The sequence below is a fragment of the Variovorax sp. Soil_C_26 genome, from assembly GCF_057657075.1.
This window is the reverse complement of the sequence record NZ_JBDGJC010000005.1, coordinates 52,542-107,287: the sequence shown is the minus strand read 5'-3', so window position 1 is coordinate 107,287 and position 54,746 is coordinate 52,542. Positions and strand designations below refer to the sequence as shown.

Genomic DNA, 54,746 nt, shown 5'->3' with positions numbered 1-54,746 from the left:
ACGACGCCAAGCTCTGCGGCTTTATCGGCGGGCCGTCGCAGGTCGAGCTCTTCGATGCGCGCGGGGTGCTGCGCTCGCGGCTGTCGTTTGCCATGGGCAAGCGGGTGCGTTCACAGAGCTTCTACGACAACGGCAAGCCCGCGGTGCAGGACGAGACCATGGGCAACCAGCGCATCGAGCGCCAGTTCTCGTCCGAAGGCGTGAAGCGGCGTGAAACCGCCTGGCTGTTGCTCGAACGCAGCGCGGTCAAGCAGCGCGAGCAGGCGTTCTCCGAGAAAGGCACGCTGATCCGCGACCAGCGCTGGAACAGCGCGGGCGTGCCGATCGGGGACGACAGCTACTACCTCAACGGCCAGCCGCGGGGCCGCTCGGCCTTCAGCGGCAGCGGCGAGGCACGCACCGTCGAGATCACCGAGTTCTACGACACCGGCCAGCGCGCTGCCCAGGGCCGCTTCAAGGCGGCGGTTCGCGGGCGACAGGTGCCGATCGGCACGCACCGCCGCTTCAGCGAAACCGGCGTCCTGCTCGCCGAATCGAGCTTCGATGCCAAGGGCCGCGTGACGCGCGAGCGCAGCTGGGACGAGAACGGCGAGCCGCTTTCCGACGACGAGGTCTTCGAGGACGGCTCGCGCAAGGCCTACGCGCGCTGAAACACGCGCGGCATCTAGTCATCTAGTCCAGCTTGATGCCGGCCTGCTTGATGATCGGCCCCCAGCGCCGCGATTCGGCGCGCGACAGCGCCGCGAACTGCTCGGGCGTGCCGGGCATCGCCTCCATGCCGAAATCGTCGAAGCGCTTCTGCACCTGGGGCTGGCTGAAGGCGCGGTTGAGCTCGCTGTTGAGTCTGGCCACCACCGCTGCAGGCATGCCGGCCGGCCCGAGCACGCCCTGGAAGGCGAACACCTCCGAATTGGAGACACCCACCTCGGCCAGCGTCGGCACCTCGGGCAGCTGCTTGCTGCGCGCGCCCGAACCGATCGCCAGCACGCGCACCTTGTTGCCCTTCATGATCGGCAGGCCCGAGGCCAGGTCGAGGAACATGCACGGCACCTGGCCGCCCATCACGTCGGCCATGGCCGGCGCAGCGCCGCGGTAGGGAATGTGGGTGATGAAGGTGCCGGTGCGCACCTTGAACATTTCCATCGCCAGGTGGTGCGGCGAGCCGTTGCCGGGCGACGCGTAGTTGACCTTGCCCGGATTGGCCTTCACGTAGGCAAGGAACTCCTTGAAGTTCTTGGCCGGAAAGTCCGGGTGCACCACCAACGCGAGCGGAAACTTGCCGATCGCGCCGATGTAGCTGAAGTCCTTCTCCGGGCTGAACGGCAGCTTGCCGAACAGGTGCTCGTTGAACGCCAGCACGGCGTTGTCGGCCGACAGCACGGTGTAGCCGTCGGGCTTGCTCTTGGCGACCAGGTCGGCGCCGATGTTGGTCGATGCGCCGGGCCGGTTGTCGACCACGATCTGCTGGCCCAGCGCCGGGCGCATGGCCTCGGCGAGCGAGCGCGCGATCACGTCGGTGCCGCCGCCCGCCGGGTAGGGAACGACCCAGCGGATCAGTTGCGAGGGATAGTCCTGCGCGCGGGCGAGCGGCGCGGCTGCCACGGCGGCGCCCGAGGCGAGCGTGGCAAGAAGGGTACGGCGGTCCATGAAGGTCATCTCCAGGTTTGTTATTTATTCGGTCGCGGACAGCGATGGTACGGGCAGTGCATGCAATGCGTCGGCCAGCGCGGTGCGGCAGCGCGCCTCGTCGCCGACCTGCTCGAACAGCAGCAGCGCCACCCGCGCCAGAAACAGCGATTCGCGCTCGGGGCCCGCCGCGCCGATCGCGCGCGCGCACTCGGCATAGAGCCGGTCGCGGGCCTCGGGCGGCAGCGATGCGGGGATGGGCGTCGTCGTCGTGGTCATGCGGTGGTTTCCTTCGAAAGAGCGGCAGCGGCGCGTGCGAGCGCCTGCGCCAGCGCGCCGGCCGGCAGGCGAGGCCAGCGCGCGGCCACATGGCCGTCGGGGCGCAGCAGGTAGACGGCGCCGCCGCCAGCGCCGAGCGCCTCGAACACGGCCGGGCCCGCCTGCGCATCGGCGCCCTCGACGGCCATTCCGCCGAGGGTGCGAACCACGAGCGGCCAGGCGCCTTGGCGGCTCGCCTGCGCGAGTTCGTTCGCCGGCGGCGCATCCGCTGGGCCGTCGGGCCGCAGCACGAGCAGCGTGAAAGCCGGGCCGATCCAGTCGGTCAGGTGGCCCTGGGCGAGCGGCTGTTCGGGCATCACCTCGCCGGCAAGCGGCCCTGCCGGCAGCGCATCGCCCTCGCTCGACAGCGGCGAATCGGCATAGCGCACCGCCTGCGTCTGGCGCGGATTGATCAGCTGCGCAATGCCGCGATGCCGCTGCGACAGCGACAGCGCCGCCTCGCGCAGCAGGTCGAAGCCGCGCGACGGCGGCGACATGAACTCGGTGCTGCGCATCGCGTTTTCGGCATTCACGTGGAAGGCGCCGATGCGCTCTTGCGAGTACGAATCCAGCAGCGCGGCATCCGACCATCCGCGCGCCACGAAGGCCAGCTTCCAGGCCAGGTTGTCCGCATCGTCGAAACCCGAGTTGAGGCCGCGCACGCCGAAGATCGGCATCGCATGCGCCGCATTGCCCGCGAACAGCACGCGGCCGTGGCGGTAGTTCGCCAGCGTCATCGCACCGGCGCGGTAGACCGAGGTCCAGACCGTCTTCCACGGCAGGTGGCCTTCGCCGATCGCGTCGAGGTGGCGCTGCACGAATGTGGCCACCGCCGCCGGCTCGAGCGCCTCCTCGGTGCTCTGCCCCGCGCGGAGCTGGTAGTCGATGCGCCAGATGTCGTCGGGCTGGCGGTGCATCAGCACGGTCGAGCCCGGATTCCACGGCGGGTCGAACCACGCGCGGCGCTCGGTCGGGTGCGTGCTGTGCAGTTCGATGTCGATGATGACGTAGCGCCCCTCGTAGGCCGTGCCCTCCAGCGCGAGCCCCAGCGCCTTGCGCACGAAGCTCTGGCCGCCGTCGCAGGCCGCGAGCCATTGCGCCTGCAGCCGGTAGCTGCCTTCGGGATGGCGCACGTCGAGCAGCACGCCTTCGGCGTCCTCGGCCAGTCCGGTCAGCTCGGTGGCCCAGCGCAGGTCGATGAGGCCCGGCGTCGCCGCGTTGCGGCGCTCGATCTCGTCCAGCAGGTACTGCTCGATGTAGTACTGCTCGAGATTGATCATCGGCGGCAGCTTCTGCCGCTCGTCATGCGGCATCTCGAAGCGGAACACTTCCTCGGTCTTGTAGAAGCTGCGCCCGCCAGTCCATGCCAGCCCCTTGGCCAGGAAGGCCGGCAGCACGCCGAGCCGTTCCATGATCTCCAGGCTGCGGCGCGAGATGCAGGCAGCGCGGCTGCCCACGCAGACCGTGTCGTCGGCCTCGAGGATCACGCTGCGCACGCCGTGGTTGGCGAGCCCCAACGCGAGCGCCATGCCGACCGGCCCGCCGCCCGCGATCACCACGGGATGGCGGCCCGGCTCGATGCCTTCGGGGCCGAGCGCCGGCCATCGCGCGGCATGGCGCGTGTAGTGAAAGGCGCCGACCGAGGCCGGCAGTTCGGAAGGGTTCGTCATGCAGCGGGATTGTCCCGATGGCGGCGGACGCCCGTTGTCATAACTTCGTACGAAGTGAATACCCTTGCATCGCACGCCACCGCATGAAGCGCTGGCGCATCCACCCCACCGCCGACGAGCCGCTGTCGGCCGCCATCGTCGGCGACGTGCTCGCGGGCATCGGCACGCCGCACCTCGCGGCAAGCTGCCTTGCGGCCATGCACCGCGTGATGCCGGTGACCTTCTGCACCGTGTTCGCGGTCGACGTGGCCGGCCGCATCGAGGCGGTCTCGGCCGCGAGCAGCTACGGCACCACGGCCGAACGCACCGCCGAGCGCTACGTGGCGCAGCGCTTCGACCAGCTCGATGCCAACATGGCCTGGCTCGCGACGCGCAAGCTGCCGAAGCAGCGGGCGCAGCTCTGGCTCGGCCACCAGCATGCCGACGAAGTGGCCGACCCGGCCTACCGCGCGGCCTGCTACGGCGACGTGGGCATCCGTGAACGCGCCTCGGTGCTGCTGCTCACGCCGGCGGGCCAGCGCGTGGCGGTGAGCTTCTACCGCAGCCTCGCGCAGGCCGAATTCGGGGATAAAGATTTTTCGGCCATCGCCCGCCACGCCACGCTGCTGGCCGACGCCACCGTGGCCCATGGCCGCAGCACGGTGGCGGCGCACGAAGCCGTGGTGCCCGGCTTCACCGCGCGGCTCCTGGCCTTGAGCCTGCGCGAGCGCGAGGTGATCGGCCAGCTGATGGCCGGCCACACGGCCAAGGAGGCCGCACGCGCGCTCGGCGTCGAGCTCACGACCGTCCGAACGCACCAGTACCGCGCGTTTCGGCGCCTCGGCATCCGCTCGCAAAAAGAGCTGCTGCTGCGCGCCGGGGAGGCGCGCCCGTAGCGCGCGAGCCTCTCTCTGTTACTTGGCCCCGTCGAGGCGCTTCTGCATGCGTGCCGAGCGCTCGGCCGACGGCGGATGCGAGCTCATCAGCGAACTGCCGGAGGCGCCACTGCTCAGCTTGGCGAGCTTGTCGAAAGCGGTGACCAGGCCCTTGCGCTCGAGCTTGCGCTCGGTGAGCAGGTCGAAGGAGTAGTTGTCGGCTGCGCTTTCGTTCGCCTGCGAAAACTGGGCGTTGACGAACTTCTCGCCCAGCTCGCCCGCCTGCGACTGCGACAGCTGCGCCGCCACGCCGCCCGCAGCACCGGCCAGCCCGCGCAGCGCGGAGGCGGCGTAGGCGGTCTGCATGCGCGACTTCGAATGGCCGAGCGCCACATGGCCGATCTCGTGGCCGATCACGCCGCGCAGTTCGTCGTCGTTCATCAGGTCCATGAGGCCGCTGTACACGCGGATGCAGCCGTTGGCCATGGCCCAGGCATTCACGTCCTTGGTCATGTAGACCTTGTAGTTCGCGGCCTTGCCGTTGACCGTGTTCGGCATCTGCTTGACGACCTGCGCCAGGCGCGTGGCGTAGCGGCTGCCGGCCGGCGCGATCTGGTTCTTCTGGTCCATGGCGGCGCACGACTGGTCGGACATGGTGGTGATCTCGCCGTCGGTCAGCGACATGGCCTTGAAGGCCGAGCCGCCGGCCTGGGCCAGCGCGCCGGTGTCGACTTTCTGGAGGGTTTCGCAGCCGACCAGGGCGGTGGCGGCAATGACAGCGGCAGCAAGTGGCAAATAACGCATCGGAAACAACTCCTCTTTTTTCTCAGTTGTGGATGGGGCGCGGATTCGCCCCGGTTGCACCGCCGGGGCCGGTGGCCCTGGCGGCGTCGGAATCAATCTTCGGCCAGGTCCGCGGCCGGGCGGTCCACGAGCGACACCGGCGCCTCCTTCGGCCGCCCGTTCGTCGACACGATCTCCTGGTCGATCGCGCCGAACAGAGAGCGGCCGTCGAGGCCCTTCATCTCGATGCGGATGGTGTCGCCGAACTTCATGAATTCGGTCGCTGGCGCGCCGTCCTGGATCGTCTCGATGCAGCGCTTCTCGGCAATGCACGAATAGCCCTTGGGCCACTCCATGCGGCCGTTCTTCTCGACGCCCTTGTTGCTCACGGTGCCGCTGCCGACGATGCTGCCGGCGCGCACGTTGCGCGTCTTGGCGATGTGGGCGATGAGCTGACCGAAATGGAAGGTCATCTCGGTACCGGCATCGCAGAGGCCGACCTTGCGACCGTTCCAGCTGCTCTGCAGCTGCAGGTGCACGCGGCCGTCCTGCCAGGCTTCGCCGAGCTCGTCGAGCGTCACGGCCACGGGGCTGAAGGCGGTGGCCGGCTTGCTCTGGAAGAAGCCGAAACCCTTGGCCAGCTCGGCCGGGACCAGGTTGCGCAGGCTGACGTCGTTGGCCAGCATCACGAGCCGGATGCCGTCGAGCGCCTGCTCGGGCGTGGCGCCCATCCGCACGTCGCCGGTGACCACCGCGATCTCGGCCTCGAAGTCGATGCCCATGGCCTCGCTCGGCACCACCACGTCGTCGGTGGGGCCAAGAAAGTCGTCGCTCGCGCCCTGGTACATCAGCGGGTCTTGGTAGAAGCTTTCGGGCACCTCGGCGTTGCGCGCCTTGCGCACCAGTTCGACGTGGTTCAGGTAGGCCGAGCCGTCGGCCCACTGGTAGGCGCGCGGCAGCGGCGCCATGCACATCGCGGGGTCGAACGGAAAGGAATGGCGTGCGCGGCCGGTGTTGACCGCGTCGTACAGGTCCTGCAGCTGCGGGCTCATGAAGCCCCAGTCGTCCAGCACCTGCTGCAGCCGGCTGGCGATGCCCGTGGCGTAGTGGGCGAGCGTGAGGTCGCGCGAGACGACGACGAGCTGGCCGTCGCGCGAGCCGTCCTTCAGGGTGGCGAGTTTCATGATGGCAATGCGTGGGCAGGGGCCCGGCAGCGGCGCCGCGCCCCCACTAAACTGGGTGATTGGCCGGCAGTGTACCGAGGTGTTCCGGGTGAACCTCCGCGCCGCACGGCCACTCCACACCCCATGCCGACGCTCGCCGCCGCCTCCCTGCCGCCGCCCGCCGCGCCGCCGCCGGCGCGGCCGTCCTGGCGCGCGCTCGCCGGGCTGACGCTGGCGGTGGCGCTGGCGCACCTGCTGCTGCTCGGGCTCGCGCCCACGGCCATGGGGCCCGATCCGTCGCCGCTCGCGAGCCGGTTCAGCACGCGGACCATCGTCATCGCGCCGCCAGCCCCGCCCCCGGCACCGCCTGCGGCCGCGGCGCCTGCCGAGGCCCGGCCGGCACCGCCAACCAAACCGAGGCGGCCGCGCGAGGCGAGTCCGCTGCGGCCACGGCCGGCCGTTGCACCTGCGCCCACGCCGGCACCCCGGGTTTCGGCGCCGCCGCCGCCCGAGGCGCCGGCGCCCGCGGTAGAGGCCGCGATCGACCCCGGCGCCACCCCCGCCGAACAAGCCGCCAGTGCGCCAGACGGCGCGGCCACCGCCGCAGCCGGCACAGGCAACGCCGCGCCCAACGGCGACGGTGCCGGTGCGGCCGGTGCGGCCGGCGCCAACCAGGGTCAGGTCGTCGGCTCCGAATCGCTGCGCATTCCGGGCTCGGTGAAGCTGGCCTTCGCCGTCACCGGGCAACAGGGCACTTCGCCGATGCAGGGCGTCTTCGGCGACCTGGTCTGGCTGCAGGACGGCAGCAGCTACGACGCACGCCTGTCGCTCAAATTCCTGTTCCGCACCATCCGCAGCCAGCACAGCACCGGCCACATCGGCCCGACCGGCATCGAGCCGGCGCAGTTCTCCGAAAGCCGCAAGGGCGAGGTGGCCTCGCACTTCCTGCGCGACCAGGGCCAGGTGATGTTCAGCAACAACGCGCCGCCGGTGCCGCTCCAGCCCGGCGCGCAAGACCGGCTCAGCGTGGTGATGCAGCTCGGCGGCATGTTGGCGGGCGATCCGGGGCGCTACCCGCCCGGCAGCCGCATCGCGGTCCAGACCGTCGGCCCGCGCGACGCCGGTGTCTGGGTCTTCGTCGTCGAAGGGGAGGAACAGATGAGCGTTCCGGCTGGCGACTATGCGGTGCGCAAGCTCACGCGCAGCCCGCGACGCGAAGGCGACGACAAGATCGAGATCTGGCTCGCGCCGGCGCTCGGCTACCTGCCGGTACGGATGAAACAGACACAACCCGACGGCGACTTTGCCGACATGCAGTTGCGCGAATCCCTTCCCGCCGGGCCTGCGAACTGACGCGAAAGTGAAGACATCGAATCACAGGAACCATAGGAATTAATGCGTTTTCGCTACTTCGCGGACAACCCGCCTTGAAACTGGCGCGTTGATTGCTATGTACACCCAATGAACGCCATCGACATCCTCACAGGCCCGGCAATGAACATGCTCTACGACTCGGAGTCCTTCGTCGTCGTGCACGTGCAGCCGAACGACAGCGACACCCCGGCGCTTGCGAATGTGCCGGTGCTCGAACGCCACGGCTTCGAGATCGTGGACAAGCGCTCCGGCAAGGAGGTCTACCTCGACGGTTCCTGGGCCGAGCTGTTCCAGCAGCAGATCGCCGCCTGGCAGCTCAACACCCCCACCCAGGAAGAGGTCGAAGACACGCTCGAGGGCTACGCCGAACTGGCGCACACGCCGGTGCTCGTCCACTGAGACCGTCCGCCTGCGGCCACCGAGAAAAGCGCCCGATCGGGCGCTTTTTCGTTGGCGCCGCCGCCGGTCACTTGCGCAGGTAGATCCAGCGGTACATCGGCCCCACGAGCAGCAGCACCGCGACCAGCCGGCAGACCTGGAACGCCGTGACCACGGGCACGCCGAGCTGCAGCACCTTGGCGGTGATCGACATCTCGGCGATGCCGCCCGGCGAGGTGCTGAGGATCATGGTGGCCGGATGCAGCCCCGTGGCCCAGGCCAGCAGCCAGGCCGCCCCGGCGCAGAGCACCAGCATCGCGACCGTGCCCAGCGCTACCGCGCCGAGCCAGCGCGGCGCCGTGTAGAGAAATTCGCGGCTGAAGCGCACGCCCAGGCTCACCGCAATGACGAGTTGTGCGGTGTTCGACAGCCACGTCGGCACCGCCGACAGCGACAGGCCCGCCATGGTCAGCCCCATCGCCACCAGCAGCGCGCCCATGAACCACGGATTGGTGCGGCCCAGCGCCCGCATCGCGAGCCCGCCGATGCCGGTGGCGACCGCCAGCAGGGCAAGCCCGCCGGCATTCACCTCGCGCAGGGCGGCCAGGTTGGTCTCGAGCCCGTGCAGCCCGCTCCATTGCATCGCGAACGGAATGGCGATGGTCACCACCACCAACCGCAGGCTGTGCGCAGCGGCCACGAGGTCGGTGCGCGCCCCGGCCGATTCGGACAGCAGCGTCATTTCCGATGCGCCGCCGATCGCACCCGCGAAGTAAGTGGTGGCTCTCATCGATTTCGGCGGCACATGCGGCATCCGCTTGGCTTGCAGTGCATGCAGCCAGTGGCCGAAGCCCCAGCCGAGCAGCAGCGCCCAGGCGATCGCGAACGCAATGGCCCACCAGATGCCTGCCACCAGCGCCACCACCTGCGGCGTGAAATAAAGCCCGAGCACCGTGCCGATGGTCCACTGGCCCGCGTTGCGCAGCGGCGTGAAGCTCGCGGTCGGCGCGCCGGCGATGGAGGCCACCGACACCGCGAGCAGCGGACCGATCATCCAGGGCAGGGGCGTGTGTAGCGCCAGGCAGACTTCCGCCGCGGCGAGTGCAAGCAACAGCGTGGCCAGCACGCGAACCAGAAAGCGGAAAGACGGCACGGGAAAAAAGCGGAAATGGACGGCACGGCGTGCACATGCCAACGCATAGTATGGCGCGATGCAACGCCTCCCTTCTCCCGCGCGGGCTTCCCGCATCCTCGGACTCCTGCTTGCCGCCGTGGCTCTTTCCGCCTGCACGACGGGCCTGCAGCACAAGCCCGATGCCCCCATCGCGCAGCGCGCCGCCGCGCTGCTGCCGGCCGACGTGCTGATCCTCGGCGAGCAGCACGACGCGCCTGCGCACCATGCGATCGAGCGCGAGACCGTCGAGGCGCTGGCCGGCCAGGGCCGGCTGGCGGCGCTGGTGCTCGAGATGGCCGAGGAAGGCACCGGCGCCGTCTCGCTCGGCCCGAAGGCCACCGAGGCGCAGGTGCGGGCTTCGCTCGCCTGGAACGACAAGGCCTGGCCCTGGGCGCACTACGGGCCGACCGTGATGGCGGCGGTGCGCGCCAGCGTGCCCGTGATCGGCGGCAACCTGCCGCGTGCGCGCATGAAGAACGCCATGGCCGACGTCTCCCTCGACGCGCAGCTCGCCGGCGAGGCCTACCGGGCGCAGCAGGACGCGGTGCGCGAAGGCCACTGCGGGCTGCTGCCCGAATCACAGATCGGCCCCATGACGCGCATCCAGGTGGGCCGCGACCGCGCGATGGCCCAGGCGGTCGTCAAGGCGCGCCAGCCCGGCAAGACGGTGTTGCTGATCGCCGGTGCCGGCCATGCCACCAAGGCGCTCGGCGTGCCGCAGCACCTGCCGACGGACGTGACGGTCAAGGCCGTCCGGCTCCAGGCCGGCGAGTCGCCCGACCCCGACCAATCGGCCCGGACCCGGTCGGAATACGACGCCGTCTGGTTGACGCCCCCGCTGCCGCCGAAGGACTACTGCGCCGCGCTGCGCGGCCGGCCGTAGCGCAGCGGCCGTCGCCTCAGGCCGACTTCCTGATCGAATCGGCCAGCGTGTTGACCAGCGTGTCGATGTGCTGCTTCTCGACGATGTACGGCGGCGCGATCACCAGCACGTCGCCTGCGGGCCGCACCAGCGCCCCGTTGCGGAAGCAGTCCAGGAAGATGTCGTAGGCGCGCTTGCCCGGCGCGCCCGCGATCGGCGCGAGCTCCACCGCCGCGGCGAGGCCGAGGCTGCGGATGCCGATCACGTTGGGCAGGCCCTTGAAGGCGCTGTGGAACGCATCGCCGAGCACCGTGCCCATCTCGCCGGCGCGTGCGAACAGCTTCTCCTCTTCGAACAGCTCGAGCGTCGCGATGGCCGCCGCGCAGGCCACCGGATGGCCCGAATACGTGTAGCCGTGGAAGAACTCGACCACGTGCTCGGGCGCATCGGTCTTCATCATCGCGTCGTAGAGCTTGTCGCGGCAGATCACGCCGCCGAGCGGGATCACGCCGTTGGTCACGCACTTGGCGAAGTTCAGCATGTCGGGCACCACGCCGAAGTAGTCGGACGCGAAGTTGGTGCCCATGCGGCCGAAGCCGGTGATGACCTCGTCGAAGATCAACAGGATGCCGTGCTTGTCGCAGATCTCGCGCAGCCGCTTAAGGTAGCCCTTGGGCGGCAGGTACCAGCCCGCCGAACCGGCCACCGGCTCGACGATGATCGCGGCCACGTTGCTCGGGTCGTGCAGCGGCAGGATGCGCGTCTCCAACTCGATCAGCGGGTCTTCCGCCCACACCGGCTCCTCGTTGTGGATGTAGGCATGGTTCACCGGGTCGTGGATGAAGCGCATGTGGTCCACGCGCGGCAGGAAGGCCGAGCCGAACACCTTGCGGTTGCCCGGGATGCCGCCCACCGACATGCCGCCGAAGCCCACGCCGTGGTAGCCGCGCTCGCGGCCGATGAACACGTTGCGGTGGCCCTCGCCCCGCGCGCGGTGGTAGGCCAGCGCCACCTTCATCGAGGTGTCTGCCGCCTCCGAGCCCGAATTGCAGAACAGCACCTTGTTGAGGTCGCCCGGCGCGAGCGAGGCGATCATCTCGGCCGCCTTGAACGCGCGGTCGTTGCTGATCTGGAACGCGGTCGCGTAGTCGAGCGTGTCGAGCTGCTTCTTGATCGCCTCGTTGATCGGCTTCCTGTTGTGGCCAGCGCCCACGCACCACAGTGACGAGATGCCGTCGATCACCTTCTTGCCGTCGTGCGTGGTGAACTCCATGCCGTCGGCCGCGACGAACACCCGCGGCTCCTTCTGGAAGTGGCGGTTGGGCGTGAAGGGCAGCCACTGGTTGCCCATGTTGAAGTCCTGGTAGGCCATGTCTCGCTCCTGCGGTTATATCTGCGGGGAAAATCGCGATTCTGGCACCCCTGCGACAATCACGCCCCTCATGACGACCCCAACGCCCCCCGTGTCCGCCACGCCCGCCTACATCCTGAACCTCTCGTGCCCCGACCGGACGGGCATCGTGCATGCCGTCTCGGGCTTCCTGCTGGAACGCGGCGGCAACATCGAGGAGGCAGCCCAGTACAACGACCACGGCACCGGCCTGTTCTTCATGCGCGTGCGCTTCGCCTGCAGCGAGCATTCGGAGGCGGCGCTGCGCGAGCAGCTCGCGAGCTTCGGTGCGGGCTTCGGCATGAACCTGCAGCTGCATGCCGCGGCCGAGCCCATGAAGACCGTGATCCTGGTCAGCAAGGAAGGCCACTGCCTGAACGACCTGCTGTTCCGCTGGAAGAGCGGCCTGCTCGCGATCGACGTGCGCGCGATCATCTCGAACCACCGCGACTTCTACCAGCTCGCGGCCAGCTACAACGTGCCGTTCCACCACATTCCGGTGACGGCCGCGACCAAGGCGCAGGCCGAGGCGAAGCAGCTGGAAATCATCGAGGCCGAGGGCGCCAAGCTGGTGGTGCTGGCGCGCTACATGCAGATCCTGAGCAACGACCTGTGCAACAGCCTGGCCGGGCGGGCGATCAACATCCACCATTCGTTCCTGCCGAGCTTCAAGGGCGCCAAGCCCTACTACCAGGCGCACGACCGCGGCGTGAAGCTCATCGGCGCCACCGCGCACTACGTCACGGCCGACCTCGACGAGGGCCCGATCATCGAACAGGACGTGGCGCGCGCCGACCACACCGACACCGTCGAAGACCTCACGGCCCGCGGCCGCGATACCGAGAGCCAGGTGCTCGCGCGCGCGGTGAAGTGGCACAGCGAGCACCGGGTGCTGCTGAACGGGCACAGGACAGTCGTTTTCCGCTGACGCAGCGCCCGCTTCCGGCCCGCCTCAGTTCCGGTTCGGATTGTTCGGACGGCGGTCATGCCGGTTCGGCACGCCGTCGCCGTCGCGGTCCCAGCCACCGCGGCGGTATTCCCAGCGGCCGTCACGCTGGTCCCAGCGCGGCGCGCGGTAGGCATGGCCCGGACGTGCGCGCACATGGGTTCCGCGCACCCACACATGTCGTCCGCCGCGCCACTCGTAGTGCCCCGGCGACCACACGTAGCCGCGGCGCGGCGGTGGCACGCGCTCATAGCGCGGCGGCGGCGGCGGCACCTGGATGGTGACCACGGGCTGTGCCTGCGCAGTCGTGGGAAGCATCAGCGCCCCGCCCGCGGAAAAGAGCGAAGCGGCGCCGATGGAAAGAGTGATTGCGAGTTTTTTCATGGGGAGCCCTCATGAAGTTGTTGGAACCTTCATGCTGCCGGGCCCATGTGTACCGCCTGTAAGCGTTGCCCGAGATCTTGTGTAGAGGTGTATCGCGAAAACTGGCGCTTCGTTGGCGCTCACTCCTGCAATTCGCGCAGGTCGATCGCCGTGGCCATGGCGGCATGGCCGGCCCTGTTGGGGTGCAGGTGGTCGCCGTTGTCGTAGGCAGGGTTCAGCGCCAGCGGGTTGCCGGGGTCGCGCAGCACGGCATCGAAATCGACCACGCCATCCACATCCTGGCGGCTGCGGATCCATCGATTGACCTCGGCGCGCATGGCCTCCGAACGCTCGGTCCAATAGGGTGTGTTGCCGAACGGCGGCACGGTGCCGATCATCACCTTCACTCCCTTGGCGCGGGCCTGCCTGATCAGTTGCTGCAAGCCTTCGGTGATGCGCTCGGCCGTCGCCACCTCGTGCGCGGGCGTGGGCCGTCCCGGCATGCCGGGAAACACGCTGCGGCCGATGTCGTTGGTGCCGAGCAGCACGATCGCATGCGTCACGCCGGTCTGTCCGAGCGCGTCGCGCGCAAAGCGCGAAAGCCCATTCGGCCCGACCCCATCGACCAAAAGCCGGTTGCCGCCGATGCCGAGGTTCAGCACCGACACCGGCGCCGCGGCCGCAGGGCTGCCGCGCAGCCGCGTGGCCAGCATCTCGGGGTACGAACCGTCGCCCGCCTCTGCGCCACCCGCCGTGATTGAATCGCCGAAGGCCGCCACCACGCGCACGGGCTGCGAGGTCATCACGTCGAGGCCGGTCACGAGGTGATTGAGCGGCAGGGGCGCGACGTGGTCGGGTTTGGCCACCGCCACCGCGTTGCCGCCCACCACCCAGCTCGTGTCAGGCGCCTGCAGGTGGACCGTCGCGAACGGGGCTGCACGGTCGAAGAACACACTGACCGCCACGGCCTGCCCGGCCTCGACCTTCAGCGCCACGCCGTCGCTCCATGCCTCCGCGCCCGGCGCGACGACGGTGCCCGTGCGCCCGCCGAAGCGCAGCATGCGCAGCGACGCCGGCGACACGGCCCCTGCGCCCGTGCCGTGCGCCACGCTGCCCGCCGCGATGTGCAGCGGCGCCTTGCCGAAGCGGTTCGAGAAACGGATGCGAACGCGTTCGCCGGCCAGCGACGATGCAAACTGCTGCCGCAGCGTCTGACCCTGGAAGGCGTCGCCACCGGGGCGCGGCGCGGCGGCCTTGACCAGGGGATTGGCGCTGAGTTCGCGAAAGTCGACCGGCGCCACGGCCCAGGCGGCCACCCAGTGCGCCTCGACGGGCTGCCGCACGCGCGCATCGGGCTGCGCCGCCTGCGCGGCCACTGCGCCGACAAGCAGCAGCACGCCCGCCGCAGCCATCCCATGCCGCATAACGAACTGGCGCAGAGCGGAAGAAAGCCGACGAAGACCCAGTGTCATGTGCGCAAAGCGGTCCAGTTTACGGAGCCGCCGTGACAGCGCGCCTTACAGGGTCTGGTTCATGGTTACCAAGTGTCGACGTAAGGCCGCGGCGCTTCGGCCGAGGTCCGTGCCGACGCCAATCCGCGCACCAGCCATGTGCGCGTTTCGGCGGGGTCGATCACCGCATCGATCTCGAGCGTCTGCGCCATGTGGATCGCCTCGCCGTTGGCGTACTGCTCGGCCACGAGCTTCTTGAAGAGCGCATCGCGCTCGTCGCCTTCGGGCACCGCCGAAAGCTCCTTGCGGTAGCCGAGCCGCACCGCGCCCTCGAGCCCCATCGCGCCGAACTCTCCGGTCGGCCAGGCCACCGTGAACACCGGCGCGTCGAAGCCGCCGGCCGTCATCGCCTGTGCGCCGAGCCCGTAGCCCTTGCGCAGCACCACCGCGAAGAACGGCACGCGCAGGTGCGAAGCCACCATGAACATGCGGCACACATGGCGCACCTGCGCCTGGGCCTCGATCTCCGGTCCGACCATGAAGCCCGGCGTGTCGCACAACGAGACGATCGGCAGCCCGTGCGCATTGCACAGCTGCATGAAGCGCGCCGATTTGTCGGCGGCCTCCACGTCGATGGCGCCGCCCAGGTGGTGCGGGTTGTTCGCCATGAGCCCGACGGGCCGTCCTTCGATGCGCGCGAGCGCGGTCACGATGCCCGCGCCGAAGCCCGCGCGCAGTTCGAGCAGCGAGCCGCTGTCGGCCACGCCGCGCATCGCGGCGCGCACGTCGTACACGCGCAGCCGGTTCTCGGGCACCACGTGGCGCAGCCCGCGCGGGTCGGCGCATTGCCAGTCGTCGACCGGCCCCTGGAAGTACGACAGGTACTGCTTCGCGGCCGCCACCGCGGCGGCCTCGTCCTCGACCAGGATGTCGATCACGCCGTTGCGCGACTGCACGCTGCTCGGCCCGATCTGCTCGGGTGCGAAGGTGCCCAGGCCGCCGCCCTCGATCATCGCGGGGCCGCTCATGCCGATGTTGCTGGCGCGCGTGGCAATGATCACGTCGGCGCAGCCCAGGAGCGCCGCGTTGCCCGCGAAGCACCGCCCGTGCACGATGCCGACCACCGGCACCTTGCCCGAGAGCGCGGCGAACTGGCTGAAGGTGTGGTTGTTCAGGCCCGCGACGATCGGCATGTCGGTGTCGCCCGGCCGTCCGCCCCCGCCTTCGGCGAACAGCACCACGGGCAGGCCGAGCTGGTGCGCCACCGCGAGCAGCCGGTCGGTCTTGTGGTGGTTGCGCATGCCCTGCGTGCCCGCGAGCACCGTGTAGTCGTAGGCCAGCACGGCACAGCGCGAACGCTCGGGGCCGAACTGCCTGGCATTGATGCTGCCGAGGCCCGTGACCATGCCGTCGGCGGGCGTGTTGGCGATCAGGTCCTCGAGCGTGCGGCGGCGGGTCTGCGCCGCCACGGCGAGCGCGCCGTATTCGATGAAGTTGGCCGGATCGTCTGCCGTGTCGCACAGGTCCGCGATGTTCTCGCGCGCGGTGCGCCCGCCCTGCGCATGCCGCTTCGCGACGGCCGCACCGCGGTTCGCGTCGAGCGTGAAAGCATGGCGGTCGATGACCTTCTGCAGGTCGGGCCGAATCGCATCGAGGTCGCGCGCCTCGCCCGCCTCGGCTTCGGCGGCGTGCGCATCGACGGCCTCGAGCCGCACCAGCGACTGGCCCTCGACGAGGTAGTCGCCCGGCTCGGCCAGCAGCGCGACCACGCGGCCCGCCACCGGCGCATGCAGCAGGTGCTCCATCTTCATCGCCTCGAGCACGCCGAGCTGCGCGCCGGCCGGCAGCACGTCGCCCACGGCCACCTCGAACTGCACGAGCTTGGCGGGCATGGGCGCCTTCACGGTCAACCCGTCGTCAGCCGCTTCCGCAAGCGGCGGTGCGCTGGACGAAGGGACCTGCGGCCGCTGCCGGCGCACGTCGTTCTTCTCCAGCGCCGCGGCGGCGGCCAGCAGATCGCCCAGGTGGTCCTCGACGAAACGCGTGTGCACCGCCTGGCTTGCGAACTCGGTCCGTGCCGCGATGGCGCGCAGCAGCGACAGGTTGGTGGCGACGCCGTCGATGTGGCATTCGCCGAGCGCGCGCGATGAGCGGCGCAGCACGTCGGCGAACTGCGCCGAAGGCGAATGCACGATCAGCTTGGCAAGCAGGGTGTCGTAGTGCGGCGATGGTGCAAGGCCCGCATAGCCGTGCGTGTCGACACGCACACCCGGCCCCGCGGGCAGGTCGAAGCGCGCGAGCACGCCGCCCGAGGGACGGGCATGGCCTTGCGCGTCGAGCGTCTCGGCATTGATGCGCCACTGCACCGCGAAGCCGCGCTGCGGTGCCGTGCGGCCGGGCGCCACGCCGAGCGCCTCCAGGCGCTGGCCCGCGGCCACAGCCACCTGCAGCTGCACCAGGTCGAGGCCGGTGACCGCCTCGGTCACCGTGTGCTCGACCTGCAGGCGCGCATTGGCTTCGATGAAGACGAACGGAAGCGTCGGCGAAGCGGCATCGACCAGGAACTCGAAGGTGCCGAGGCCGCGGTAGCCGACGGCCTCGGCCATGCGCAGCGCGGCCTGCGTGAGCGCGGCGCGCAGCGGCTCGGCGAGCGAGGGACTGGGCGCGATCTCGACGAGCTTCTGGAAGCGCCGCTGCAGCGTGCACTCGCGCTCGCCGAGGCTCGCCACGGCCGCGCCGTCGCCGAGCACCTGCACCTCGATGTGGCGCGCATGGCGCATCAGCCGCTCGACGTACACGCCCTCGACGCCGAAGGCGGCCCTGGCCTCCGACATGCAGCGCGCATGCGCCTCGGGCAGTTCGTCCGCCCGAAGCACCGCGCGCATGCCACGCCCGCCACCGCCGCCGATCGCCTTGATCATCACGCCCTCGGCGCCCTCGGCCTGCTGCTCGGCGAAGAAGGCCTCTGCCTCGGCGAGCGTCACCGCGCCGGTGCTGCCGGGCATCACCGGCACGTCGCACTGCGTGGCCAGCGCGCGCGCCTTCGCCTTGTCGCCGAACAGCGCGAGCTGCGCGGGCGTCGGGCCGATGAAGACGAGCCCAGCCGCTTCACAGGCCTCTGCGAAATCGGCACGCTCGCTGAGGAAGCCGTAGCCGGGATGCACCGCATCGCAGCCTTGCGCCCGCGCGACGGCCACCAGCGCTGCGATGTCGAGGTAGGCCGAGGGCCCGGTGGCATCGAGCGCCACGGCCGCATCGGCGAGCTGTGCATGCAGCGCCTCGGCATCGTCGCGCGCATGTACCGCCACGCTCGCGATGCCGAGATCGCCGAGCGCGCGCACCAGCCGGACCGCGATCTCGCCGCGGTTGGCAATCAGGACTTTGGAGAACACGAAGAAGCCTTTCAGGTCTGGTCTTTGAGCAGGCGCCGCAGCACCTTGCCCGCGCCGGTGGTCGGCAGCGCATCGATGAAGCTCACCGCACGCGGCGCCTTGTAGCTCGCCATGTTCTCGCGCGACCACGCGATCAGCGCATCGGCCTCGAGCGCGGCACCGGGCTTCTTCACGATGAAGGCCTTGACCACCTCGCCCTTCTCGGGGTCGGGCTGCGCGATCACCGCCGCCTGCGCCACTGCGGGATGCTTGATGAGGATGGTCTCGACCTCTTCGGGGAACACGCTGTAGCCCGAGACCTTGATCATTTCCTTGAAGCGCCCGATGAAGGTCAGGTAGCCGTCGGCGTCGATCTTGCCCATGTCGCCCGTGTGGACCCAGCCGTTGCGCAGCGTGGCGGCCGTGGCCTCGGGCTTGTTCCAGTAGCCCTTGAAGGTGCCGGGACTGGTCAGCACGATCTCCCCGACCTCGCCGGTGGGCATGTCGGCGCCGGTGTCGGCATCGGCGATGCGGATCGACACGCCCGGCACCGGAATGCCCTGCGTGCCCCAGCGCGGCGCATGGTGCGGCGTGTAGGTGTCGCAGGTGTGCGTTTCGCTCAGGCCGTAGGCGGCTTCGAACGATGTGCAGTTCGGCGCATGCGTGCGCCACTGCGCGGCGAGCGGCTCGGTGAAGGCGATGCCGAAGCTCGTGACCGGATTGCGCCGGAGGCTCGAGAGATCGAAGCCTGCGATGTCGGGCACCTGCATGCAGGCCACGTTCATCGGCGCGATGCTGTACCACCAGCTCACCCGGTACGCCGCGACCGCCTGCAGCGCGGCGCGCGGGTCGAAGCGGTGCAGCAGCACCGACGCCGCGCCCGTGAGCACCGGCACGTTCACGCCCATCAGCATGCCCGCGATGTGATAGAGCGGTGCGATCGACAGCAGCACGTCCTGGTCCGTCACGCCGTTGCAGTCGGCCGCGGCGCGCGTCTTGAAAAGCGCATTGCCGTAGCTCAGCATCGCGCCCTTCGGCAGCCCCGTGGTGCCCGAGGTGTAGGTCATGAGCGCGACGTCGTCGAGATCGACGACCACGGGCTGCGGCACCGCACCGCTGCGCATCACTGCAAAAAAGTCTTCGCACCCGGCGGGCACGCTGCGCGCGATGCCGCGCTCCGCCGCAAGTTCGGCCGGCAGCGCGGGCGTGGGCTCGGCCGGCAGCATGTCGGCGTAGTGCACCACGAACACGTGCGCGAGCGCACTGTCGGGCTGCACCTTGCGAACCACCGGCAGCAGCGACGCGGCCGCAACGATCACGCGGGCCTTCAGGTCGCTGACCTGGTAGGCGAGCTCGTGCTCCTTGTTGAGCGGCCCGCTCGGGCAGACGATGGCGCCGATCTTCTGGATGCCGAAGTGCGCGACAAGGTATTGCGGACAGTTGTTAAGAAAGAGCACCACCGGCTCGCCCTTCTTCACGCCGATGGCCTGCAGCCGCGCCGCGAAGGCATCGCTTGCGCGGTCAAGCTCGGCCCAGGTCATGGTGTGGCCGTACCAGATGCAGGCCGCACGCTCGCCGCGCTCGCGCGCATGGGTGTGCAGGTACGCGTGCAGTGGCTGTTGCAGCCGAGGCGGCAGTTCGCTCATCGGGCGTGGCGTGGCCGTTGCTGTTGTCTCCATGGCGTCACTTCCTCAGGGTTATCGATAGCCGCCTGTGCAGGGCAGGCGCTTGCCAATGGTGCATGGTGCACGAACAATCCTACCCATGGGTATAACTTCGGCGACACGGCACAAACCCTCTGCACGCGGCCAGGCCGCTGCGGCGGCAAGGCAGCCCATCATGCGAACCGACCTGCCGCAGGGCACCGGGCGGCAGCGGGCTGCCACGCAGGGCACCGACGTGCAGCGCGAGCGCATCCTGCAGGCTGCGGCAGGGCTCTTCGCCGCGCAGGGCTACGCCAACACCACGATGGCGCAGATCGTGCGCGCACTCGGCGTGACGAAGCCCTTCGTGTACTACTACTTCCGCGACAAGCAGGAGATCTTCGAGGTGCTGTCGTGGCGCCCCACGGTCGACTGCTTCACCGCGCTCGACTTCGCCGCCAACGATCCGCGCCGCGCCAGCGAGAAGGTGCTCGAAGGCATCGAGCGGCTGATCCGCGCAACCGTGGCACACCACCCCTGCGCCTTCTTTCCGTACCGCGAACCGCAGGTGTACCGGCCCGAGTACCTGGCGGCGGCCAAGAAGCTCGCCAACCACTTCTACGAACTGCTCTGCCCGCTGCTCGAGGAAGCGCGGCGCGACGGCGACCTCGATTTCACCGAAACCAAGATCACCGCGCTGGCGGCTTTGAGCCTGCCCGGTTTTCTCTACACCTGGTACCGCCCGAATGGCCGACTCTCGCCCGACGAGGTGACGGCCGAACTCACCCGGCTCGCCACCCGGGTGATCGGCCTTCGCACGCCGGCGCCGCGCTGAAGGCGCGGAGGCCGCCGGCTTTGCCGCGAAGTGTTTTTCTTGACAACCATGGGAGACAAACAGCAATGACACCGAAGACCGCACGCCTCGCCCCTGTCGCATTCGCCACATTGATGGCCCTCGCCGGCACGACCCAGGCGCAGGACGCCACCTACAAGGTCGCCTACATCGATCCGCTGTCTGGGCCCTTCGCCAACGTCGGCGAACTGATGCTGACGCACATCCAGTTCGCCGTGGAAGAGATCAACGCCAAGGGCGGCGTGCTCGGCGGCACCAAGCTGCAACTGCTGCAGTTCGACAGCAAGCTCTCGGCGCAGGAGAGCCAGAGCGCGCTGCAGGCCGCGATCGACCAGGGCGCCAAGGCCATCATCACGGGCGGCTCGGGGTCGTCTGTGGTCGCCGCGCTCGTGCAGTCGGCGAACCGCTGGAACCAGCGCAACCCGGGCAAGGAACTGATCGTGCTGAACCACTCGTCGGTCGATCCCGAGATGACCGGCAAGAACTGCAGCTTCTGGCACTTCCAGACCGAGGCCAACACCGCGATGAAGATGAAGGCGCTGGCCAACTACATCAAGAAGACGCCCGACGTCCAGAAGATCTACCTGCTGAACCAGGACTACGCCCACGGCAAGCAGTGGGCCAGCTACGGCCGCCAGATGGTGGGCCTGGCGCGGCCCGACGTGAAGTTCGTCGGCGAGACCCTGCACCCGATCGGCCGTGTGAAGGACTTCTCGCCCTACATCGCGAACATTCGCCAGAGCGGCGCCGATTCGGTGATCACCGGCAACTGGGGCCAGGACATGACCCTGCTGCTGAAGGCCGCGGGCGACGCAGGCTACAACCTGCGCTACTTCAACCACAGCGCGGGCTCGGTGCCCGGCACGGTGCTCGCAGTGTCGCAGGCCAAGACAGGGCAGCTCACCTGGGTCGCGGAATGGCACCCGGGCCAGGCCGACACGCCGCGCGCCGAAGCGCTCGCCAAGGCCTACAAGGCCAAGACCGGCAAGGACTTTCTCGCGCCGCGCATCGACCTCACGCCGCGCATGCTGGCCGCCGCCATCAACAAGGCCCGCAGCACCGACAGCGTGAAGGTGGCGAGCGCGCTCGAGGACATGACTTTCGATTCGGTGGTGGGCCCGGTGCGCATGCGCGCCGAAGACCATCAGCTGCTGCTGCCGCAGGTGGTCAACACCATCGCACCGGTCGACGGCAAGGCCGTGAAGGTGGGCTGGGAAGGCACCGACTACGGCTTCCGCACCGACGCGGTCTACACCGGCAACGAACTGGCGCAGGGCACCGACTGCAAGATGGTGCGCCCCGGACGCTGAAAACCCGCGCAAGGCATGGTCTTGGCGCAGGCTTCGTACACTGCGCGCATGACCTCTCCCGTTTCGCCCGCGCCATCCGACCCGTACCTCTGGCTCGAGGACATCGACGGCCACGAGCCGCTCGAATGGGCCCGCCAGCACAACGCGGCCACCGTGCAGCGCTATGCGGCATCGCCGGAATTCGAGCGCATGGCCGAGGGCATCCTCGAGGTGCTCGATGCCGACGACCGCATTCCGATGGTGCGCAAGATCGGGCCCTTCTTCTACAACTTCTGGCGCGACCGCAAGCACCCCAAGGGGCTTTGGCGCCGCACCACGCTGGACGAATACCGCAAGCCGCAGCCCGCGTGGGAGACCGTGCTCGATCTCGATGCGCTCGCGGCGACCGAGAACGAGAACTGGGTCTGGCACGGCGCCGACACCCTGCAGCCCGGCTACCGGCGCTGCCTGCTGTCGCTCTCGCGCGGCGGCGCCGATGCCGACGTGGTGCGCGAGTTCGATCTCGAAGACAAGCAGTTCGTGGCCGGCGGCTTCGAACTGCCCGAGGCCAAGAGCAGCGTCGCGTGGAAGGACATCGACCATCTCTACGTGGCCACCGATTTCGGCCCGGGCTCGATGACCACCTCGAGCTATCCCCGCATCGTGAAGGAATGGCGCCGCGGCACGCCGCTGGCCAGCGCCCAGACCGTCTACGAGGCCGGCACTGACGACATGACGGCCAGTGCCTGGCGCGACACCACGCCCGGCTTCGAGCGCGACTTCGTCTCGCGCCAGATGGATTTCTACGACAGCGAGACCTGGCTTCGCACGCGCGACGGCCGGCTCGTGAAGATCGACGTGCCCGACGACGCGAACACCGATATCACGCGCGAGTGGATGCTCGTGGAGCCGCGCAGCCCCTGGACCGTGGGCAGCACCACCCATGCACCCGGCTCGCTGCTGGCCGCGCGCTTCGACGACTGGATGGCGGGCCGGCGCGAGCTCACGGTGCTGTTCGAGCCCGGCGAGACCACCGCACTCGACGACTATTCGTGGACCCGCCACCACCTGATCCTCAACGTGATGCACGACGTGGTGAACAAGCTCGAGGTGCTCACGCCGCAACCGGGCCAAACGCCGTGGCGGCGCGAGCCGCTGGGCGGTGCGCCGGCGCTGTCGACCATCGCGGCCGGCGGCATCGACGAAGACGAGAACGACGACTACTTCCTCACGGTGAGCGGCTTCCTGCAACCAACCACGCTCTACATCGGCACCGTCGGCGGCGGCGAGCCCGCGCCGCTGAAGCACAGCCCCGCCTTCTTCGACGCGGAGCGCTTCTGCGTGAGCCAGCATTTCGCCACCTCGAAGGACGGCACCCGCGTGCCCTACTTCGAGATCGCGCCGAAGAACCTGCAGGCCAACGGCCGCAACCCGACGCTGCAGTACGCCTACGGCGGCTTCGAGATCTCGCTGCAGCCGAGCTACAGCGGCAGCATCGGACGTGCATGGCTCGAACGCGGCGGCGTCTACGTGGTCGCGAACATCCGCGGCGGCGGCGAGTACGGCCCGCGCTGGCACCAGGCCGCGCTGCAGCAGAACCGGCTTCGCACCTGCGAGGATTTCGCGGCCGTGTCCGAGCACCTGATCGCACGCAACATCACCTCGCCGGCGCACCTCGGCGCCATGGGCGGCAGCAACGGCGGGCTCTTGATGGGCAACATGCTCACGCTGTACCCGCAGTTCTACGGCGCCATCGTGAGCGAAGTGGCGCTGCTCGACATGCGGCGCTACACGCAGCTGTCGGCCGGCGCTTCGTGGATCGCCGAGTACGGCGACCCCGACGACCCCGCCGAATGGGCCTGGCTCCAGGCCCTCTCGCCCTACGAGAACGCGAAGCCCGGCGCGAAGTACCCGCCCGCGCTCTTCACCACCTCGACGCGCGACGATCGCGTGGGCCCGGTCCATGCGCGAAAGATGCACGCGAAGCTCGCGGCCATGGGCCACCAGACCGCGTTCTACGAGAACATGGAAGGCGGCCACAGCGCGGCGGCCGACAACAAGGCCGCGGCCTTCATGGATGCGCTGGGCTACGCCTTTCTCTGGCAGCACATCGGGCGATCGGCATGACGAGCAGCAACAGCAGCGGCGCCACCGTACTCGAACTGATCGGCGCACCGACCGACGTGGGCGCCAGCGTGCGCGGTGCCGGCATGGGTCCCGATGCGCTGCGCGTGGCGGGCCTGCCCGAGGCGCTTTCCGCGCAGGGCTTCGAGCTGATCGATCGCGGCAACCTCGCGGGCCCGGCCACGCCGTGGACGCTGCCGGCCAACGGTCTGCGGCACCTCGACGAGGTGATCGCCTGGAACCGCTCGGTGTACGCCGCCATCGACACCGCACTCGGTGCCGGCCACGTGCCGCTCATGCTGGGCGGCGACCACTGCCTCGCGATCGGCTCGATCAGCGCCGTCGCGTGGCATGCGCGCAAGCGCGGACGCAAACTGCGCGTGCTGTGGCTCGACGCGCACTCCGACGTCAACACCGAGACCACCAGCCCGAGCGGCAACCTGCATGGCATGCCGGTGTCGTGCCTGCTGGGGCACGGCCCGGCTGCGCTCACCGGCTGGAGCGGCGAGCGCGCGGCGGTCGAGCACGACGCGATCCGCTTCATCGGCATCCGCAGCGTCGATGCCGACGAGAAGGAAGCAATCCGCACGCTCGGCCTGCATGTGTTCGACATGCGCCACATCGACGAGCACGGCATGCGCACCACCATGACCGAGGCGCTGCAGGACGTGGACGAGGACACCCACCTGCATGTGAGCTTCGACCTCGACTGCCTCGACCCCGGCATCGCGCCCGGCGTGGGCACGGGCGTGCGCGGCGGCCCGACCTACCGCGAGATGCAGCTGTGCATGGAAATGATCGCCGACACCGGCCGCCTCGGCTCTGCCGACATCGTCGAACTCAATCCCGCGCTCGATGTGCGCAACCAGACCGCCGAGGTCGCGGTCGAGCTGCTGCAGAGCCTGTTCGGCAAGTCGACGCTGGTGCGCTGAGGCCGGTGCGCGTCAGGGCCGCTGCTCAACCTGCGAAGTGACTGCCCGGTTGGCGTATTGCTGGTAGGCCGGCAGCGCGATCGCGGCCAGAATGCCGAGGACGACGAGGATCGGCAGCAGCCATGCGCCGATGAGCACGCTGGTGGTGTTGGGCGGCGGCGGCGCGCCGAAGCGGTTGCTGCCCTGGGTGCCCGACTTGAAGACCCAGATGAGTGCCACCAGCGGGATCAGCGCCAGCAGCAGCATCCAGCCGGACCAGTCCATGTCGTGCGAGCGCTGGATGCCGATCAGCACGTAGAACACGAAATAGGGAATGGAAATCACCAGGGTCATGAGCCCGATGGCGCCTTCGGACTCGCCGGCGCCCGCGAACCCGATGACCGCGCCGAACGCGAAGGCCGCCGCAATGAACAGAAGGTACGAATAGAAGGTGTACGCGAGAAAACGCGCGCGCCCGATGCGGCCCTTGGCGGACCACAGCTTGACGGGCTGCACGCCAGGGTCGCCGTCGTAGACGTCGGCCACCGCGGCGCGCGGGGCGGCATACGGATTGACTGCTGGTTCGGACATGGTTCTTCTCCTCTTGGTTGATGAAAACGTTGTGCCTGGGCACGCTACAGAAGGCCCGCCCGCTTGACCGCGTGGTAGCGGTTGACCAATGCGACCGCCAGCCCGGCCGGCTCGACATCGACCGACAGCGGATCGTTGCCGACCACGCGCGCAAAGGCGTCGCGGCGCGATTGCTCGAACAGGTGGGCCGCGGCCACTTCGACCGCATCCTGCGGCCGCGCGATCGGCTGGCCCGCGATGCGCCCGAGCACCCGCTCGCGCAGGCTCGCGACCAGCACCAGGTGCTGGCGGCGCAACAGCCGGACCGCGGGGCGCAGCTCGGCGGCATCTTCGTCGCGGAAGTTGGTCAGCACGATGACCAGCGCGCGCCGCCGCTGCACGGCGAGCAGCTGCTGCGCCGCGAGCAGGTAGTCCGAATGCGTGGCGCCGGGCTGAATATCGTGCAGCCGGTTCATCAGCGCATTGAGCGTGGCCGTGCCCTTGCGCGGCGCGAAGTCGCGCCGCTCGGCGGGCGCGCAGCCGAAAGTCATGGCGCCGACCTCGTCGCCCTCCTTCAGCGCCACGTAGCTCAGCAGCATCAGCGCATTCAGCGCCTCGTCGAAATGGCTGCCGGCCTGCGCCGCGGTGCCGGTCTCGTCGGCCCGCATGCGGCGGCCGCAGTCGAGCAGGAAGAACACGCACTGGTCGCGGTCGTCCTGGAATTCGCGCACGATCGGCCGGCGATGGCGCAGCGTGGCCTTCCAGTCGATGTGGCGCAGCGAATCGCCGGTGCGGTAGTCGGCGAGCTGGCGGAAGTCGGTGCCGAGACCGCGCTGCGCATAGGTCTTGATGCCGATCTGCGCCAGGCGCCGGTCGCCCGAAAGCCAGGCGTAGCGCGCGAGCGCCGCGAAGTTGGGATACACCCGCACGCGCCGCGGCTCGCCGAGCGCCTGCCGCATTTCGAACGCGCCGGCGCGCGTGCGCCAGCGAAGCTGCGTGGCACCGAACTGCGCCACGCCGCGCAGCGTGGCGGTGGCCGTGTAGCGCAGCGTCACGCGCGCGGCCGGCGGCACGGTCACCGTCTGCGGCAGCCCTTCGAACGCGAAATGCACGTCCACCTCGTCGAACACCGACACCTGCCAGCCATGCGTACCGTCATTGACGAGCGTCAGGGTCAACACCGTGGGCACGCCGATCGAGAAGGCGCCCGGCAGCGTGCGCTCGACGCGCAATGGCGCCGCGCGCCACAGGCGCCAGCTGCGCCAGAGATCGATGCCCACGCCCAGCGCGCCGGCCCCCAGCAGCAAACCGGCCGCCGTGGCGACCCCGTCGATCGGCATGCCGAGCAGCAGGGCCAGCGCCGCGGCCACGGCCGCGCCGCCGAGCACCCAGACGAGGGCGCGCGCGGGGATCGGGACGGCACGCGTCATGGTGTCCGGTGGTTCACAGCCTCGGGGCTTCTACGCTATCGCGCGCCGCGCGGAGCAGCGCATCGACGCTGGTGCCCTCAAGCTGCGCATCGGGCGAGATCGTCACGCGGTGCCTGAGCGCCGGCAGCGCCTGGCGCGCCAAGTCGTCGGGCGTGATGAAGTCGCGCCCGGCCATCAGCGCGGCGGCGCGCGCGGCACGCACCAGCGCCATGGTGCCGCGCGGCCCGGCGCCCGACGACAGGCCGGGCCAGTCGCGCGTGGCGCGCGCGATGCGCACCGCATAGTCGATCACGCGCTCGTCGGCCTGCACCAGGCACGCGAGCCGCTGCAGCTCGAGCACCTGCGCCTCGTCGAGGCAGGGTGTCACCGCATCGAGCGGAAACTGGTTGCCCGCGCGCTGCAGCGTGGTGAGCTGCACGATCGCGTTCTCTTCGCCGTGGCTCGGATAGCCGATGTCGATCTTCAGCAGGAAGCGGTCGAGCTGCGCCTCGGGCAGCGGATAGGTGCCTTCGGTGTCGATCGGGTTCTGCGTGGCCAACACCATGAAGGGCCGCGGCAGCGGCATGGCCCGGCCTTCGAGCGTGACCTGGTATTCCTGCATCACCTCGAGCAGCGCGCTCTGCGTCTTGGCCGGCGCGCGGTTGATCTCGTCGGCCAGCAGCAGATGGGTGAACACCGGCCCCTGGTGCACGCGCAGCCTCCCGATGCCGCCCTCGCCCGGCGCCGAGGGATCGAGCACCGAATGTCCCGTGATGTCCGAGGGCATCAGGTCGGGCGTGAACTGCACGCGCGCATAGCGCAGCGACATGGCCTGCGCGAGCGCACGCGCGAGCAGGGTCTTGCCGAGCCCGGGCACGCCTTCGATCAGCACGTGGCCCGAAGCCACGAGCGCCACCAGCACCTGGTCGACGGCCTCGATCTGGCCGACCACGGCGCGGCCGACCTCGGTGCGCAGCGCCTGCAGCCACTGGGTCGCGCGCGTCAGTTCTTCGGGGGAAATGGCTTGCATGGTTGCTCTCGGTTCGGGATCAGGGAAGGAAGGACGAAGAAGAAGTCGAAGTCGAAGTCGAAGTCGAAGTCGACGTGCGGGCGCCGGCTGCGTGCGCGTCGAGGCGGCGGCGCGCTTGCTCCAGCACTTCGAGGTCGAGCGCCATCGCGTCGGGGCCGCGCTCGCGCACCGCCATCGCGTGGCCGAGGCGGGCGGCATCGATGCCCGTGGCCGCGGCGATCGCTTCCGCACGCGCGGTGGCATCGCGCTGCGCATGCTGGCGCAGGTGGCGCCGGGCGGATTCGTCGAGCGCGCGCAGTTGCGCCGCATGCAGCGCGCCGTTGCCGTGCATGTGCAGGAACGCAGCCGTGCCGCGCACCTGCTCCGCCATCGAACGCCGGTGCGTGCCGGCCGCGGGCGCGAGCGGACCGAAGCGCACCGCGCCGCGCCAGAGTGCCACCGCCAACGCGAGCAGGCCCGCGACGAGCGCCACCCATCCCTTCTGCCAGAGCCACTTCAGGAACGGCTCGCGCGCCTCCTCGGTGACGAACCAGACCTGGCTGCCGGCGCCGGCCTGGAGCGCGGCTACTGCAACCAGTGCGTTGTCGGCCCGCAGCAGATGGCTGTTGTGCAGCAAGCCCCAGGGCAACACGGTGACGGACCCGCGGCCGACGCGCACGCGGATCGCCTCGGTGCCGCGCGGCGCCTGCACGGCCCACAGCGGCGGGTCGGCCGGGTCGGCCGCCACGAACTGCGCGCCGGTCCAGGCGGCGCAGATCCGAAAGCTGCGGCCGCCTTGGAACGTCGCGGGCACGCTGTGGGGTTCGATCACCGCGTGGCAATCGGCGTCTTTCGCGCGCCGGGCGCGGTCGGCGCGCGCGGCCCTGGACTGCTTCGCCGGCGCCGCGGCCTTCTCCGTCTTCTTCTCGTCGTCCGCGCGCTCGGGCCGGGCCCAGTCTTCCTCGGCGAGCGGTATCCAGTCCTCGAGCATCTCGTCGCGCACCAGGTGAGCGGGCATCACGAGGTGTCCGCCCTGCTCGACCCAGTCGCGCAGCCGTTCGGCGCGCTCGGGAAAGAGGTCCCAGTGGCTCGAACCGAGCAGCAGCCGCGCGTTCGCAGGCGGCATCGCGTCGAGGCTGTTGCGCTGGACGACGGTGGCGCCGAGCGCGCGCAGCAGGCCCTGCACCGCGTAGAGCGAGTTGGTCTTGGCCTCGCCTGTCGCGGGCGTCGGCACTTCGGTGTCGGCCCACTCGGTGGCGGACACCAGCCAGCCACCGAACAGCGCCAGCACCAGCACGGCCGCGATGCGCGCCATCCAGGGGTTCATCGGTGCGGCACCTCGCCGGGCGCCGGTGCCGCGGCATCCGCCCCGGCACCCAGATGGCGGTCGAACTCGCCGCACACGGCCAGCACCTGCGCGGTCGCGGGCAAGCGCCCGCCGTAGGCCGCGAGCTGCCAGGCATCGACCAGCCGCACCAGGAAGGCCTGCGCCGCGGCAGGCAGCCGCGCGGCCGCGAGCGCCACGCACTCGCCCTCGGTGCTGGCGGCGCGCACCGGCACGCCATGCACATGCACGAGGCGCGACAGGGCGCCGCGGTACAGCAGCGACAGCGCCGGCCGGTGCTGCCCGCGCTGCCAGAGCGCGGCCACGGCGCCGCCGATGTCGTCGGGCAGGCTCCGGGGCCGGATGTCGAGGCTACCGACATGGCTCGGCAAGGTGTCGCCGGGCAGCCGTCCGCCGGCCGCGCGCACTTGCGTCCAGCGCCGCAGCCGCAACACCAGCCAGGCCAGCGCGAGCGCACCCAGGCCCCACACGAGCCAGCGCGCGCCTTCGGCGACGGCCTTCGCGAAATCGCGCAGCCAGTCGATGCTGCCGTCATCGGCCTTTTCGTCTTCCTTGTCGTCTTCCTCGCCGCGGTCCTTGAAGCGCAGCTTCTTCTCGGTCTTCGTGCCGGGCAGGTTGGGGTCGGCGCGCAGCCGCTCGACGGCGGCGCCGACCTGCTCGCGCGTGGCGGCCGGTGCGGGTGCGGCGGCCACGGCGGGCAGAGGCATGGCGCATGCGCACAGCACGGCCAGCACGCCGGCACCGAGCCGCGGCCGGAGGTCAGCGAAAGCCATGCCGGAACTCCTGCTCGATGTCCCAGGCCTCGAGTTCCACGCGCCGGTTCAGGTACATCGCGAAACCGGCCGCGACGTAGAAAGGCTCGAGCACGCCGACCACCACCGCGTACGCGGCCGCGACCAGCAGGCTCTCGCCCGTACCGGCAGAATTCACGAGCCAGTCCATGACGTCCCTCGCATCGCCTTCGGGCGCGAACCACAGCAGCAGAGACAGAAGGCAGAAACAGAGCGCCATCTCCACATGGGCGAACACCAGCTGCATGCAGCCGGCTGTACCGCGCCGCGCATGCAGCAATTGGGCACGGCGCTTGCGGCGCGCGCTGCCGCGCTGCCCTTCGAGCTGGTCGACCGCCTGCGTGAACGAACGCCAGGGCGAGAAGCGCCGCCACAGGAGCGTGCGAAACCACTGGCCGCCCCAGACCTGCCCGCGCCGCGCCCAGAGGTCGGTCCAGCGCGTCTCCTGCCCGAACACCGCGCGCGAGAGCACGAACAGCAGGCTGCGGTCGAGCCAGGGCTTGAGCCAGAAGATGACGAGACTCGGCAGCCAGCCCGCGATCTCGACCGTGCAGAGCGCGAGCACCACCACCACAGCGTACACCGGCAAGAAGGTGCCCCAGACCGAGCGCGCGTGGCGGCGCACGAGCGCGGCGCCGAGGTCCGACGCCTCGGCCATCGACCGGGGGCGCAGCATGATCGCGAGGCCGTCAACCTGCATCGCGGCTCCTTGGGGCGGCTTCCCTGCGCGGCCGGCCCTGCCAGCCGAAGTAGGCCAGCACGAGCGCCCAGCAGGCGGCGCCGACGCCGTACTTCACGGCCGGCGCGAACCACCGCGCCGAGGACCAGAAGGCCTCCACCGCCGCGGCGAGCAGCAGCAGTCCGAGCACGCCGTAGACCACGACCACCGCATCGCGCGCGGCCAGCCGCAGCGCTTCGAGCCGCGTGTGGCGCCCGGGGGCGAGCCACGAGTGGCCGAGCCGCAGGCCCGCCGCGCCGGCCAGCACGATCGCCGTGAGCTCGAAGGCCGAATGGGTGACGACGAAGGAAAGGAAGTTCCCGGCATGCCCGGCGCCGATCAGGTAGCCGCCGACCGCGCCGATCTGCGTGCCGTTGAACACCAGCACGAAGGCGCTGCCCACGCCCGCGAAGATGCCGGCCGCGAAGCAGCGAAAGCCGATGCCGATGTTGTTCATGACGTAGTAGCCGAACATCTGCCAGTCGTCGCCGGCGCCGCGCGTGCGCCCGAGCGCTTCGGCCTGCGTGCCGTACATCGCGTCGAACTCCTCGACGTCGCGCGCATCGAGCAGGTGCAGGATGAAGCCTGGGTCGCGCCAGGCCGCCCAGCCCGCCACCAGCAGCGGCACGAGGAACATCAGCGTGGCCGCGAGCAGGTAGGCGTGGTGCGCGCGCACCGCCTGCGGAAGGTCGACCAGCGCGAGCCGGCCGAGCCGCGCGAGCCCGTAGTCGTGCCGGCGGTAGATGAGCCGGTGCGCGTCCTGCGTGAGGTTTTCGAGCCGCTCGGTCAGGTGAATCGGATAGGCCCGGGCCTGCGCCAGCGCGAGGTGCTCGCACACGCGGCGGTAGAGCGCGGCCAGGCGCGCGCCGTCGAACCGGCGCTTCTTGTCGGCCGTGGCGATGACGGCCTCGAGCTCGGCCCAGAGCGGCGCGTACGCGGCTTCGAAGTCGAGCGGCGTCATCGCCCGCCTCCGCGGCGTCCCATTACCCACTGCGCGACGCCGAGCAGCCGCTCGGACGCGCTGGCGCCGGCCGCGCCGGGCGCCAGCACGGGTTCGGCCACGCGCGCGAGCTCGTCCAGGCGCTCGGGCGTCAGCCGCGTGGCGCGCCCGGCCCAGGAGACCACCGCCAGCTGCTCGCGCGCCGACAGCGGCCGTGCCGGTGCCTGCGCTTCGGCAGCGGGCACTTCGCCATGCAGGCGCACCGGATCGCCGAACACCACCAGCGTGCCGGCAGCGAGGTCGCCGAGCCGCTTGCTGTCGGCGCGCCAGAGCATCGAGACGATGCCGGCGCCATAGAAAGACGGCACGAAGTCGGCCGCGCGCAGCAGGTTGCGCGTGAGCGCGGCGGCAGGCGTGACGGGCAGGCCGGAGTCCATCACCACGCGCAGGCCCATCACGCGCTTGCCGGGCGTCGCCGCCGCGCGCGTGAGCTCGAACACCACGGGGTAGAACCATTCGAGGCAGAAGTAGCTCACGAGCAGGATGCCGGCGCCCATCTTGCCGAGCAGGCCGACGGCCATGGCGATCGCCGCGAAGATGCCGAGCCGGATCGCGAAATCGATCAGGTAGGCGAGCCCGCGCGCCACCAGTCCGGCGGGCCGCAGCGACAGCGCGATGCCCTCGGGTGTTTCGGCGGTGTAGAGCGTGTCGAGTCGCACAGGCGGCACCCGACCTTCTCAGGCCTGGAGTACGACGGTATCGGCGATCTGGTCGTGCAGGCAGCGGCGCGATGCACGGAAGATGAAGAGGCAATCGACGATGACGAAGATCTGCCCGACCATCGGGATCACGGCCGTGAGGAACTGCAGGCTCTCGCGCAGGCCGAGGATGCGGCCCAGCGACGGCTTGCTGCCGTCGGGGCGTGCGATGCGGATCCGCAAAATCGCCTTGCCGATGGTCTGGCCGCGGGCCGCGAGCAGGTAGCCGTGCAGCGCGACGTAGGTCAGAAAGCCCACGAGGGCGCCGAAAAGCTGGGGTTCCCAGAGGCTGCTGCCGTCGTCGTCCCACACGTTGATCGGCGTGAGCACCGACAGCAGCCAGATCACGCCGACGGCGATGCCGCCGTCGAGCATGGCTGCGAGAAATCGCTTGCCGCGCGATGCAAGCTCACCCGGCTGCGCGTCGCCGGGCAGCACCACGTCCTCGACGTGCGACTGCGGCGGCGCGTAGCGCGCGTCCTCCGTCTGCCCTTCCATGGACCCCTCCAGAAAGCGGTTGAATACTTGCTTGTTTTCTTGTCTCAACGATTCTAGTGGGGCGATTTGACAGGCCGGAGCCGCGTCAGCCGCGGTTCGGGGATGGCGGCACGGGGAAGGTGGTGGCCGGGGCCGCCGGCGCCTCCGCGGGCCTGTCGCCGGACGGCAAATCGGGCGGCACGTCGGGGCCGCCGCCCTGCAGGAAGCGGTCGACCAGCGTGAAGAAGCGGTCGTAGAAGCGCTCGTCCGTCAGGGTTTCGCTCGCCACCTTGACCATCGCGTCGTCGCTGCCGCCGAACGGCAGCGAGAGCGAGCCGATGGCACCCACGCCGACGCTCGCCGAGTTGTTGACCTTCTTGATGCCGTAGCGGTCCTGCAGCGCGGTCGCGAACGCCACGGTGCTCTGCTGCCGCCCCGCACGGCCGCCTTCGCGAGCGCAGACCACGCGGAACTCGACCTCGACGTGCACCTCGGGCGCCGGCTGGAAGCTCTTGCGCCCGGTCACGAGGTCGGCATTGGCCGCCAGCACCATGTAGCCCTGACTCAGGAGCGCGCGGCGCGCAGCCTCGCAGGTTTGCGCGTCGGTCGCGGGGTAGGTGCGCGTGTGGGTGGTGGTGGAGTCGAACTCCTCGGTCGCGTACGACGTGCGGCGCGACGCGCTGCTGCCGCAGCCCGCGACGAGCAGCGCGGCCAGCAGCCCCAGAACGAGCACCGGGCGGCGGAAGGCGCAGAAGGAAGCAACAGCGGAAGAACGGATGAGGGTGGTCGGCATGGGCCGCGAATCCTAACCGGGCCGGGCCACAAGCCTATCGAGAGGGCGTACCAGGAACACCGCGGAACCGGCTTTGCCGGGCCGCTGGTGTTGCCCCCTTGAGGGGGAGGCGGCTACACGAAGCGAGCCGCTACGGGGGTGGGTCAAGGATAGAGTCCGCGTTCCTGGCGAGCCGTCAGGATGCGTTCGCAGGCCACCGCATAGGTTGCAGTGCGCAGCGTGATCTTGTGCTTGTCGGCCGTGTCCCAGATGTGGTTGAGCGCATTCATCATGATGCGGTCGAGGCGCACGTTGATCTCGTCCTCGTCCCAGAAGAAGGACGAGAAGTCCTGCACCCACTCGAAGTAACTCACGGTCACGCCGCCGGCATTGCAGATCACGTCGGGCACCACGAGCACGCCGCGCTCGGCGAGGATGTCGTCGGCCATCGGGACCGTCGGGCCGTTGGCGCCTTCGAGCACGAGCTTGGCGGTGGTGGTCTTCGCGCGCTCGGCCGTGATCTGGCCCTCGAGCGCGGCCGGAATGAGGATGTCGCAGGCCACGCCCCAGAAGTCTTCGTTCGGCACGATGTCGCCGCCGGCCTGGAAGCCGACCACGCCGTCGGTGCGCGAGATCGGCACCAGTCGGGTCAGGTCGAGGCCGTTGGGGTTGACGATGGTGCCGGTGTGGTCTTGCACCGCCACGATCTTGGCGCCGGCTTCCGCGAAGAGTTCGGCCGCGACCGAGCCCACGTTGCCGAAGCCCTGCACCGCGATGCGCGCGCCGCGCAAGTCGAGGCCGAGGCGGCGCGCGGCTTCGCGGCCGGTGACGAACACGCCGCGGCCCGTGGCCTTGACGCGGCCGAGGGAGCCGCCCAGGTGCAGCGGCTTGCCGGTGACCACGCCGGTGGCGGTGCCGCCGACGTTCATGGAGTAGGTGTCCATCATCCACGCCATGATCTGCGCGTTGGTGTTCACGTCGGGCGCGGGGATGTCGGTGTGCGGGCCGATGATGATGCCGATCTCGCTGGTGTAGCGGCGCGTGATCTTCTCGAGTTCCTGCTGCGAGAGCTTCTTCGGGTCGACGCGGATGCCGCCCTTGGCACCGCCGTAGGGCAGGTTGACGGCGGCGGTCTTGATGGTCATCCAGGCCGACAGGGCCATCACTTCCTCGAGCGTGACGTCGGGGTGGAAGCGGACGCCGCCCTTGCCCGGGCCGCGGCTCATGTTGTGCTGCACGCGGTAGCCCTCGAAGTGGGCGATGGTGCCGTCGTCCATCTCGATCGGCACGTCGACGATCAGCGCGCGCTTGGGGCGCTTGAGCGTCTCGACCCAGCGGGCCAGCGGGCCCAGGTACGGCACCACGCGGTCGACCTGCGAGAGGTACGTGCCCCAGGGGCTGTTGGCGGTCGGGCTGACGAAGGAGAGCTTTTCACTCATGGAGACACCTTGGTTGAACGGATCCCGCCACGATAGACCTCCCGCGACCGCCGCGCCATGACTTATGCACGCGGCGAAAGCGGTTATGCAAGAGCGGTTTGGGCCGCCTCAGTTGGCGCACTGAGCAGCGCGGCATTGCCCCCCGCGGCCGTGGTGTTGACGGTGACGGTCTGCTCGGCACAGAAACGGTACAGGTAGTGCGGCCCGCCGGCCTTGGGGCCGGTGCCGCTCAGGCCCTCGCCGCCGAAGGGCTGCACGCCCACGACCGCGCCGATGATGTTGCGGTTGACATAGACGTTGCCCACGTGCGCGCGCGCCGCCAGCGCCTGCGCGCGCGAGTCGATGCGGGTCTGGATGCCGAGCGTGAGGCCGTAGCCGAGCGCGTTGATTTGCTCGATCACCGCCGCGGGGTCCGCCAGCGCGCCGCTTCCCCAGCGCGCGATCTGCAGCACCGGGCCGAAGATCTCGCTGGTCACGCCATCGATCGCCGGCACCTCGTAGGCATGCGGCACGATCAGGTTGCCGCACTCTCCCTCCGCCGCCTTCGCCGAGGACGCCGCGGGGTACAGGCGCCTGGCTTGCGCATCGAGGCGCGCCAGATGGCGGCGGATGTTGTCCGCGGCCTCGCCATCGATGACCGGGCCGACATCGGTCGACAGCAGCGCCGGATCGCCGGCCGCAAGTTCGCGCGCCGCGCCGCAGACCATCTCGATCACTGCATCCGCGATGCCTTCGTGCAGCACCAGAAGCCGCAGCGCCGAGCAGCGCTGGCCGGCCGAGCGGAACGCGCTCTGCACCACCGCGTCGGCCACCTGCTCGGGCAGCGCGCTCGAGTCGACCAGCATCGCATTGATGCCGCCGGTCTCGGCGATCAGCGGCACGATCGGGCCGTCCTTGGCGGCCAGCGCGCGGTGGATGGTGCGCGCCACCTGCGTCGAGCCGGTGAAAACCACGCCGGCCACCCCGGGCGCCGCCACCAGCGCAGCGCCCACCGTCTCGCCGGGCCCGTGCAGCAGCTGCAGCGCATCGGCCGGCACGCCCGCCGCATGCAGCAGCGCCACGGCTTCGCGCGCCACGGCGGGCGTCTGCTCGGCCGGCTTCGCGAGCACGGTGTTGCCGGTGGCGAGCGCGGCCGCGACCTGCCCCGTGAAGATCGCGAGCGGGAAATTCCACGGGCTGATGCACACCCATGGCCCGCGCGCGATGAGCCACAGTTCGTTGCGCTCGCCCGTGGGCCCGGGCAGCACCACGGGCTGCATGATGCGTTCGGCCTCGTCGGCGTAATAGCGCAGGAAGTCGACCGCCTCGCGCACCTCGGAGACCGCGTCGCCCCAGGTCTTGAAGGCTTCCTTGACCAGCAGTGCGCAGAACCGCGGCAGCGCCTGCTGCAGCGCATCGGCCGCCTGCCGCAGCATCGCGGCACGCGCGGCCACGGGGGTCTGGCGCCAGTCGCGAAAGCACGCCGCGCTGGCGGCCACGGCCTGGGGCACGCGCGCGGGATCGTATTCGGCCACGCCGGGAACGCGGCATGTCGCCAGCGCTGCGCTCAGCGGCGCGCGCATCGAGGCCACCGCAAGATCGACGCCGTCGCTGTTGCGCCGGGCCGGCGGCGCACCGAAGAGCGCGGGCGGCAGCGGCAGCAGCGGGTTGTCGTGCGCGATGTGCAGCGGCGACATCAGCAGTTCGCCGACCGGCACCGCGTCGTCGCCGAGCTGGTTCACGAACGAGGAGTTGGCGCCGTTCTCGAGCAGGCGTCGCACCAGGTAGGCCAGCAGGTCGCGGTGCTGGCCCACCGGCGCGTACACGCGCACGGCGACGCCCGGGTGCTGCTTCATCACTTCGCGGTAGACGCCCTCGCCCATGCCGTGCAGGCGCTGCAGCTCGAAGGGCGCGCCCGCCGCTTCGGCCATCTGCAGGATCGCGGCGATGGTGCCCGCGTTGTGGGTCGCGAACTGCGGGTAGACCGCGTCGGGCGCAGCGAGCAGCGCGCGCGCGCAGGCCAGGTAGCTGATGTCGCTGTGGTGCTTGTGCGTGAAGACCGGGTAGTGCGGCAGGCCGAGCTCCTGCGCGCGCTTGATCTCGGCGTCCCAGTAGGCGCCTTTCACGAGCCGGCACATCAGGCGCAGCCCATGCCGGCGCGCCACCGCCGCGACATGCGCGACGAGTTCGAGCGCGCGCGTCTGGTAGGCCTGCAGCGCCAGGCCGAAACCCTGCCACTGCGGGTGTGCGGACGCCACGCGCGCGGCGAGGGCCTCGAAGACGTCGAGCGAGAGTTCCAGCCGATCGACCTCTTCGGCATCGATCGTCAGGTTGAGGTTGGCCGCGGCCGCGAGTTCGCAGAGACGCCACACGCGCGGCACCAGCTCGTCGAGCACGCGCTCGCGCTGCGCCTCTTCGTAGCGCGGATGCAGTGCGCTGAGCTTGATCGAGATGCCGTCGTTGCGCTCGGGCGTGGCCGCGGCGTCGGTGCCGGCGGCGATCGCCGCGATGGCGCGGGCGTAGCTTTCGAGGTAGCGCAGCGCATCGGCGTCGGTGCGCGCGCCCTCGCCGAGCATGTCGTAGCTGAAGCGCAGGGCATCTTGCTTGCGGTGCGCGGCGCGTGCCTCGCCGAGCGCTTCGGCAATGGTCTGGCCGAGCACGAACTGCCGCCCGAGCAGCTGCACCGCACGCAGGGTGGCCGCCACCACCGTGCGCGACCCGAGCTTGGCCATGAGACCCGGTGGATGGTTGCCCTCGGGCAGGAACTTCTTCGACATGGCGATGGCCGCCGACGAAAGGCGCGAGAGCGTGGAGTCGGCCGCGCCCTCGAAATCGGCGCGGCCGAGCTGGTCGGCCGTGAGCGCGATCGCCGTGGCGGCATCGGGCACGCGCAGCAACGCCTCGGCCAGCCGCATCAGCGCCAGGCCCTCGGCGCTCGAGATCGGGTATTCGCGCAGCAGGCTTTCCATGGCCCAGAACGGCGGCGGATGGCGCCGCACCGCTTCGACCCAGGGCGTGGCCAAGGCCGCGGCGGCATGCCAGTCGAGCGCGTGTTCGAGGGCCGCGAGCCGGTCGGCGACGACCTCGGACTCGGGGCGGTAAGGGATGGGCAAGTGCATGGCGATTCCTTGAAGGTATCCCCTATAGTCTTTCGACATACGCCGAATCTTCTGCGAAAAAATAAGGTTTCAACCGGATAATTCTCGGATGCCAGACCTCGACCGCATCGATCTCCGCCTGCTGAAGATTCTTCAGCAGGATGGCCGCATCACCAACCTCAAGCTGGCCGAAGCGGTGGCGCTCTCGCCCACCGCGGTACTTGCGCGGGTGCAGCGGCTCACACGCGAGGGCTTCATCCAGGGCTACGAGGCCCGGCTCGACCCGCACAAGCTGGGCCGCGGCTTCACCGTGTTCGTCGAAGTGCTGCTCGACCGCACCACGCCCAACGTGTTCGACCAGTTCAAGGCCGCGGTGCAGGTGCGCGACGAGATCATGGAATGCCACATGGTCGCGGGCGGCTTCGACTACCTGCTCAAGACGCGCATGGCCGACATGGCCGCCTACCGCGAGTTCGCAGGCACCGTGCTGTGGCAGCTGCCCGGCGTGCGCGAGACCCGGACCTACGCGGTGATGGAAGAAGTGAAGAGCAGCGCGCGGTTGCCGCTGGCGGCGTAGTGGCGCTAGCGGCTCAGGCCGCCTTGCGCGCGCGGCCGCCGAAGATCGCCGTGCCGATGCGCACCATCGTGCTGCCGGCGCTCACCGCCGCCTCGAGGTCGGCGCTCATGCCGAGCGAGAGCGTGTCGAGCCCGATGCCCGCTGCGCGAAGGGCGTCATAAACGGCACGGGCGCGCAGGCACAGGTCGCGCTGCGCGGCGACATCGCTTGCCGGTTCGGGAATGGCCATGAGCCCGCGCAGCCTCAGTTGTGGCAAGGCCGCCACAGCGCGCGCGAGCGGCAAGGCCTCGTCCGGCGCCACGCCCGACTTGTTGGCGCCGCCGTCCACGTTCACCTGCAGGCAGACGTTCAGCGGTGGCAGATGCGCCGGACGCTGCGCAGAAAGCCGCTCGGCGATCTTCAGCCGGTCGATGCTGTGGACCCAGTCGAACTGCGCAGCCACGGGCCGCGTCTTGTTGCTCTGCAGGGGGCCGATGCAGTGCCATTCGAGCTCGGCGCGCAGGTCGGCCAGCGCCTCGATCTTGTCGAGCCCCTCCTGAACGTAGTTCTCGCCGAAGGCGCGCTGCCCGGCCGCGAAGGCCTCGCGCACGGCCTCGGGGCCGAAGGTCTTCGACACCGCCAGCAACCGGACCTCGGCCGCATCGCGCCCCTCGGCCGCGCATGCCCTTTCGATCCGGTTCCTTACTTGCTGGAGGTCGTCGCCAATCATCGTCATAATCGCCCAGGAAAAATCGTATCAAAACGTCACCGAACCCGACCGAGGACCCCGTGGACATCACCCAACTGCTGGCATTCAGCGTCAAGAACAAGGCCTCCGACCTGCACCTGTCCGCGGGCCTGCCGCCGATGATCCGCGTGCACGGCGACGTACGGCGCATCAACGTCGACGCGCTCGACCACAAGGCGGTGCACGCCATGGTGTACGACATCATGAGCGACACGCACCGCAAGCACTACGAAGAGTTCCTGGAGGTCGACTTCTCGTTCGAGATCGACGGCCTCGCGCGCTTCCGCGTGAACGCGTTCAACCAGGCGCGCGGCGCGGCGGCGGTGTTCCGGACCATTCCCTCGAAGATCCTGACGCTCGAGCAGCTCAATGCACCGAAGATTTTCGCGGATCTGGCGCTCAAGCCGCGCGGCCTGGTGCTGGTGACGGGGCCCACGGGTTCGGGCAAGTCGACCACGCTGGCCGCCATGGTCAACTACCTGAACGAAAACGAGTACGGCCACATCCTCACGGTGGAAGACCCGATCGAGTTCGTGCACGAATCCAAGAAGTGCCTGATCAACCAGCGCGAGGTCGGGCCGATGACGCTGTCGTTCGCCAACGCGCTGCGCTCGGCGCTGCGCGAGGACCCCGACGCGATCCTGGTGGGCGAGCTGCGCGACCTCGAGACCATCCGCCTCGCGATGACCGCGGCCGAGACCGGCCACCTGGTGTTCGGCACCCTGCACACCTCGTCGGCCGCCAAGACCATCGACCGGATCATCGACGTGTTCCCGGGCGAGGAAAAGGAGATGATCCGCGCGATGCTGTCGGAATCGCTGCAGGCCGTGATCTCGCAGACGCTGTGCAAGACCAAGGACGGCCAGGGCCGCGTGGCGGCGCACGAGATCATGCTCGGCACGCCGGCCATCCGCAACCTGATCCGCGAGGCCAAGGTGGCGCAGATGTATTCGGCGATCCAGACCGGCCAGGGCGCGGGCATGCAGACGCTGGACCAGAACCTGACCGACCTCGTGCGCCGCAATGCCATTTCGGCGGCCGAAGCGCGCAGCAAAGCGAAAATCCCCGAGAATTTCCCAGGTTAAGAGGCGCCCTCATCATGGAACGCGATCAAGCCAGCCAGTTCATCAACGACCTGCTCAAGCTCATGGTGAGCCGCAACGGCAGCGACCTGTTCATCACGGCCGACTTCCCGCCTGCCATCAAGGTCGACGGCAAGGTCACCAAGGTGTCGCAGCAGGCGCTGGGCGCGCAGCACACGCTGGCGCTCACGCGATCCATCATGAACGACCGCCAGACGGCGGAGTTCGAGCGCACCAAGGAATGCAACTTCGCGATCTCGCCGACCGGCATCGGCCGCTTCCGCGTGAACGCGTTCGTGCAGCAGGGCAAGGTCGGCATGGTGCTGCGGACCATCCCGGCCAAGCTGCCGACCATCGACGGCCTCGGCATGCCGCAGGTGCTCAAGGAAGTGTCGATGACCAAGCGCGGCCTCACCATCCTGGTGGGTGCCACGGGCTCGGGCAAGTCGACCACGCTGGCCGCCATGATCGACTGGCGCAACGAGAATTCGTACGGCCACATCGTGACGGTGGAAGACCCGGTCGAATTCGTGCATCCGCACAAGAACTGCGTGGTGACGCAGCGCGAGGTGGGCATCGACACCGACAGCTGGGAGGCCGCGCTCAAGAACACGCTGCGCCAGGCACCCGACGTGATCCTGATGGGCGAGATCCGCGACCGCGAGACCATGGAGCATGCGGTGGCCTTCGCCGAAACCGGCCACCTCTGCATGGCCACGCTGCACGCCAACAGCGCCAACCAGGCGCTGGACCGGATCATCAACTTCTTCCCCGAGGAGCGCCGCGCGCAGCTTCTGATGGACCTGTCGCTGAACCTTCGGTCGCTGGTCTCACAGCGCCTCGTGCCCACCGAAGATGGCCAGGGCCGCGTGGCGGCCGTCGAGGTGCTGCTGAACACGCCGCTGATCTCCGACCTGATCTTCAAGGGCGAAGTGGGCGAGATCAAGGAGATCATGAAGAAGAGCCGCAACCTCGGCATGCAGACCTTCGACCAGGCGCTGTTCGACCTGTTCGAGAGCCACTCGATCAGCTTCGAGGACGCGATTCGCAACGCCGACTCGGCCAACGACCTGCGCCTGCAGATCAAGCTCAACAGCCAGCGCGCGCGCAGCACCGACCTGTCGGCCGGCACGGAGCACTTCGCGATTGTTTAGACGCCGCGCCCACGTGACGCAGCCGCTGCATTGGGCTTAAGCTCTCGCCCATGAGCAGCATCAACACCCGAACCTACGAATCCACCCCCGCGCAGACCGTGGCCTTTCTCGGCCTCGGCGTCATGGGCGGGCCAATGGCCGGCCACCTCGCGAAGGCCGGCCACACCGTCACGGTGTACAACCGCACGCCTGCCAAGGCCGAGGCCTGGGTGGCCGAATTCGGCGCGCCGGGCCGCCATGCCACCACGCCGCGCGAGGCGGTGGCTGGTGCCGACATCGTGTTCAGCTGCGTCGGCAACGACGACGACCTGCGCGCCGTGGTGCTTGGCCCGAACGGCGCTTTCGCAGGCATGAAGCAGGGCGCCGTGTTCGTCGATCACACCACCGCCTCGGCCGACGTGGCGCGCGAGCTCTCGAACGCCGCCCTGTCGCTAGGCGTGCAGTTCGTCGACGCGCCGGTCTCCGGCGGCCAGGCCGGCGCGCAGAACGGCGCGCTCACGGTGATGTGCGGCGGCGACAAGGCCGCTTTCGAACGCGCAAAGCCGGTGATCACCGCGTTCGCGCGCGCCGTGACGCACCTGGGCGCGAGCGGTGCCGGGCAGCTCGCGAAGATGGTCAACCAGATCGCCATCGCGGGCCTGGTGCAGGGCCTCTCCGAAGCCATCGCCTTCGGCCAGCGTGCGGGCCTGGACATGAAGCTGGTGCTCGACGTCATCGGCAAGGGCGCCGCCCAGAGCTGGCAGATGGACAACCGCGGCCAGACCATGATCGACGGCAAGTTCGACTACGGCTTTGCGGTCGACTGGATGCGCAAGGACCTCGGCCTGGTGCTCGACGAGGCCAAGCGCAACGGCGCGCGCCTGCCTGTGACCGCGCTGGTCGACCAGTTCTATGCCGACGTGCAGCAGGCCGGCGGCAAGCGCTGGGACACCTCGAGCCTGATCACCCGGCTGAAGTAAGAAAAGGCCGGATCCAATAAGAAAAGCCCGCACAAGCGGGCTTTCTTCTTTCTGCTGACGGGCGCTTGCGAACTCAGCGCACCGGCGAGGTCACCACGCCACCGGGCTGCGAGGGCTGTGGCTGCTGCGCAGGCGCCAGCGGCTCCATCGGCGGCAGCGGCACGCGCGACGAAGACGACGACGGTGCCGCCGAACCGGCCGGCGCGGGCGAGCCTGTGCCGCCGCGCTGGGCCTCGTTGGCCAGCTCGGCCTCGCTCACGACCTCGACCACGCGCACCACCTTCTGCACGCCCGAAATGCCGCGCGCGATCTCGGTGGCACGGTCGGTCTCGCGGCGCGTCGCGATGCCCATCAGGTAGACCACGCCGCGCTCGGTCACCACCTTGAACGAATTCGCGAAGATGTCCTTCGCGTCGAGCAGCGAGGCCTTGACCTTGCCACTGATGAACACGTCGTTCGAACGTTCCTGGAAGGTGCTGGGCTGGCCGATGGTGAGCTCGTTGACCACCGAGCGCACGTTGTCCACGCGCCGCACCGCCTCTTCGACGCGGCGGCGGTCGGCCTCGTTGCCGACGGCGCCCGTCAGCAGCACCTGGCGGTTGAAGCTGGTGACGCTCACGTACATCTGGTCGTTGGCGATCTCGCGCACGCGCGCTGCCGCACGCAGTTCGATGCCCTGGTCGTCGAGCTGCGCGCCCGAGCTGCGGCGGTCCGTGGCCACCATGCCTACGCCCATCGCCGCGGCCCCCCCGACCACGAGCGGCACGCAGGCCGAGAGCCCGGCCGTCAGCACGGCTCCCGAGGCGAATGCAATGGCAAGGCGTTGGAACGGTGTGGTCGTCATGTGGAAGCTTCCTGTTCTCCGAGTAACTGGGCATCCACGCCGTCGCACAGGCAATGCAGTGCGAGCAGGTGGACTTCGTGGATGCGTGCCGCACGCTCGTGCGGCACGCCGATCTGGACATCGGTTTCGCGCAGCGCACGCCCGATCGCGCCGCCGGTGCCGCCCGTGCCGGCCGCAGCCGCCTGACCGACCCCCGCGTTGCCGAGCAGCGCCACCACCGTCATGTCGCGCTCGTGCGCGGCCATCACCGCAGAAAGCACGGCGGCCGACTGCCCGCTGGCACTGAGCGCCAGCAGCACGTCGCCCGCCTGGCCGAGCGCGCGCACCTGGCGCGCGAAGCGGTCGGCGTCGCCGGCGTTGGCACTGTCGCCCGCGGGATCGTTGCTGTCGCCCGGCAGCACGATCGCGGCCAGTTCGGGCCGCTCGCGCTCGAAACGCCCGACGAAGTGAGCCGCGAACTGGGCTGCCAGCAAGCCCGACACGCCCCCGCCGCAGGCCAGGATCTTGCCGCCACTGGTCACGCAGGCGAGGATCGCCTGCATCGCTTGCGAGATGGATTTACTGAGAACCGGGCCGGCCTGGTACTTGAGGTCGGCGCTGTCGATGAAATGTTGCTGAATCCGTTGCTCGAGCATGGGGCGCGATGATACCGGTGGGCGTTGAAACAAGACGTTTGCAATATGGAGCCGAAGGCGGGCGTTCAGTTCCCCGGCGGCCGGATTCAGCCCGCATCGAAGGCGGCCTGCAGCCAGATGATGCGCGCTTCCACCAGCACCACGTCGAAGCGGCATGGCGGCAGCGTGCGCAGCGCGTGCAGGTAGTGCCGCGCCGCGAAGACGATGCGCCGCTGCTTGATGCCCGTGATGCTGCCGCCGGCGCCGCCGTGCGTGCCGGCGCTGCGCTGCCGCACCTCGACGAACACCAGCGTGCCGTCGCGCGGATCGCGCATGATCAGGTCGATCTCGCCGCCGCCGCGCCCGGGCGTTCGATAATTGCGTGTCACCAGCACCAGCCCGGCATCCTGCAGATGGTCGAGCGCGGCGTCTTCGGCCGCGTCGCCGCGGCGCTTGGTCGTCGTGTGGGTCTTCATGCTTGCTCCCTGCCGGCTCTTGTTCTTTGTTTGTAGCGTCTTCGGAGAAACCCATTGGCTTCACTCGCACCCGCGTCTTTCGGCGCCTCCCTTGCGGCCGCGCAAGACGCCTCGGGTGCGCAGCATTATCCGCAAGGCACGCTCTACATCGTGGCTACACCCATCGGCAACCTGGCCGACATCACGCTGCGCGCGCTGCATGTGCTGCAACTCGTGGACACGCTCGCCTGCGAGGACACGCGCCACACCCAGGGCCTGCTGCGCGCCTACGGCATCGACCGGCCCTCGGCGCGGCTCGTCGCGCTGCACCAGCACAACGAGGCCGAGGCGGCGCAGGCCCTCGTCGCGAGGCTGGCCCAGGGCGAGCGCGTGGCCTACGTGAGCGATGCCGGCACCCCGGGCGTCAGCGATCCGGGCGCGCGGCTCGTGGCCGCGGTGCGCGCCGCCGGCCTGCGCGTGCTGCCGCTGCCTGGTGCCAGCAGCGTCACCACGCTCATCAGTGCAGCCGGGCTGGTCGCCGAGAGCGGCGGCGACGCGGGCGCGGGCAGCAGCAGCGCCTTCGTCTTTGCCGGTTTCCTGCCGAGCAAGGCCGGCGAGCGCGACACCGCCGTGCAGGCGCTCGCGCAGGAGCCGCGCGCCGTGCTGCTGCTGGAGGCGCCGCACCGCATCGAGGCGCTGGCGCGTGCGCTCGCGGTGCTCGGGCCGCGGCCCGTCACCGTGGGCCGCGAGCTCACCAAGCAGTTCGAGGAGATCGCGACCGTGGCGGCCAGCGCCCTGGCCGACTGGTTTTCAGCCGACCGCGACCGCACGCGCGGCGAATTCGCGCTGGTGCTGCATCCCGTGGCGGCGAGCGCCAGTGACGGCGGCAGCGCCGAGGGCGAGCGCGTGCTGCGGCTGCTGCTCGCCGAGCTGCCGGTCAAGACCGCGGTACGGCTCGCGTCGGAGATCAGCGGTGGGCCGCGCAATGCGCTCTACGAGGCGGCGCTGCGCATGCGCAAGGAAGCCGAAGCCGACGGAACTCAGCCGTCGAGCTCTGCATAGCGCCTGAAGATGCCGTCTTCATTGAACGCGATGCGGCGCGGGCTCTGCAGGTACTCGCGCACGCGCTGGCGGCGCTTCACGTTGTCGTGCAACTTCACCACCGCGGGCGTGGCCGCCAGCGCCTTGGCGGCCGCCTTCGGAAAGGCATAGCGCAGGCCGTCGACCAGCTGGAACAGCGACAGGTCGGCATAGGTCAGCACATCGCCCACCAGGTGCGACGACCCCGCGGGATTGCGCTGCAGCACCCGCTCGAACCAGTTCAGGTACTTGGGGATCCGCTCATCGCGAAAGGCCCGCGCGCGCTGCACGGCCGCGTCGCGCTGGTCTTCGTAGTAGGCGCCGGTGGAGATCGGGTGGTGCGTGTCGTGCGCCTCGGCCACCACGTCGCCCACCGTGAGTTGCAGCTGGTGCGTCCATAGCCCGTCCGATTCGCCGACACCCGCGAGCCCGAGCCGCGGCCCCAGGTAGAGCAGGATGGCCGCGGTCTGCCCGACCACGATGTCGCCGTCGATCAGGAACGGCGGCGCGAACGCCGGGCGCACGATCTCGGGGTCGTCGAGCCGCTGCGCGAGCGCCGATTCGCCGCCGCCCTTGGGTTCGGGGAGCCGGGCCACGTCCACGTAATCTGCACCGGCCGCTTCGAGTGCGAGCCGCACGAATTCGCCTCGGCCCTGGATCGTGGGCCAGTAATGAAGTTGGTAGCTCATGCGGGCATGTTGGCAGGCTCGGTGGGGCGCTGCAACGGGCGGCGCAAAGGCCCTGGCGAGTCCATGCGCCACACCCACAAACAAGAAAGCCGGACACCCTTGCAAGTGTCCGGCTTCACGATATTTGGTCCCGCCGCCAGGAATCGAACCTGGATCTCAGCCTTCGGAGGGCCGAATTCTATCCGTTGAAATACAGCGAGAAATTTGGTTTCCGGCAGAACCGGAGCCACCGATTATCGCCTATCAGGCGGCCACCGTTTCGACTTCGTTCCCGGTTCCCGCATTGGAGTTCCGCACAAAGCCCAAACCGGCCATGTAGACCCGGAAGGTGCGCCGGCCGGTGGGCACCAGGTCGAAGGCCGTGGGATCGAGCAGCCAGTTCTGGATCAGTCCGCTCATCAGCGCGTGCAGCCCCTGCGCCGCGACGTGGCCGGGCACCGGAAGCTTGATCTGGTCGCGGCGCGCGGCGAGCCGGAGCGCTTTTTCGAAGTCGGTGACGCAGGCGTTGCGCGCGGCCAGGTGGCGCTGCTGCACCGAGGCCATGTCGTGCGTGTATTCGACCTTGTGGGTGGCCACGTCGAAGACGCGGCGCACCTGCGGATCGGTGGTCATCAAGGTCAGCGCATGCACCATGCCCTCCTCGATCTCGGCCAGCGGATCGTCGCTGCCGTCCCCGACCCGACCAACCGCGCCGGGTCCCGCCTCCAGCGGCAGGATGACGCGCTCCATCATCGCGTTGAACAGGTCGGCCTTGTCCTTGAAGTGCCAATAGATGGCGCCGCGCGTCGCGCCGGCCTGCTGCGCGATCTGCTGCAGCGAGGTCTGCGAGACGCCCTGCGCCTGAAACAGCAGCTCCGCGGCATCGAGCAGTCGATGCCGCGTGGCCAATGCTTCTTCTTTCGTACGACGTGCCACCCTGTCTCCTGATTTGTAAAGCCAAGCCCTTTCGTTCTCGTGGGGCCATTTCGACAATGCTGTCACTATACATCCATGAATGTATGTAAGATAGGGACTTCCCTGATGGCCCGGCTCCGACGCTGGTTTTGCGTTCGCGGTGCGAACACGCCGTCTCCCCGTTTTTGCTTCAAAGGATTCGCATGCCCCTCCTGCATGTCTCGCGTCAATCGTTTTCCTCGCCGCGCCTCGCGACCGTGGCTGTCGTCGTTCTGCTGGCGCTCGCAGGCTGCGGCAAGAGCGACGCACCGGCGGGCCCGGGCGGCGGCGCAGGTGCCGCTGGCGGCGGCAAGCCTCCTGCGCCGGAGGTCGGCGTGATCGTGGCGGCCCCCACCGACGTGGGCCTGGTGACCGAGTTGCCCGGCCGGTTGGAGGCCTCGCGCGTGGCCCAGGTGCGCGCCCGCGCCGCCGGCATCCTGCTCAAGCGTGAATTCCGCGAAGGCAGTGACGTGAAGGCCGGCCAGGTGCTGTTCCGCATCGACCCGGCGCCGCTGGTGGCTGCCTCGCAGAACGCCCAGGCGACGCTCGCGCGCGCCGAGGCCAATGCGGCTCAGGCCAAGGCGCTGGCCGACCGCTACAAGCCGCTGGTCGAGGCCAATGCCGTAAGCAAGCAGGAATACGTCAATGCGGTGGCGGCCCAGAAGACCGCCGAAGCCGACGTGGCCGCGAGCCGCGCCGCGCTGCAGAGCGCCCGGATCAACCAGGGCTATGCCACCGTGACCTCACCGATCTCGGGCCGCATCGGCCGCGCGCTGGTCACCGAAGGCGCACTGGTCGGCCAGGGCGAAGCCACCCAGCTGGCCGTGGTGCAGCAAATCAACCCGATGTACGTCAACTTCACGCAGTCGGCCTCCGAGGTGCTGAAGCTGCGCCGCGCGGTGGCCGCGGGGCAGTACAAGCGCGCAAGCGGCGAAGACGCGGCCAGCATCCGCCTGGTGCTCGAGGACGGCACCGAGTATTCGGAGGCCGGCAAGCTGCTGTTCTCCGATCTCTCGGTCGACCCGACGACCGGCCAGGTGACGCTGCGCGCCGAAGTGCCCAATCCGAAGGGCGAGCTGCTGCCGGGGCTGTACGTGCGCGTCAAGCTCGAGCAGGCACAGGCCAGCAATGCGATCACGGTGCCGCAGCAGGCGGTCACGCGCACGCAGCAGGGCGACACGCTGACGGTGGTCGGTGCCGACGGCAAGCTGAGCCAGCGCACGGTGAAGATCAGCGCCGCCAAGGACAACCAGTGGGTGGTGCTCGAAGGCCTGAAGGCCGGCGAACAGGTGATGGTCGATGGCTTCCAGCGCCTGCAGATGATGCCGCCCGGCACGCCGGTGAAGGCGGTGCCGTGGCAGAAACCGAACCTCAACGGCGCGGCCCCGGCCGCCGCTGCGGCATCGGCCCCGGCCCCTGCCACGGCCGAGAAGAAGTAATCAAGGAGCGCGCCCGCAATGGCCAAATTCTTTATCGATCGCCCCATCTTTGCGTGGGTGATCGCACTGTTCATCCTGGTGCTCGGCGGCGTGTCCATCACGCAGTTGCCGATCGCGCAATATCCACCGGTGGCGCCGCCCGCCATCGTGATCAACGTCGCCTACCCGGGCGCTTCGGCCCAGACGCTCGAGGACAGCGTGCTGTCGGTGATCGAGCGCGAGATGAACGGCTCGCCCGGGCTGATCTACATGGAGTCGGTGGCCCAGGCCGACGGCACCGGCGCGATCACGATCAGCTTCCAGCCCGGCACCAATGAAGACCTGGCGCAGGTCGACGTGCAGAACCGGCTCTCGCGCGCCACGCCCCGCCTGCCGGCAGCGGTGACGCAGCAGGGCGTCCGCGTCGACAAGTCGCGCGACAACTTCCTTCTGTTCACGATGCTGTCGTCGGACAACCCCGACTTCGACCCTGTGGCGCTCGGCGACTATGCCGCGCGCAACATCGCGCCCGAGCTGCAGCGTATCGAGGGCGTGGGCCAGGTGCAGTTGTTCGGCTCCGAGAACGCGATGCGCATCTGGGTCGACCCGACCAAGCTGCAGGGCTTCAACCTGTCGGCAACCGACGTCAACAACGCGATCCGCGCCCAGAACGCCCAGGTGGCGTCGGGCACGCTCGGCGACCTGCCGAACGTGCCGGGCCAGGCGATCGCCGCCACGGTGACGGTCAACGGCCAGCTCACCAGCGTCGAGCAGTTCCGCGAGATCGTGCTGCGCGCCAACACCGACGGCTCCACCGTGCGCCTGAAGGACGTGGCGCGCGTCGAACTCGGCGGCCAGAGCTACGCCACCTCGGCCCGCTTGAACGGCGTGCCCGCGGTCGGCATCGGCGTGCAGCCCACGCCCACCGGCAACGCGCTGAAGTCGGCCAAGGCGGTGCGCGCGAAGATGACCGAACTCGAGCGCTTCTTCCCCCAGGGCGTGAAATGGGACATCCCCTACGACAGCTCGCGCTTCGTGCAGCTGTCGATCACCGAAGTGGTCAAGACGCTGCTCGAAGCCGTGGTGCTGGTGTTCCTGGTGATGTTCCTGTTCCTGCAGAACTGGCGCTACACGATCATTCCGACGATCGTGGTGCCCATTGCGCTGCTCGGCACCTTCGCCACGCTGCTCGCGCTGGGCTTCTCGATCAACGTGCTGACGATGTTCGGCATGGTGCTGGTGATCGGCATCGTGGTGGACGATGCGATCGTGGTGGTCGAGAACGTCGAGCGCATCATGAGCGAGGAAGGCCTGCCACCGCTGGAGGCCACGCGCAAGGCGATGCAGCAGATCTCGGGCGCCATCATCGGCGTGACCGTGGTGCTGATCTCGGTGTTCGTGCCGCTGGCGTTCTTCGCGGGCTCGACCGGCAACATCTACCGCCAGTTCTCGGCGGTGATGGTGGCGTCGATCGGCTTCTCGGCCTTCATGGCGCTGTCGCTCACGCCGGCGCTGTGCGCGACGCTGCTCAAGCCGGTGGAAGCCGGCCACCACCACGAGAAGCGCGGCTTCTTCGGCTGGTTCAACCGCGGCTTCTCGCGCACCGCGAAGGGCTACGAGAGCGTGGTCGCGCGCATCCTGCGCCGCGCTGCGCGCTACATGGTGATCTACGCCGCGATCATCGGCGCGGTGGTGTACTTCTACACCACGCTGCCGAGCTCGTTCCTGCCGCAGGAAGACCAGGGCAACATCATCGTGAACGTGCAGTTGCCGCCCGGCGCGACGCAAGAGCGCTCGCTGTCGGTCATGCAGCAGGTCGAGGGCTTCATCATGAAGCAGCCCGAAGTGCAGAGCATCGTGAGCGTGATGGGCTTCAGCTTCTCGGGCCAGGGCCAGAACGCGGGCCTCGCCTTCGTGACGCTCAAGGACTGGGAAGAGCGCAAGGACCCGGCCAACTCGGCGAGTGCGCTGGCCGGCCGTGCCTTCGGCGCGCTGTCGGGCATCCGCGACGCGTTCATCTACCCGCTGAGCCCGCCGCCGATTCCCGAGCTTGGCAATGCCAGCGGCTTCAGCTTCCGGCTGCAAGACCGCTCGGGCGCGGGCCACGAGGCGCTGATCAATGCGCGCAACCAGCTGCTCGGCATGGCCGCGCAGAGCAAGGTGCTGGCGCAGGTGCGGCCCGACGGCCTCGAGGATGCGCCGCAGCTCGAGATCGACATCGACCGCGACAAGGCGAATGCGCTGGGCGTGGGCTTCGACGCGATCAACGCCGCGCTGTCGACCGCGCTCGGTTCGAGCTACATCAACGACTTCCCGAACCGCGGCCGCCTGCAGCGCGTGGTGGTGCAGGCCGATGCACCGGCGCGCATGCAGCCCGACGACCTGCTGCGGCTCAACGCGACCAACACCCAGGGCGAGCCGGTGCCGCTGGCGGCCTTCGCGACCACCAAGTGGGTCACCGGCGCGACGCAGACCGTGCGCTACAACGGCTACCCCGCGATCCGCATCAGCGGCGACGCTGCGCCGGGCTTCAGCACGGGTGCCGCGATGGACGAGATGGAAAAGCTCGCCGCGCAGCTGCCGCAGGGCTTCGGCTTCGAATGGACCGGCCAGTCGCGTGAAGAAAAGCTCGCGGGCTCGCAGGCCATGATCCTCTACGGCTTCGCGATCCTGGCGGTGTTCCTGTGCCTGGCCGCGCTGTACGAGAGCTGGTCGATCCCGCTGTCGGTCATTCTGGTGGTGCCGCTGGGCGTGATCGGGGTGCTGGCGGCGACGCTGCTGCGCGCTTATTCGAACGACGTGTACTTCCAGGTGGGCCTGATCACCATCATCGGCCTGTCGGCGAAGAACGCGATTCTGATCATCGAGTTCGCCAAGGACCTGCAGGCGCAGGGACGCGGCGTGGTCGAGGCCGCGCTGACCGCGGCGCACCTGCGTTTCCGCCCGATCATCATGACCTCGCTGGCCTTCGGCCTGGGCGTGATGCCGCTGGTCCTCGCCTCGGGCGCGGGCTCGGCGAGCCAGCGTGCCATCGGCACCGGGGTGATCGGCGGAATGATCACGGGCACGGCGCTCGCGGTGTTCTTCGTGCCGGTGTTCTTCGTGCTCGTGCGCAGCCTGTTCAAGGGCAGCGCGCGCCAGCGCGAAGCCGACCGGCGCCATGCGGAAGCCGCCGGCATCACGGAGGAAAAACATGACGCCCAATAAGAAACTGATCCCCACTGCGCTGGCAGCGGCCCTGCTCCTGGCGGGCTGCTCGCTGATCCCCACCTACGAGCGCCCCGCGGCGCCGGTGCCGACCACCTTTCCGGGCGACCCGGCACAGCCGGCCGGCCCGGCCGCGGCCTCCGTCGCATGGGAAGACTTCTTCACCGACCCGCGCCTCGCGGGCCTGATCCGCACCGCGCTGGCGAACAACCGTGACCTGCGCGTGGCCGTGCTCAACATCGAGCAGGCGCGTGCGCAGTTCCAGGTCCAGCGCGCCGACCTGTTCCCGGCGGTCGGTGTCAGCGGCAGCGGTTCGCGCTCGAGCCCGAACCCCTACCAGGCGTTCGACAGCAGCGCCGGCAGCGTCTCGTCGCAGTACAGCGTCAACCTGGGCGTCACGGCCTGGGAAATCGACTTCTTCGGCCGCATCCGCGCGCTGAAGGACCAGGCGCTCGCGCAATACCTGGCCACCGAGGAGTCGCGCAAGGCCACGCAGATCAGCCTGGTCGCGGCGGTCGCCAACGGCTGGCTCACGCTGATGGCCGACGACGCGCTGCTCGAGCTCACGCGGCAGACGCTCGCCACGCGCGACGAATCGGTGCGCCTCACCAAGCTGCGCTTCGACAACGGCGTCTCGTCCGAGCTCGACTTCCAGGCCGCGAACTCGCTCGCCGAGACCGCGCGCGCCTCCTATGCGCAGCAGCTGCGCACGCGCCAGCAGGACGAGAACGCGCTGGCACTGCTGCTCGGCGCCCCGGTGCCGGCCGAAGCCACGGCCGGCGGCGCCCCGGGCCTCGAAGGCGTCCGGCCCATGCCCGACGTGCCCGCGGGCCTGCCGTCCGACCTGCTGGTCGAGCGGCCCGACATCCGCGCGGCCGAGCAGCAGCTGATCGCGGCCAATGCCAACATCGGCGCGGCCCGTGCGAACTTCTTCCCGCGCGTGGCGCTGACCAGCTCGATCGGCACCGTGAGCAGCGAGTTCTCGGGCCTGTTCGACAGCGGCACCAAGGCCTGGTCGTTCGCGCCGTCGATCACGCTGCCGATCTTCGATGCAGGCCGCAACATCGCGGGGCTCGACGCCGCCAAGGCCGGACGCGGGATCGCGGTGGCGCAGTACGAGAAGTCGGTCCAGACCGCATTCCGCGAAGTGGCCGACGCCCTCGCCGGCCGCGCCACCCTGGGCGAGCAGGTGCGGGCGCAGCGCGCGCAGGCCGAGGCCGAGGCCGTGCGATTCAAGCTCTCCGACCTGCGCTACCGCAACGGCATCGCGAGCGCGCTCGACCTGCTCGACGCACAGCGCTCGCTCTACATCGCGCAGCAGTCGGCCATCACGACGCGGCTGCTGCAGTTGCAGAACCAGGTCACGCTGTACAAGACCTTGGGCGGCGGCTGGACCGCGCGCGAGGGCGCCAACGGCCAAGGCTGAGGCATTCGCGCGACGGCTTGCGAGCGGCCTTCCGTCCTTTGGGCGGAGGGCCTCTCTATAATCGCCGGTTGATTCGAAAAAGCCCCCCGACGAGCCCCCGTTATTGAGGACGCCATGAGCGCAGACCCGCACTACCAGGCCACAGAAGAAGCCCACACCGGCCCCATCAAGAACCCGAAGCAACTGCTGCTCGCGGTATTTTTTTCCTTCCTTGCTCCCATCCTGATCATCGTGGGCCTCGTGGCCTATGTGGTCTCGGGCAACAAGCCCTCGGGCACGGCAGAAGGCGACAACATGGCGCTGTACGGCGTCTCGCAAGCCGATCGCGACCGCGAACTGGCCGACCGGCTCAAGAAGGTCGGCGCCATCGAGATCCGCGACGCCAACCGTCCGCTCGCAGCCGGCGAGGCGGTCTTCAAGGCCCAGTGCATCGCCTGCCACGGCGCGCCCGGCATTCCCGGCGCACCGCACCTGAACGACGCCGCCGCCTGGGGCCCACGCATCGGGCAGGGCTACGACACGCTGCTCGAGCATGCGCTGCGCGGCAAGGGCGCGATGCCACCGCAAGGCGGCGGCGACTTCGAAGACCTCGAAATCGGCCGTGCCGTTGTCTACCTGGCCAACTCGGCCGGCGGCAAGTTCGCGGTGCCCGACCGCCCCGCAGCTGCCGCGGCACCCGCCGAAAGCGCGGCCTCGGCTCCGGCTGCAGGCGCCGCATCGGCACCCGCACCGGCCGCGAGCGCCAGCAAGTAAGCGCTCGCAAGCCCCAAAAAAAGAGCCGGCTTCTCGCCGGCTTTTTCATGCGCGCCGCACGGCCGCAGCTATGGTTTCGATAGCGGCGCTGCGGCCCTCACGGGCTGGCGCCCCTCCGGGCTCAGCACGTGGCCGAAGCGCTGCGGCAAGTCGTCCGATTGCACCGGCTCGGGCGTCCAGAGCCCCTGCTCGATCGCATCGGCCGCAAGGCCCACGTCCTGCGTGTGGACCAAGCCGAGGCCCCAAGGCGCTGCCGCAAGGTACAGGCGGCCCGCTTCGTCGAGCAGGCACGCCGAGATTTCGTCGACCGCCTGGCCGGTGTGGGCCGTGACGGCAAAACCCCCGGCGTCGGCGATGCGCCAGACGAAGGGCGCCGCCTCCAGCTCGACATAGACGCGCTGCGGGCCGTTCTGGAAGAACCACTGGCCTTCGTCGTCATGGTCGTAGTTGCGGTGGATGAACTCGATCAGCTTGTCGTGCCGCAGCATCGAGCCCTTCGCAGCGGGAAAAGGCCCCTCGGCCTGCGTGCGGTCGTCGCGCATGTACCAGTTGCCGCGCGCGTCGAGTCCGAGCCAGCCGTAGCAGTGCGGCACGTTGGGCCATTTGGCGAGTGCCTGTTTGACGATGTCGTCCATGACGGGATTGTGCGCGCCTCAAGGCGCGGGCGGCGTCGGCGAACCGCTCGCCATGGCAGCCAGCCAGCCGCCCACGCGATCGGGCATGCTGCGCAGGTGGCCGGGCGGCAGCCCGAGCGGAAAGCCCACATGCCCGCCATGCGCCGGCTGCCACAGCGTGACCTGCGGCGCGACGTCGGCGGGGCCCGGCAGGCTCTCGGCTGGAATGAACGGATCGTTGCGTGCGTTCACCACCAGCGCGGGCACGCGGACCGCGCGCAAGAGCGGCTTGGACGAGCCCCGCGCCCAGTAGTCGTCGGTGCCGCGAAAGCCGTGCAGCGGCGCGGTGAAGACGTCGTCGAATTC

At 69.6% G+C, this 54,746-nt stretch carries 50 protein-coding genes and 1 tRNA gene (2 of these 51 cut by a window edge); 19 read left to right on the top strand and 32 right to left on the bottom strand.

The window, feature by feature from the left end:
* Positions 1-650, top strand: the 3' portion of a protein-coding gene (locus AC3A6G_RS16240; RefSeq protein ID WP_487874047.1) for a toxin-antitoxin system YwqK family antitoxin. The gene continues 538 nt to the left of window position 1, outside the view; 650 of the gene's 1,188 nt are visible here — the last part of the coding sequence; the start codon falls outside the window, past its left edge; it ends in the stop codon at positions 648-650.
* A gap of 22 nt (positions 651-672) precedes the next feature.
* On the opposite strand, the gene AC3A6G_RS16235 is transcribed toward AC3A6G_RS16240, so the two are convergent.
* The 3 genes from AC3A6G_RS16235 to AC3A6G_RS16225 are packed head-to-tail and all read right to left on the bottom strand — an operon-like array spanning position 673 to position 3,614.
* Positions 673-1,647 (bottom strand): Bug family tripartite tricarboxylate transporter substrate binding protein, encoded by a 975-nt coding sequence (locus AC3A6G_RS16235; RefSeq protein ID WP_487862547.1) that lies wholly within the window; start codon positions 1,645-1,647, stop codon positions 673-675.
* Positions 1,648-1,671: 24 nt separating this feature from the next.
* Positions 1,672-1,905: a hypothetical protein gene (locus tag AC3A6G_RS16230; protein WP_487874046.1), complete on the bottom strand. Its 234-nt coding sequence runs from the start codon at positions 1,903-1,905 to the stop codon at positions 1,672-1,674.
* Entirely contained in the window at positions 1,902-3,614 is a 1,713-nt protein-coding gene (locus AC3A6G_RS16225; protein WP_487874045.1) for an FAD-dependent monooxygenase, read from the bottom strand. Before AC3A6G_RS16225 ends, AC3A6G_RS16230 begins: the two co-directional genes overlap by 4 nt.
* Positions 3,615-3,697: 83 nt before the next feature.
* Between AC3A6G_RS16225 and AC3A6G_RS16220 the strand changes: the two genes are divergently transcribed.
* Complete coding sequence (locus AC3A6G_RS16220) at positions 3,698-4,489, top strand: helix-turn-helix transcriptional regulator (protein WP_487874044.1); 792 nt, start codon at positions 3,698-3,700, stop codon at positions 4,487-4,489.
* 18 nt (positions 4,490-4,507) lie between these two features.
* Here AC3A6G_RS16220 and loiP read toward each other — a convergent pair whose 3' ends face one another.
* On the bottom strand, positions 4,508-5,272 hold the full coding sequence (loiP, locus tag AC3A6G_RS16215) for a metalloprotease LoiP (RefSeq protein ID WP_487862543.1): 765 nt from the start codon (positions 5,270-5,272) through the stop codon (positions 4,508-4,510).
* 92 nt (positions 5,273-5,364) lie between these two features.
* Positions 5,365-6,435, bottom strand: coding sequence for a fumarylacetoacetate hydrolase family protein (locus tag AC3A6G_RS16210; RefSeq protein ID WP_487874043.1), 1,071 nt, complete (start codon positions 6,433-6,435; stop codon positions 5,365-5,367).
* A 123-nt stretch (positions 6,436-6,558) separates the two neighbouring features.
* Between AC3A6G_RS16210 and AC3A6G_RS16205 the strand changes: the two genes are divergently transcribed.
* Together AC3A6G_RS16205 and AC3A6G_RS16200 are read left to right on the top strand one after the other, a co-directional pair.
* Positions 6,559-7,767, top strand: a complete 1,209-nt coding sequence (locus AC3A6G_RS16205; protein WP_487874042.1) for a DUF3108 domain-containing protein — start codon at positions 6,559-6,561, stop codon at positions 7,765-7,767.
* 141 nt (positions 7,768-7,908) lie between these two features.
* A complete protein-coding gene (locus AC3A6G_RS16200; protein WP_487862555.1) occupies positions 7,909-8,187 on the top strand; it encodes a BTH_I0359 family protein in 279 nt (92 codons plus the stop codon).
* A 67-nt stretch (positions 8,188-8,254) separates the two neighbouring features.
* Here AC3A6G_RS16200 and AC3A6G_RS16195 read toward each other — a convergent pair whose 3' ends face one another.
* Positions 8,255-9,319, bottom strand: a complete 1,065-nt coding sequence (locus AC3A6G_RS16195; RefSeq protein WP_487874041.1) for an AbrB family transcriptional regulator — start codon at positions 9,317-9,319, stop codon at positions 8,255-8,257.
* A gap of 58 nt (positions 9,320-9,377) precedes the next feature.
* Between AC3A6G_RS16195 and AC3A6G_RS16190 the strand changes: the two genes are divergently transcribed.
* Positions 9,378-10,223: a ChaN family lipoprotein gene (locus AC3A6G_RS16190; protein ID WP_487874040.1), complete on the top strand. Its 846-nt coding sequence runs from the start codon at positions 9,378-9,380 to the stop codon at positions 10,221-10,223.
* 16 nt (positions 10,224-10,239) lie between these two features.
* Here AC3A6G_RS16190 and aptA read toward each other — a convergent pair whose 3' ends face one another.
* Positions 10,240-11,574 (bottom strand): omega-aminotransferase AptA, encoded by a 1,335-nt coding sequence (gene aptA, locus AC3A6G_RS16185; protein WP_487874039.1) that lies wholly within the window; start codon positions 11,572-11,574, stop codon positions 10,240-10,242.
* Between the two features lie 70 nt (positions 11,575-11,644).
* Here aptA and purU point away from each other — a divergent pair, with 70 nt between their 5' ends.
* A complete protein-coding gene (gene purU, locus AC3A6G_RS16180) occupies positions 11,645-12,520 on the top strand; it encodes a formyltetrahydrofolate deformylase (protein WP_487862538.1) in 876 nt (291 codons plus the stop codon).
* Between the two features lie 24 nt (positions 12,521-12,544).
* Here purU and AC3A6G_RS16175 read toward each other — a convergent pair whose 3' ends face one another.
* From AC3A6G_RS16175 to AC3A6G_RS16160, 4 genes are all read right to left on the bottom strand, one after another.
* Positions 12,545-12,922, bottom strand: coding sequence for a YXWGXW repeat-containing protein (locus AC3A6G_RS16175; RefSeq protein ID WP_487865573.1), 378 nt, complete (start codon positions 12,920-12,922; stop codon positions 12,545-12,547).
* Between the two features lie 119 nt (positions 12,923-13,041).
* On the bottom strand, positions 13,042-14,313 hold the full coding sequence (locus AC3A6G_RS16170) for an SGNH/GDSL hydrolase family protein (RefSeq protein WP_487874038.1): 1,272 nt from the start codon (positions 14,311-14,313) through the stop codon (positions 13,042-13,044).
* A 125-nt stretch (positions 14,314-14,438) separates the two neighbouring features.
* Entirely contained in the window at positions 14,439-17,744 is a 3,306-nt protein-coding gene (locus AC3A6G_RS16165; protein ID WP_487874037.1) for an acetyl-CoA carboxylase family protein, read from the bottom strand.
* An 11-nt stretch (positions 17,745-17,755) separates the two neighbouring features.
* Positions 17,756-19,369, bottom strand: coding sequence for an AMP-binding protein (locus AC3A6G_RS16160; protein ID WP_487874203.1), 1,614 nt, complete (start codon positions 19,367-19,369; stop codon positions 17,756-17,758).
* A gap of 118 nt (positions 19,370-19,487) precedes the next feature.
* On the opposite strand from AC3A6G_RS16160, the gene AC3A6G_RS16155 reads away from it, so the two are divergent.
* From AC3A6G_RS16155 to rocF, 4 genes are all read left to right on the top strand, one after another.
* The gene (locus tag AC3A6G_RS16155) at positions 19,488-20,201 is read left to right on the top strand and encodes a TetR/AcrR family transcriptional regulator (protein ID WP_487862534.1); all 714 of its coding nucleotides are present in this window, start codon (positions 19,488-19,490) and stop codon (positions 20,199-20,201) included.
* A gap of 65 nt (positions 20,202-20,266) precedes the next feature.
* Entirely contained in the window at positions 20,267-21,529 is a 1,263-nt protein-coding gene (locus tag AC3A6G_RS16150) for a branched-chain amino acid ABC transporter substrate-binding protein (protein WP_487862533.1), read from the top strand.
* A 48-nt stretch (positions 21,530-21,577) separates the two neighbouring features.
* Positions 21,578-23,635 carry a prolyl oligopeptidase family serine peptidase gene (locus tag AC3A6G_RS16145; protein WP_487862532.1) on the top strand — a complete coding sequence of 686 codons (2,058 nt, stop codon included), beginning with the start codon at positions 21,578-21,580 and terminating at the stop codon, positions 23,633-23,635.
* Positions 23,632-24,564, top strand: coding sequence for an arginase (rocF, locus tag AC3A6G_RS16140; protein ID WP_487862531.1), 933 nt, complete (start codon positions 23,632-23,634; stop codon positions 24,562-24,564). Before AC3A6G_RS16145 ends, rocF begins: the two co-directional genes overlap by 4 nt.
* A gap of 12 nt (positions 24,565-24,576) precedes the next feature.
* Here the strand turns inward: rocF and AC3A6G_RS16135 are convergent, their stop codons facing one another.
* From AC3A6G_RS16135 to AC3A6G_RS16080, 12 genes are all read right to left on the bottom strand, one after another.
* Positions 24,577-25,134, bottom strand: coding sequence for a DUF805 domain-containing protein (locus AC3A6G_RS16135; protein WP_487862530.1), 558 nt, complete (start codon positions 25,132-25,134; stop codon positions 24,577-24,579).
* Between the two features lie 44 nt (positions 25,135-25,178).
* Positions 25,179-26,543 (bottom strand): DUF58 domain-containing protein, encoded by a 1,365-nt coding sequence (locus AC3A6G_RS16130; RefSeq protein WP_487862529.1) that lies wholly within the window; start codon positions 26,541-26,543, stop codon positions 25,179-25,181.
* Between the two features lie 13 nt (positions 26,544-26,556).
* A complete protein-coding gene (locus AC3A6G_RS16125) occupies positions 26,557-27,552 on the bottom strand; it encodes an AAA family ATPase (protein WP_487862528.1) in 996 nt (331 codons plus the stop codon).
* A 19-nt stretch (positions 27,553-27,571) separates the two neighbouring features.
* The gene (locus tag AC3A6G_RS16120) at positions 27,572-28,858 is read right to left on the bottom strand and encodes a DUF4350 domain-containing protein (RefSeq protein ID WP_487874036.1); all 1,287 of its coding nucleotides are present in this window, start codon (positions 28,856-28,858) and stop codon (positions 27,572-27,574) included.
* Positions 28,855-29,649: a DUF4129 domain-containing protein gene (locus AC3A6G_RS16115; RefSeq protein ID WP_487865569.1), complete on the bottom strand. Its 795-nt coding sequence runs from the start codon at positions 29,647-29,649 to the stop codon at positions 28,855-28,857. Before AC3A6G_RS16115 ends, AC3A6G_RS16120 begins: the two co-directional genes overlap by 4 nt.
* Positions 29,636-30,367: a hypothetical protein gene (locus tag AC3A6G_RS16110; protein WP_487865568.1), complete on the bottom strand. Its 732-nt coding sequence runs from the start codon at positions 30,365-30,367 to the stop codon at positions 29,636-29,638. The genes AC3A6G_RS16115 and AC3A6G_RS16110 overlap by 14 nt, the downstream gene beginning before the upstream one ends.
* On the bottom strand, positions 30,357-31,346 hold the full coding sequence (locus AC3A6G_RS16105; RefSeq protein ID WP_487874035.1) for a stage II sporulation protein M: 990 nt from the start codon (positions 31,344-31,346) through the stop codon (positions 30,357-30,359). Before AC3A6G_RS16105 ends, AC3A6G_RS16110 begins: the two co-directional genes overlap by 11 nt.
* Positions 31,343-32,053, bottom strand: coding sequence for an RDD family protein (locus tag AC3A6G_RS16100; RefSeq protein ID WP_487862523.1), 711 nt, complete (start codon positions 32,051-32,053; stop codon positions 31,343-31,345). Before AC3A6G_RS16100 ends, AC3A6G_RS16105 begins: the two co-directional genes overlap by 4 nt.
* A gap of 9 nt (positions 32,054-32,062) precedes the next feature.
* On the bottom strand, positions 32,063-32,581 hold the full coding sequence (locus AC3A6G_RS16095; RefSeq protein WP_487862522.1) for an RDD family protein: 519 nt from the start codon (positions 32,579-32,581) through the stop codon (positions 32,063-32,065).
* A gap of 85 nt (positions 32,582-32,666) precedes the next feature.
* Entirely contained in the window at positions 32,667-33,353 is a 687-nt protein-coding gene (locus AC3A6G_RS16090) for a DUF2242 domain-containing protein (RefSeq protein ID WP_487862521.1), read from the bottom strand.
* Positions 33,354-33,496: 143 nt separating this feature from the next.
* The gene (locus AC3A6G_RS16085) at positions 33,497-34,771 is read right to left on the bottom strand and encodes a Glu/Leu/Phe/Val family dehydrogenase (RefSeq protein ID WP_487865566.1); all 1,275 of its coding nucleotides are present in this window, start codon (positions 34,769-34,771) and stop codon (positions 33,497-33,499) included.
* An 83-nt stretch (positions 34,772-34,854) separates the two neighbouring features.
* Complete coding sequence (locus AC3A6G_RS16080; protein ID WP_487874034.1) at positions 34,855-37,869, bottom strand: L-glutamate gamma-semialdehyde dehydrogenase; 3,015 nt, start codon at positions 37,867-37,869, stop codon at positions 34,855-34,857.
* Between the two features lie 88 nt (positions 37,870-37,957).
* On the opposite strand from AC3A6G_RS16080, the gene AC3A6G_RS16075 reads away from it, so the two are divergent.
* Positions 37,958-38,425, top strand: coding sequence for an Lrp/AsnC ligand binding domain-containing protein (locus AC3A6G_RS16075; protein ID WP_487862518.1), 468 nt, complete (start codon positions 37,958-37,960; stop codon positions 38,423-38,425).
* Positions 38,426-38,438: 13 nt separating this feature from the next.
* Here the strand turns inward: AC3A6G_RS16075 and AC3A6G_RS16070 are convergent, their stop codons facing one another.
* Positions 38,439-39,140, bottom strand: a complete 702-nt coding sequence (locus tag AC3A6G_RS16070) for a YggS family pyridoxal phosphate-dependent enzyme (RefSeq protein ID WP_487862517.1) — start codon at positions 39,138-39,140, stop codon at positions 38,439-38,441.
* Positions 39,141-39,193: 53 nt separating this feature from the next.
* Here AC3A6G_RS16070 and AC3A6G_RS16065 point away from each other — a divergent pair, with 53 nt between their 5' ends.
* The 3 genes from AC3A6G_RS16065 to AC3A6G_RS16055 are packed head-to-tail and all read left to right on the top strand — an operon-like array spanning position 39,194 to position 42,347.
* Positions 39,194-40,237: a type IV pilus twitching motility protein PilT gene (locus AC3A6G_RS16065; RefSeq protein ID WP_487862516.1), complete on the top strand. Its 1,044-nt coding sequence runs from the start codon at positions 39,194-39,196 to the stop codon at positions 40,235-40,237.
* A 14-nt stretch (positions 40,238-40,251) separates the two neighbouring features.
* A complete protein-coding gene (locus tag AC3A6G_RS16060; RefSeq protein WP_487862515.1) occupies positions 40,252-41,388 on the top strand; it encodes a PilT/PilU family type 4a pilus ATPase in 1,137 nt (378 codons plus the stop codon).
* Positions 41,389-41,438: 50 nt separating this feature from the next.
* Positions 41,439-42,347 carry an NAD(P)-dependent oxidoreductase gene (locus AC3A6G_RS16055; RefSeq protein WP_487865563.1) on the top strand — a complete coding sequence of 303 codons (909 nt, stop codon included), beginning with the start codon at positions 41,439-41,441 and terminating at the stop codon, positions 42,345-42,347.
* A gap of 73 nt (positions 42,348-42,420) precedes the next feature.
* On the opposite strand, the gene AC3A6G_RS16050 is transcribed toward AC3A6G_RS16055, so the two are convergent.
* The 3 genes from AC3A6G_RS16050 to AC3A6G_RS16040 all read right to left on the bottom strand — a co-directional run bounded on the left by AC3A6G_RS16050 (position 42,421) and on the right by AC3A6G_RS16040 (position 44,281).
* Complete coding sequence (locus AC3A6G_RS16050) at positions 42,421-43,191, bottom strand: BON domain-containing protein (RefSeq protein ID WP_487874033.1); 771 nt, start codon at positions 43,189-43,191, stop codon at positions 42,421-42,423.
* Positions 43,188-43,826: an SIS domain-containing protein gene (locus tag AC3A6G_RS16045; protein ID WP_487865987.1), complete on the bottom strand. Its 639-nt coding sequence runs from the start codon at positions 43,824-43,826 to the stop codon at positions 43,188-43,190. The genes AC3A6G_RS16050 and AC3A6G_RS16045 overlap by 4 nt, the downstream gene beginning before the upstream one ends.
* A gap of 86 nt (positions 43,827-43,912) precedes the next feature.
* The gene (locus AC3A6G_RS16040; RefSeq protein ID WP_487874032.1) at positions 43,913-44,281 is read right to left on the bottom strand and encodes a YraN family protein; all 369 of its coding nucleotides are present in this window, start codon (positions 44,279-44,281) and stop codon (positions 43,913-43,915) included.
* 54 nt (positions 44,282-44,335) lie between these two features.
* On the opposite strand from AC3A6G_RS16040, the gene rsmI reads away from it, so the two are divergent.
* Positions 44,336-45,322, top strand: coding sequence for a 16S rRNA (cytidine(1402)-2'-O)-methyltransferase (gene rsmI / locus AC3A6G_RS16035; protein WP_487865985.1), 987 nt, complete (start codon positions 44,336-44,338; stop codon positions 45,320-45,322).
* On the opposite strand, the gene AC3A6G_RS16030 is transcribed toward rsmI, so the two are convergent.
* The 3 genes from AC3A6G_RS16030 to AC3A6G_RS16020 all read right to left on the bottom strand — a co-directional run bounded on the left by AC3A6G_RS16030 (position 45,301) and on the right by AC3A6G_RS16020 (position 46,944).
* Complete coding sequence (locus AC3A6G_RS16030) at positions 45,301-46,029, bottom strand: glutathione S-transferase (RefSeq protein ID WP_487874031.1); 729 nt, start codon at positions 46,027-46,029, stop codon at positions 45,301-45,303. The two genes, rsmI and AC3A6G_RS16030, sit on opposite strands and share 22 nt — an antisense overlap.
* Before the next feature lie 125 nt (positions 46,030-46,154).
* A tRNA-Arg gene (locus tag AC3A6G_RS16025) sits at positions 46,155-46,229 on the bottom strand.
* A 43-nt stretch (positions 46,230-46,272) separates the two neighbouring features.
* Positions 46,273-46,944: a TetR family transcriptional regulator gene (locus tag AC3A6G_RS16020; protein ID WP_487862508.1), complete on the bottom strand. Its 672-nt coding sequence runs from the start codon at positions 46,942-46,944 to the stop codon at positions 46,273-46,275.
* 182 nt (positions 46,945-47,126) lie between these two features.
* Here AC3A6G_RS16020 and AC3A6G_RS16015 point away from each other — a divergent pair, with 182 nt between their 5' ends.
* The 4 genes from AC3A6G_RS16015 to AC3A6G_RS16000 all read left to right on the top strand — a co-directional run bounded on the left by AC3A6G_RS16015 (position 47,127) and on the right by AC3A6G_RS16000 (position 53,766).
* A complete protein-coding gene (locus tag AC3A6G_RS16015) occupies positions 47,127-48,401 on the top strand; it encodes an efflux RND transporter periplasmic adaptor subunit (protein WP_487862507.1) in 1,275 nt (424 codons plus the stop codon).
* An 18-nt stretch (positions 48,402-48,419) separates the two neighbouring features.
* The gene (locus AC3A6G_RS16010; RefSeq protein WP_487874030.1) at positions 48,420-51,587 is read left to right on the top strand and encodes an efflux RND transporter permease subunit; all 3,168 of its coding nucleotides are present in this window, start codon (positions 48,420-48,422) and stop codon (positions 51,585-51,587) included.
* Entirely contained in the window at positions 51,574-53,013 is a 1,440-nt protein-coding gene (locus tag AC3A6G_RS16005) for an efflux transporter outer membrane subunit (RefSeq protein WP_487874029.1), read from the top strand. Before AC3A6G_RS16010 ends, AC3A6G_RS16005 begins: the two co-directional genes overlap by 14 nt.
* Before the next feature lie 114 nt (positions 53,014-53,127).
* Positions 53,128-53,766 carry a c-type cytochrome gene (locus AC3A6G_RS16000; RefSeq protein WP_487874028.1) on the top strand — a complete coding sequence of 213 codons (639 nt, stop codon included), beginning with the start codon at positions 53,128-53,130 and terminating at the stop codon, positions 53,764-53,766.
* A gap of 68 nt (positions 53,767-53,834) precedes the next feature.
* Here AC3A6G_RS16000 and AC3A6G_RS15995 read toward each other — a convergent pair whose 3' ends face one another.
* On the bottom strand, positions 53,835-54,401 hold the full coding sequence (locus AC3A6G_RS15995) for a DUF2946 family protein (protein ID WP_487874027.1): 567 nt from the start codon (positions 54,399-54,401) through the stop codon (positions 53,835-53,837).
* A gap of 18 nt (positions 54,402-54,419) precedes the next feature.
* Positions 54,420-54,746: the final stretch of a YheT family hydrolase gene (locus AC3A6G_RS15990; protein WP_487874026.1), read on the bottom strand. Its footprint extends 687 nt past the window's final position; the window shows 327 of its 1,014 coding nt (coding positions 688-1,014); its start codon lies off the right edge, out of view; the stop codon is at positions 54,420-54,422.

Bases quoted from the DNA above. Each gene is read 5' to 3' on its own strand.
- AC3A6G_RS16080 (WP_487874034.1), bottom strand. From the start codon at position 37,869: ATGCACTTGCCCATCCCTTACCGCCCCGAGTCCGAGGTCGTCGCCGAC.
- AC3A6G_RS16045 (WP_487865987.1), bottom strand. From the start codon at position 43,826: ATGCTCGAGCAACGGATTCAGCAACATTTCATCGACAGCGCCGACCTC.
- AC3A6G_RS16210 (WP_487874043.1), bottom strand. From the start codon at position 6,435: ATGAAACTCGCCACCCTGAAGGACGGCTCGCGCGACGGCCAGCTCGTC.
- AC3A6G_RS16175 (WP_487865573.1), bottom strand. From the start codon at position 12,922: ATGAAAAAACTCGCAATCACTCTTTCCATCGGCGCCGCTTCGCTCTTT.
- rocF (WP_487862531.1), top strand. From the start codon at position 23,632: ATGACGAGCAGCAACAGCAGCGGCGCCACCGTACTCGAACTGATCGGC.
- AC3A6G_RS16090 (WP_487862521.1), bottom strand. From the start codon at position 33,353: ATGCCGACCACCCTCATCCGTTCTTCCGCTGTTGCTTCCTTCTGCGCC.
- AC3A6G_RS16030 (WP_487874031.1), bottom strand. From the start codon at position 46,029: ATGAGCTACCAACTTCATTACTGGCCCACGATCCAGGGCCGAGGCGAA.
- purU (WP_487862538.1), top strand. From the start codon at position 11,645: ATGACGACCCCAACGCCCCCCGTGTCCGCCACGCCCGCCTACATCCTG.
- AC3A6G_RS16145 (WP_487862532.1), top strand. From the start codon at position 21,578: ATGACCTCTCCCGTTTCGCCCGCGCCATCCGACCCGTACCTCTGGCTC.
- AC3A6G_RS16230 (WP_487874046.1), bottom strand. From the start codon at position 1,905: ATGACCACGACGACGACGCCCATCCCCGCATCGCTGCCGCCCGAGGCC.
- loiP (WP_487862543.1), bottom strand. From the start codon at position 5,272: ATGCGTTATTTGCCACTTGCTGCCGCTGTCATTGCCGCCACCGCCCTG.
- AC3A6G_RS16135 (WP_487862530.1), bottom strand. From the start codon at position 25,134: ATGTCCGAACCAGCAGTCAATCCGTATGCCGCCCCGCGCGCCGCGGTG.
- AC3A6G_RS16110 (WP_487865568.1), bottom strand. From the start codon at position 30,367: ATGCAGGTTGACGGCCTCGCGATCATGCTGCGCCCCCGGTCGATGGCC.
- AC3A6G_RS16075 (WP_487862518.1), top strand. From the start codon at position 37,958: ATGCCAGACCTCGACCGCATCGATCTCCGCCTGCTGAAGATTCTTCAG.
- AC3A6G_RS16170 (WP_487874038.1), bottom strand. From the start codon at position 14,313: ATGGCTGCGGCGGGCGTGCTGCTGCTTGTCGGCGCAGTGGCCGCGCAG.
- AC3A6G_RS16050 (WP_487874033.1), bottom strand. From the start codon at position 43,191: ATGACGACCACACCGTTCCAACGCCTTGCCATTGCATTCGCCTCGGGA.
- AC3A6G_RS16125 (WP_487862528.1), bottom strand. From the start codon at position 27,552: ATGCAAGCCATTTCCCCCGAAGAACTGACGCGCGCGACCCAGTGGCTG.
- AC3A6G_RS16120 (WP_487874036.1), bottom strand. From the start codon at position 28,858: ATGAACCCCTGGATGGCGCGCATCGCGGCCGTGCTGGTGCTGGCGCTG.
- AC3A6G_RS16200 (WP_487862555.1), top strand. From the start codon at position 7,909: ATGAACATGCTCTACGACTCGGAGTCCTTCGTCGTCGTGCACGTGCAG.
- AC3A6G_RS16160 (WP_487874203.1), bottom strand. From the start codon at position 19,369: ATGAGCGAACTGCCGCCTCGGCTGCAACAGCCACTGCACGCGTACCTG.
- aptA (WP_487874039.1), bottom strand. From the start codon at position 11,574: ATGGCCTACCAGGACTTCAACATGGGCAACCAGTGGCTGCCCTTCACG.
- AC3A6G_RS16000 (WP_487874028.1), top strand. From the start codon at position 53,128: ATGAGCGCAGACCCGCACTACCAGGCCACAGAAGAAGCCCACACCGGC.
- AC3A6G_RS16015 (WP_487862507.1), top strand. From the start codon at position 47,127: ATGCCCCTCCTGCATGTCTCGCGTCAATCGTTTTCCTCGCCGCGCCTC.
- AC3A6G_RS16205 (WP_487874042.1), top strand. From the start codon at position 6,559: ATGCCGACGCTCGCCGCCGCCTCCCTGCCGCCGCCCGCCGCGCCGCCG.
- AC3A6G_RS16150 (WP_487862533.1), top strand. From the start codon at position 20,267: ATGACACCGAAGACCGCACGCCTCGCCCCTGTCGCATTCGCCACATTG.
- AC3A6G_RS16130 (WP_487862529.1), bottom strand. From the start codon at position 26,543: ATGACGCGTGCCGTCCCGATCCCCGCGCGCGCCCTCGTCTGGGTGCTC.
- AC3A6G_RS16225 (WP_487874045.1), bottom strand. From the start codon at position 3,614: ATGACGAACCCTTCCGAACTGCCGGCCTCGGTCGGCGCCTTTCACTAC.
- AC3A6G_RS16095 (WP_487862522.1), bottom strand. From the start codon at position 32,581: ATGGAAGGGCAGACGGAGGACGCGCGCTACGCGCCGCCGCAGTCGCAC.
- AC3A6G_RS16155 (WP_487862534.1), top strand. From the start codon at position 19,488: ATGGGTATAACTTCGGCGACACGGCACAAACCCTCTGCACGCGGCCAG.
- AC3A6G_RS16190 (WP_487874040.1), top strand. From the start codon at position 9,378: ATGCAACGCCTCCCTTCTCCCGCGCGGGCTTCCCGCATCCTCGGACTC.
- AC3A6G_RS16040 (WP_487874032.1), bottom strand. From the start codon at position 44,281: ATGAAGACCCACACGACGACCAAGCGCCGCGGCGACGCGGCCGAAGAC.
- AC3A6G_RS16010 (WP_487874030.1), top strand. From the start codon at position 48,420: ATGGCCAAATTCTTTATCGATCGCCCCATCTTTGCGTGGGTGATCGCA.
- AC3A6G_RS16055 (WP_487865563.1), top strand. From the start codon at position 41,439: ATGAGCAGCATCAACACCCGAACCTACGAATCCACCCCCGCGCAGACC.
- AC3A6G_RS16235 (WP_487862547.1), bottom strand. From the start codon at position 1,647: ATGGACCGCCGTACCCTTCTTGCCACGCTCGCCTCGGGCGCCGCCGTG.
- AC3A6G_RS16070 (WP_487862517.1), bottom strand. From the start codon at position 39,140: ATGACGATGATTGGCGACGACCTCCAGCAAGTAAGGAACCGGATCGAA.
- AC3A6G_RS16220 (WP_487874044.1), top strand. From the start codon at position 3,698: ATGAAGCGCTGGCGCATCCACCCCACCGCCGACGAGCCGCTGTCGGCC.
- AC3A6G_RS15995 (WP_487874027.1), bottom strand. From the start codon at position 54,401: ATGGACGACATCGTCAAACAGGCACTCGCCAAATGGCCCAACGTGCCG.
- AC3A6G_RS16085 (WP_487865566.1), bottom strand. From the start codon at position 34,771: ATGAGTGAAAAGCTCTCCTTCGTCAGCCCGACCGCCAACAGCCCCTGG.
- AC3A6G_RS16005 (WP_487874029.1), top strand. From the start codon at position 51,574: ATGACGCCCAATAAGAAACTGATCCCCACTGCGCTGGCAGCGGCCCTG.
- AC3A6G_RS16115 (WP_487865569.1), bottom strand. From the start codon at position 29,649: ATGGCTTTCGCTGACCTCCGGCCGCGGCTCGGTGCCGGCGTGCTGGCC.
- AC3A6G_RS16060 (WP_487862515.1), top strand. From the start codon at position 40,252: ATGGAACGCGATCAAGCCAGCCAGTTCATCAACGACCTGCTCAAGCTC.
- AC3A6G_RS16105 (WP_487874035.1), bottom strand. From the start codon at position 31,346: ATGACGCCGCTCGACTTCGAAGCCGCGTACGCGCCGCTCTGGGCCGAG.